The organism is Shewanella maritima, from assembly GCF_004295345.1.
Taxonomy (GTDB): Bacteria; Pseudomonadota; Gammaproteobacteria; order Enterobacterales; family Shewanellaceae; genus Shewanella; species Shewanella maritima.
Genome location: NZ_CP036200.1, coordinates 4,210,243 through 4,267,913, shown reverse-complemented (window position 1 = coordinate 4,267,913; position 57,671 = coordinate 4,210,243). Strand labels below are relative to the sequence as shown.

Genomic DNA, 57,671 nt, shown 5'->3' with positions numbered 1-57,671 from the left:
CGCTTACGCTCAGCTTCTAACTGTTTAATCTTTTGCTGCTCAAGCTCACGCGCTTTTTTGGCTTCTTGCGCCTTGCGCTCTAATTCTTTCTGGCGCGCTTTTTCTTTACGGGCGGCATCTTCGCGCTGCTTTTTCAGCTCTTCAACGCGCTGATTCACCATTTTTTGATCAATCACTACCGCCTCTACGATAGGCGCACTGGCAGCGACTGGCATAGGTTTTGGCTTATCGTCGAAGCTAACGCCCAGCGCTAACACCACAATTGCTCCAATGTGCACCGCAGCGGAAATACCTAAAGGAACGGTAAAATTAGACTTATCAGCCAATTTAGTTTTCCTCCGGTGATTCTGTCATTAAGCCAACAGCTGGCACGCCAGACGCCTGCAAGGTCACCATTAACTGAATCACATGCTCGTAAGGAATACTTCTATCAGCTTTAACCACAACTGGGCGCTCAGGCTCTAGCTCGACCAAAGCGCCAACCTCGATACTAATTGACTCAAGTGTCATGGGCTCAGAATTAGAACCACTGCCCACGTTTAAGAAATAATCACCAACAGCATCAATCGAGGCGACAATGGGTGGCTTGCTTTCAGCAGGTAGTGGCTCTGCCTCGCCTTGTGGCAATTCGACTTTTACGCCTTGGGAGACAATCGGCGCTGTCACCATAAAGATGATCAACAGCACTAACATCACGTCGATATAGGGTACAACGTTGATCTCAGCGACAGGCCGGCGACGTTTACGTTGATACATTAGCTCGCATCCTTCTCGGCATAAGCCTGACGTTGCAAGATGTTGGCAAACTCTTCCATAAAGTTGGCGTAGCTACCTTCAAGCTTTTCAACTTGAGTAGAAAAACGGTTATAGGCAATAACTGCCGGGATAGCGGCAAATAAGCCCATTGCAGTCGCAATTAGGGCCTCAGCAATACCTGGAGCCACCATGGCAAGTGTGGCGTTTTCAACTGCTCCCAACGCAATAAATGAGTTCATGATCCCCCATACCGTTCCAAACAAGCCAATATACGGGCTGGTTGAACCGATGGTGGCAAGTAAAGGTAAGTTATTCTCAACTTTTTCAATTTCGCGCGACAGACTTACTCGCATCGCTCGCGATGTCCCATCCATTACCGCTTCAGGCGCTTTACTGTTTACTTTACTAAGACGCGAATACTCTTTAAAACCTGCGATAAACATCGACTCAAGCCCTGTTACGCTATCACCGCGGGCACTTAACTCTTTATAAAGGCGGTTCAAGTCAACACCAGACCAAAAGGTATCTTCAAACTTAACAGAGCGAGTACGTGCATGATTGAGCAATTTGCGACGTTGAATAATCACAGCCCAAGATAAAATCGATAAACCGAGCAAGGTCAACATCACTAATTTCACGAGCAAGCTCGCTTCAAGGAAAAGACCAATAAATGAAATATCAGCGTGCACGGTTAAACTCCTGAACTATTGATTGCGGAATGCCCTTAGGGCGCATTTTTGAAAGGGCGATACAAGCAACTGTTATGCTTGCTTCGCAATACACATTATCTTGCTCATCAATTAACTGTTGATGAAACACCATAGATGCTTTCTTTAATTGGGTTAGTGTTGAACGAACGCTAAGTGATTGCTCAAAACGGGCGGCGATACGAAAGTCGATATCGGCATGCTTTACAACAAACGCAATATCTTGCTTAAGCAACTCGGTTTGGTTAATCGCTAATGACTTTAACCACTCGGTTCTCGCCCGTTCGAAAAAGTTGAGGTAATTGGAGTGATAAACAACACCGCCAGCGTCGGTATCTTCATAGTAAATGGAAATTGGCCAATTAAAGGTCATTAACGTTTGCATAATCTATTATTTATTTTTCGCTTACTATACCTAGTCACTCTAGGCTTGTGAATAATATGACCACTGAAATCCGACTTTTGCTCACTAAAATACCCGATTACGTCCAATGTAGGGTTTAAGTGAAGAATTATTAATCCGCAATACCTTAACAATAGCAATGTTGACGACTACTTCGCGCTTTGCTCAGCCAGCCCACCCTTAAATAAGTTTGCACATTTAAAACTTATAGACACAACAGCTCCGCTGTATCTAGTCTATCCAAACGCACCTAACTGCAATATCACGTACTTGCCCTTATTTATCTAACCCAATTAACTAACCAGGATATTCAGCTCAGTCATCCCCTATGCAATCTATATTCTTTAATAATTTCATAAAAATTAATTCGGCCAACATGCCATATAAACCGAATTTAACATTTTGTTATCCTTGCTAGCATGGGGGATACGAATAGATATGCACTAAAAATGCAAATCTTCCGTGCAAGTATGATAAATCACAGTGCTTATAATAATTTCTAGTGACTAGCATAATACTCACAGCCAATTAATCATAAGAAAAACTAATGCAAACATGAAAATTTTCTAGTTTGTCAAACTAGTGCCCAGGCTCTAATATTTACCTCGTTCCCAAAAACAAGTTTTTCAGATTTTTGAGAACAAAGAACACCAGATTGATGTAACCCAATACATCAGTTGTTATTGGTTCTTATGCTTGACTTCCTTCCTTCAATTTGTTGATTGCAAATTATTCGGCCTGCTTATTTAAGCAGGCTTTTTTTTGCCTAAGTTATAGTAACTTGGGTAATCTAAACCTCATAATGCAAATCAATAAAAACGCCCCTGCACTATGTGCAAGAGCGTTCTACTAATAACGATAAAATTGCAGCGATATAAAGAGTTGGCCTACGTTTAGCCTTCCGTATACCTCTTAAGTGATATTTGCCGAATCAATCGGCAGCCTACAGGCTGAAAGCCGTGAACAAAATGGCTAAATCTGCGGATACTTGTGATTAGATATCTTTAGTGATTTTAATGACAACACGGCGGTTAATTTGCCTGTCTGTCGCCAACGCGTTACCCGCAACATGGCGACGCTCACCGTGACCGGTTGTCGAAATTCGGGTTTGGTCAATGCCACTTGCCACTAAAATATCTTTTACGGATTGAGCTCGCAATTCAGATTCCTGTTGGTTAGCGGCTTGTTCACCATAGCTATCGGTGTATGCATCAACCAAGATGAGGTCAACATCTTGGTCATGCTCTAAATAACGCTTTACTCGCTCTAGCTGCTTTTTCGAGTATCGAGTCAACTCTTTGCCACCTTCGCGATAGTTAAGAACAGTAAAAGAAATGTCATCAAAACCATAAGGCAGTAGATTTGCTAAGCAAGCACGAAACTTATGATATTCAGAGCTAAAGTTTGCCGAAGAGATCCCTACCGCCACTTTTGAAGACGGGTTGTACCAATCTGCGTAGTAGAAGGTAGGTACCATGCCCTGACTTAGCTCATTAAGCATGGCCCAAGCAGCTTTCTTCGGCACTTCACCGTTAAACTGCTCATGATAAGTTAATGTGGTAATTTCCCGAGAGTTTAGACCTGGTCGCCACTGTGGTGCACGGCTAATCAATTTTGCCTGAGTAACCGCATCAGGTTTTAGCCACATATCTAGGGTAAACAACATATTCATGTCTTTACCAGAGCGACTGGTAAACATAGCTGTACCATAGCCAGGAATGTCGTGAGAAAGCTGGCATTCAACAGGTGAGTCTTCGCTGATTTTCCACATTGAGTTATCAAGGGATGCAACATAATGACGTAGCTCAGCTTGCGCACTTGAGCACATCAAAATAGACGCTGCCAACAGCCATTTTTGCCACATATTGCTTCCCCTAATCACTAAGTTCTCTTTAGCTATCGGCCTTAAACTGGAATCCTTTAACCAAACTGCTATTAATTGGTGATTATTTACCCTAAGCAACATGACAGCGCCACGGCGATTCGCCATAATAGCCGACCAACGTCATCACAGCGTTTCGATGACCAGTAAAATAGGATACGGCAGGCATGACTGACATTTGCGACACCAATAAATTTAAGAATCGATTTCGTGGCTACTACCCCGTCGTTATCGATGTGGAAACAGCTGGTTTTAACGCTAAAACAGATGCCCTGCTCGAAATAGCCGTCACCCTATTAAAAATGAATGAAGATGGTGTGCTTGAGCTTGATAAAACCCTGCACTATCACATCGAGCCGTTTGAGGGTGCAAACCTTGAACCTGACGCATTAGCGTTTAATGGTATCGACCCATACAGTGCGCTGCGCGGTGCGGTCGATGAAAAACAGGCGTTTTTAGAAATCTTTAAAGAAGTGAAAAAAGCGCAAAAAGCGGCAGACTGTCACCGCAGTATTATTGTGGCTCACAATGCAGCCTTCGATGTTGGCTTTGTCAATCACGCCATTGAACGCAACTCATTAAAACGTTCGCCATTTCACCCATTTGCCAGCTTTGACACTGCAACCCTTGCAGGCCTTGCAATTGGTCATACGGTATTAGCCAAAGCTTGCAGAATGGCTGGCATTGATTTTGACAATAGCGAGGCCCACTCTGCACTATATGATACGGAGCGCACCGCTGAGCTTTTCTGTCATATCGTTAATAAATGGAAGGCTCTCGGTGGCTGGCCATGCGTGTCACTTGAAGATCAGTCACTTGAAAAGCCTGCCCTTGAAGAGCCTGCCGTTGAAGAACAGAGCAACGAAACTAAGTAGTTGCAGTAAGATAAACGACTAACCAAAACAAAAAAGCTGCCCGGAGGCAGCTTTTTAATACTCGTAAAACTAATCTAGGTACAGATTAAAGCTTTTCTGAGTTGTCTTTTAGGTAAGAAGCAACACCTTCTGGGCTTGCGTCCATACCTTCATCACCTTTTGACCAGCCCGCAGGACAAACTTCACCGTGCTCTTCGTGGAATTGAAGCGCGTCAACCATACGGATCATTTCGTCAACGTTACGACCTAGTGGTAGATCGTTGATAACTTGGTGACGAACTTGGCCTTCTTTGTCGATTAGGAAAGAGCCACGGAATGCAACACCAGCTTCAGGGTGCTCAACGTCGTATGCTTTACAAATCTCATGCTTAACGTCAGCAACAAGAGTGTATTTAACTTGGCCAATACCACCTTTATCAACAGGAGTGTTACGCCACGCATTGTGAGAGAATTGTGAGTCGATAGAAACACCAATTACTTCAACGCCGCGCTTAGTGAATTCTTCCATACGGTGATCAAATGCGATCAACTCTGAAGGACATACGAAAGTGAAATCTAGTGGGTAGAAGAAAATAACCGCTGGTTTACCTTTAATCGCTGTTGCTAGGTTAAAGCTATCAACGATTTCACCGTTACCAAGTACTGCTGCTGCAGTGAAATCTGGGGCTGGACGTCCTACTAATACGCTCATTTTTACTCTCCATTAATGGCTTAAATAGTTCAAGTTAGTGTATACACGTCATGGTATAAACAAAACTGTGACATACCATACTACTAATTTGGAGTAGCAGTAAGATATTTCCGATGAATTTTGTTTTATTCGTTGAAAAATACAACACCGTGAGTTTAGTTCACATACGCACCCAAGCTACAACCTCGCTTTACATTGAGTGTCATGCTTATTTACAAGTTATCAGCGAATTGATAATTAGCGCTGCAAAGTTAATGAAATAACACTATTGAGCTAGACAAACTCATTAAATCAGGTCAAAAATAACCGTTTAACAAAAATCTAATAAGAAGCGTAAATATGAATGCAGTTGTAATTGCGGTGTGCTTAATGCTCATTTTGAGTTTTGCCCGCGTCAACGTGGTCATTGCACTGACCATTAGTGCAGTCGTTGCCGGTTTATTTGGCGGCTTGAATTTAAACGAAACTATCGCTGCATTTAACAGCGGTCTAGGTGGTGGCGCGCAAATAGCACTTAGTTATGCGCTACTCGGCGCCTTTGCTGCAGCTTTATCACACTCAGGTTTAACCACCTTAATCTCGCAATCAATAATAAAAAAGCTAGGTAAAGAGCCAACGAGCACCAATACTAACCTGCTGCGTTGGAGCTTGCTATTTGCCATTCTAGCCATGGCCGTTAGCTCGCAAAACGTGCTACCAATCCACATTGCGTTCATCCCAATTTTAATTCCGCCACTATTATTGGTGATCTCAGCGCTCAATATCGACCGTAGACTTATTGCTTGTTTGCTAACCTTTGGTCTGGTTACCACTTACATGATCTTGCCAATCGGTTTTGGCGGTATCTTCTTGAACGATATTTTGCTTGCAAACCTGACCAGTAATGGACTTGAAGCGACAAGTAGCCAAATTCCACAGGCAATGCTGCTTCCAGCACTTGGCATGGTCTCTGGCTTACTAATTGCGATGTTTGTTAGTTATCGCAAACCAAGACAATACCAAACAAAACAAGTTGATCAACAGCAACAAGAGGTTACTGTAGAAACCAAAAGTATTTGGGTTTCTGTAGCTGCCATTGTTGCCACTTTAGTTGTACAGCTACAAACAGACTCAATGATTTTTGGCGCCTTAAGTGGATTTATCATTTTAAATCTATCTGGTATTTTGAAGAACGTTTCTGGCCAGGACTTGTTTAGTCAGGGCGTTCTCATGATGGCGAATATCGGCTTTATTATGATTGCTGCTGCAGGCTTTGCAGAAGTTGTAAAATCTACTGGCGAGGTTTCTACGCTTGTGGCCTCAATTGGCGAGTTTATCGGTGATAACAAACCGCTAGCCGCCATGCTGATGTTAGTAGTGGGTTTATTGATTACCATGGGTATCGGCTCATCATTCTCTACGATCCCGATTATCGCCACCATTTATGTGCCACTCGCACTCAGCTTTGGATTTTCAATCCCTGCGACCATTGCTCTTGTTGGCACAGCTGCAGCGCTTGGCGATGCAGGCTCACCAGCTTCTGATTCAACCCTAGGTCCCACTGCAGGTCTAAATGTCGACGGTCAACACGACCACATTAGAGACAGTGTTATCCCAACCTTTATCCACTTTAATATTCCTTTATTGGTTTTTGGTTGGATAGCCGCCATGGTGCTTTAGCTCTGAGTTAACAAGTCGGTTAACAGAATGAGCCGTCTTGAAATAAATTGACGGTTTTAAAGTGAGGCCACCGTATCACGCGTTGGCCTTTTTTATTGTCAACTAAAAGCCCCGAACTAGATAGCGCACCTGACTCTAGTTTAGCTGCTTGTACAATGCCACAAGTTAACCCTTGGCTAAGTGAGAACAAAAACATGACTCTTCAAATAAAGCGCTTGGAATTAAGTGCCGCTATACCAATGCTGAGATAAGAAACGTATTGGAGCATAAGGATTAAACAAGGCATAACCCAAGTATGCCTAACAATATCTTCAAATGCTGTCGGCGGCTATACAAGCACTGAAATGGCTTCTGAAAAACAATAAAGCTCCCAAAGTGGGAGCTTTATTTCCTGTCTAATTCAATAGAAAAGTACGCAATATTCCTATAATAAACGGTTAGTCGTTAGCTTTGGCTGCCGTGCCACTCTGCTGTTTTGCTTGTTGTGCTTTAGCACCTAGCAACTCAGTATTGTCAGCGAGCCAATAGCCTAAACCAACAATCACCGCACCACCGACAATATTACCTAGGGTAACCGGAATTAGGTTAGCACCAATATAGTTGACCAGGGTTAAATCACTAAATTGCGCAGGTTCTACATTAGCGGCCAACCAAAATGATTCAGGCGCAAACTCAGCAATCACAATCCCCATAGGGATCATAAACATGTTAGCAATACAGTGCTCAAAGCCAGCACAAACAAACATGGCTACCGGCAACATTACGATAAAGCACTTAGTGAATAAATCTTTAGTCGCAAATGTCATCCATACCGCCAAACACACTAACATGTTACACATGATGCCAAGAACAAACGCTTGCCCCCAGGTATGATGTAACTTGTGTTGAGCAATTTTAAGTGCGGTTAAGCCCCATTGACCATCATTTAACGCAAATAAGCCACCTGCGAAAATCATGCATACCATGATGAACGCACCAAGCATGTTGCCAAAGTAGACTCGAGTCCAACATTGCAGTTGCTGAGCAACCGTTATCTTATTGTGAGCCCAACCGACTGTAGTCAACACAGTACTAGTGAACAACTCAGCTCCAGCAGCAATAACCAACATTAAGCCCATGCTAAATGCTAACCCACCAACCAAGCGCGTCATGCCCCATCCCATGGTGCTACCTGTGGTTACCGAAATATAAAAGATAAAGGCAATAGCAATAAACACCCCAGCAAACACAGCTAATATAAATGACTGTTTTGCTGGCTTATTGACTTTTGCAATACCGTATTCACTGGCAGCGGCAACTAAAGGGCTTTTAACAACAGCGGCTGACTGTTGCTTACTTGTATTAGACATAACATCACTCGTATCGACTCGCTCATCCCACCTTCTATAGCAATAGGAAAAACGTCAAAATTAAAATGGCACAAAAACACAGGTTAAATTGGTCTTACCAATATTTTCATGTACTTTTTCTTATTGACTAAGCCTTAAACAACCAAGTTAAAAACGGACATAAAGAGTTCAAAACATTATTCAACGGACATAGAATAATCAATTAATATACCAATCGGAATCGGCAGCGTGAAAACTGTTACCTGGGTAACAGTTTTGTATATTGCTTATACACGAAGTTCGATTCTCAATGCGTTTAGTGGAACGCTATGCTAATATCTTTAGGGTAAATTGGTCTTACCAATATTGATAAATAAGAATTTCACTAAGTCGACTCGTACCAATACCGACTTGGAAATAGGTTCAGATACCGCAATAATCATCTATTGTTGTGGGTCAAATATTAGCAGACTAAAGCAATTACCTATAATAAGTATCATCTGGCACTCATGTTATAGATAATGGTCTACAGTCAATTAAGTTTAAATACGATTAAGGTAGCAATCGATGACTAAACAAACAGAAGTATTTGCTAAAGCTTGGGAAGGTTTCGCCGCTGGTGACTGGAAGTCAGAAGTAAACGTTCGTGACTTTATTCAGGCTAACTACACTCCATATGAAGGTGACGAATCTTTCTTAGCCGATGCAACCAACGCCACTACTGCCCTTTGGGACAAAGTAATGGAAGGCATCAAGCAAGAGAACAGCACTCATGCTCCTGTTGATTTCGACACAGACAAAGTTTCTACCATCACTTCTCACGATGCAGGCTACATCAACAAAGATTTAGAAACTATCGTAGGTCTGCAAACTGACGCACCACTTAAGCGTGCTATGCTGCCAAACGGTGGTATCCGTATGGTTGAAGGTTCGTGCAAAGCTTACGATCGCGAACTAGACCAAGACATCAAATACGTATACTCAGAACTACGCAAAACTCATAACCAAGGTGTATTTGATGTATATACACCAGAAATCATGGCTTGCCGTAAATCAGGTGTACTAACAGGTTTACCAGACGCATACGGTCGTGGTCGTATCATTGGTGACTACCGCCGTATCGCGCTATACGGTATTGACTACCTAATGGCTGACAAGTTTGCACAGTTTGGTTCACTGCAAGCCCAGTTCGAAGCAGGTGAAGACTTATCTAACGTTATCCAACTACGTGAAGAAATCGCTGAGCAACACCGCGCTCTTGGCCAAATGAAGCAAATGGCTGCATCATACGGCTACGACATTTCAGGCCCTGCGACCAATGCCCAAGAAGCAATTCAATGGACTTACTTCGGTTACCTAGCTGCTGTTAAGAGTCAAAACGGCGCGGCAATGTCACTTGGCCGAACTTCTAGCTTCCTAGACGTATACGTTGAGCGTGATCTTAAAAATGGTGTGATCACTGAAGAGCAAGCGCAAGAAATGGTTGACCACTTCGTAATGAAACTACGCATGGTTCGCTTCTTACGTACTCCTGAATACGATGAGTTATTCTCTGGTGACCCTATCTGGGCAACTGAATCTATCGGCGGTATGGGTGTTGACGGTCGTACGCTAGTAACTAAAAACAGCTTCCGTTTCTTACACACACTTTACAACATGGGTCCAAGCCCTGAGCCAAACATCACGGTACTTTGGTCAAACCAACTACCACAGGCATTCAAAAACTACTGTGCGAAAGTATCGATTGACACCAGCTCAATCCAGTACGAAAACGACGACCTAATGCGTCCAGACTTCGACTCTGACGATTATGCAATCGCGTGTTGTGTAAGCCCTATGGTTGTAGGTAAGCACATGCAGTTCTTTGGTGCGCGCGCTAACCTAGCTAAAACAATGCTATACGCCATCAACGGCGGTATTGATGAAAAGATGAAGAAGCAAATCGCGCCTAAGTCTGACATCATCACTGCTGACGTACTTGAGTTTGACGACGTTATGGGTCGTCTAGACACGCTAATGGATTGGTTAGCAACCCAATACGTGACAGCACTAAACTCAATCCACTACATGCACGACAAGTACTCTTATGAGTCTGCGCTAATGGCACTGCATGATCGCGACGTTCGCCGTACTATGGCATGTGGTATTGCTGGTCTGTCTATCGCTGCTGACTCACTATCTGCTATTAAGTACGCCAAAGTGAAGCCAGTACGTGATGAAGATGGTATTGCAATCGACTTCGAGATCGAAGGTGACTACCCTAAATATGGTAACAACGACCCACGCGTTGATGACATTGCTTGCGACCTAGTTGAACGTTTCATGGCGAAAATCCGTGACCGTAAGATGTACCGCAATGCAGTACCAACTCAGTCTATCTTAACCATTACCTCTAACGTGGTTTACGGTAAGAAGACAGGTAACACCCCAGATGGTCGCCCTGCAGGCGCACCATTTGCTCCAGGTGCAAACCCAATGCACGGCCGTGACGAATCTGGTGCAATTGCATCACTAACGTCGGTTGCCAAACTACCATTCTCGCACGCTCAAGATGGTATCTCGTACACCTTCTCTATCGTACCTAACGCACTAGGCAAAGATGAAGGCGGTCGCTGCGCAAACCTTGCATCACTGATGGACGGTTACTTCATGAGCAACGAGGCACGTGAAGGTGGTCAGCACTTAAACGTGAACGTGATGAACCGTGAAATGCTAGAAGATGCGGTGGTTAACCCTGAGAAATACCCTCAGCTAACAATTCGCGTATCGGGCTACGCAGTTCGCTTCAACGCACTGACACCTGAGCAGCAACAAGACGTGATCACACGTACTTTCACTAAAGGTTTGTAATCCTTTAGTCCTGCAGGGCAGCATCAATAGATGCTGCCCAACTTTTTAGCCTTAACGCCTTCAACACAAGGAAGATCCATGACCAAAGGCCGTATTCATTCAATCGAATCATTTGGTACCGTAGATGGGCCTGGTATTCGATTCATCGCCTTCTTGCAAGGGTGTTTGATGCGCTGCCAATATTGCCATAACCGGGACACTTGGGATCTCGATGGCGGTAAAGAGGTTACAGTTGAAGAGCTAATGACACAAATTCTGTCTTACAAGCCATTTTTAGTTGCCGGTAACGGCGGCGTAACGGCTAGTGGTGGCGAAGCGATTTTACAAGCTGAGTTTGTCCACGCACTGTTTAAGGCGTGTAAACAAAATGACATTCATACCTGTTTAGATACCAATGGTTTTGTTCGCAAGTACGAACCGATTATTGATGAACTACTCGATCAAACCGATCTAGTGATGCTTGATATCAAGCAGATGAATGACGATACCCATATCGACCTGACCAAAGTGAGCAATCAGCGCACTTTGCAGTTCGCTGAATATTTGGCTAAACGCAACCAAGCAACCTGGATCCGCTATGTGGTCGTCCCAGGGTTTACTGATGATATTGCCAGTGCAATAAAATTAGCCGAATTTATTAAACCAATGACCAACGTAGAAAAAGTTGAACTATTGCCCTATCACCAACTAGGTGAGCATAAATGGGCATCATTTGGTGAACAATACAGTTTAAAAGACGTAAAGCCGCCGTCAAAGGAAGTGATGGAAACCATTAAAGCCGTGTTTACCGAACGTGACATCAACGCAGTTTACTAATTAACAATAATCAAAAAACGCGCTAGATGAGACTAAAAAGCTAAAGTTCATCCCAATAGCTTTTGTCTAATCGTTCGAAAGCAAGCTTTAATATATAAGCCATGTCTAAATAACAGGCTTTTGCCGTCAATGGCTGACAATTAACCCCCATTGACGACAACTTTTGCGATAACTGGTTACTCCAGTCAAATAAGGTTAACGGCAACGGATGCTGAGCTCGCCAACCAAGCCAAATATAGCCTTGGATTGGCAAGCTAATAAAAAATAAGCCCATGGCAATAGCCTGTGGCAAGTGTGCCCAACCTAGCACGCCAACCTGCATAACCAGGGTGGCAAGCGCAATAGCGGGCATCACAAACAAAGCTAACCTGGTTGCCTTTATCACCCGGTACTCAGGAAAAAACCAGCTTAATTGTTTCACCATCGGCCATACCTTCATATAGCGGCGGCCTTGGTTAAATAAAGAATACAAATTGACGAGCAAAGCTAAGTAACCAATACACACAAATCGTGTTTATACCATAGCATAAAGCACGCTCGCGCCCCAAACCAAAGGGCCACCAGTCAATGTTTTAGGCTTAACCCTTGCCTACTGTATGCCAGCGTCATACATGGAAAATGGTTCAGTTAACAAGAATTTAGTTTTTACTTTAATGAAAAGGCGTAACCATGTCAGATAAATTAGTCCTAGTACTTAACTGCGGAAGCTCATCTTTAAAATTTGCCGTCATCGGTGCCGAGTCTGGTGAAGAGCACATTTCAGGTCTTGCTGAGTGTTTCGGTCTTGAAGATTCACGTATTAAGTGGAAGTTCAATGGTGCTAAAAATGAAGCGTCTTTAGGTGCGTTCACAGCTCACCGTGAAGCGGTTGAGTTTATTGTTGACAAAATCTTAGCCGAGCATCCACAGCTTGCCGAAAACATCCAGGCAATTGGTCATCGTATCGTTCACGGTGGTGAAAAGTTCACTCGCTCTGTGATCATCACTGATGAAGTGATCAAAGGTATTGAAGATTGTGCTTCACTTGCACCTTTGCATAACCCTGCTCACCTTATCGGTATTCGTGCAGCGATGGCATCATTCCCTGATCTGCCGCAAGTTGCAGTATTTGACACCGCCTTCCACCAAACCATGCCAGAAACAGCTTACATGTATGCCCTGCCATACAAGCTATACCGTGAGCACGGTATTCGCCGCTACGGTATGCACGGTACGAGTCATTTATTTGTTAGCCGTGAAGCAGCTAAAGCACTTAACAAGCCAGTAGAAGACACCAACGTAATCGTTGCTCACTTAGGCAACGGCGCATCAGTCACTGCAGTTAAAGGCGGTAAGAGTGTGGATACTTCAATGGGTCTAACCCCACTTGAAGGTTTGGTAATGGGTACACGTTGTGGTGACCTTGACCCATCAATCATCTTCCACCTAGTCAACCAGCTTGGTTACACACTAGATGAAGTTAACAACCTATTGAACAAGCAATCAGGTCTACTCGGTATTTCTGAGCTAACCAACGACTGCCGTGGTATCGAAGAAGGCTATGAAGAAGGCCACAAAGGCGCAACCCTTGCTCTGGAGATTTTCTGCTATCGTTTAGCTAAGTACATTGCATCTTACTCAGTACCACTAGGGCGTATTGATGCAGTGGTGTTTACTGGCGGTATTGGTGAAAACTCTGACGTTATCCGTGAGAAAGTACTGAACCACCTTGCAATCTTCAACTTCTCTGTTGATGCAGAAAAGAACACAGCTGCACGCTTTGGCAATGAAGGCGTGATCACAACTGACGACAGCACAGTGGCTATGGTTATCCCAACCAATGAAGAATGGGTAATCGCTGAAGATTCAATCAAGTTAATTGCAGCGCAATAAGCGCTGCTAGCTACATACAGAGGATAGTATGTCTCGAAATATTATGTTAATCCCAATTGGCGTAGGTGTGGGTCTAACCTCGCTAAGCTTGGGTATGGTACGCGCCTTAGAGCGTAAGGGTGTTAAAGTTCGCTTCTTTAAGCCTATCGCACAGATTCGTGCTGGCGATAGCGGACCAGAGCGCTCAACCACTATTTTGACTAAGTCTCCAACGGTAAACCCACTTGAGCCGTTTTCTATGGAGCACGCTCAAGACTTAATCCGCTCTGAGCAAACAGATGTTTTACTTGAGCAAATTATTGCCCGTGTTGCAGAGTCAACGTCTGAAACTGAAACCATTGTTATCGAAGGTTTAGTGCCAACACGCAGCCACCCATTTGCTGACGACATCAACTATGAAATTGCCAAAGCACTTGATGCCGATGTGATTTTCATTGCGACTCCAGGCAACGATAGTGCTGATAGCCTAATGAATCGCCTTGAGATTGCACAAAATGCATGGGGTGGTGGCAAGAACAAACGCCTAATGGGTGCCATTATCAACAAAATTGGCGCGCCGGTTGATGAAGAAGGCCGTGCTCGTCCTGATTTATCAGAAGTATTTGATAGCAGCGCACCGCAAATCAACACAGCTGATATGTTCCAGCTGCCAGGTAAGAGCCCTATTCGCATTTTAGGTAGTGTACCTTTTAACACCGACCTGATTTCGCCGCGAGCATCTGACTTAGCGAAGCATCTCAACGCTAAAATTATCAATGCCGGTGAAATGAACATCCGCCGCATGCGCCGCGTAACCTTCTGCGCTCGTAGCATCCGCAATATGGTGTCGCACATTAAGGCTGACTCACTATTAGTGACCTCTGGCGATCGTTCAGACGTAATTGTATCAGCATGTCTAGCAGCAATGAACGGCGTGAAAATTGGCGCACTATTACTTACAGGTGGCTATGAGCCTGAGCCTGAAGTAATGAACCTTTGTGAGCAAGCTTTTGAAACCGGTTTACCCGTATTCTTAATTGAGTCGAACACATGGCAGACATCGCTTAATATCCAGCGTTTCGACCATGAAGTACCAGTTGACGATGCGGTACGTGTAGAAAAAGTACAAGAGTTTGTCGCCAGTCATATCGACCAAAGCTGGGTTGAGTCTGTGACGCAAGATTCGCCGCGAGAGCACTTACTATCGCCACCAGCCTTCCGCTACAAGCTGACAGAGCTTGCACGCGCTGCACGTAAGAAAATTGTACTACCTGAAGGTGAAGAGCCTCGTACAATTAAAGCGGCTTCAATCTGCGCTGAGCGCGGTATTGCCCGCTGTGTGCTTTTAGGAAACCGCGAAGAAATTCAACGTATCGCTGCGCAGCAAGAAATCACTCTAGGTGATGGCATTGAAATCATTGAGCCACAAGGTGCACGTGATAACTATGTTGAACCTATGCTAGATTTACGCCGCCATAAAGGTCTAACTGAAGTCGTTGCTCAAGAGCAACTAGAAGATAACATGGTACTTGGTACCATGATGCTGGCGCAAAACGAAGTCGACGGTATTGTATCTGGTGCGGTTAACACCACAGCAAACACAATTCGCCCGCCGCTGCAGTTAATTAAAACGGCACCAGGCTCTAGCCTAGTATCATCAATCTTCTTTATGTTGATGCCGGATCAAGTACTGGTTTATGGTGACTGCGCGATTAACCCAGATCCAAACGCAGAGCAACTGGCTGATATTGCTATTCAATCAGCTGAGTCTGCAGCCGCATTTGGTATTGAACCACGTGTCGCGATGATCAGTTACTCAACAGGTACATCTGGTACAGGTTCTGATGTAGATAAAGTACGTGAAGCAACACGTATTGCAAAAGAGAAGCGCCCAGATCTTGTGATTGACGGCCCGCTGCAGTACGACGCCGCAGTCATGCCAAACGTGGCTCGCTCTAAGGCACCTAACAGCCCTGTTGCAGGTAAAGCGACTGTATTCGTATTCCCAGATCTCAACACAGGTAACACGACTTACAAGGCGGTTCAACGTAGTGCTGACCTAATTAGTATCGGCCCTATGCTGCAAGGTATGCGTAAACCGGTTAACGACTTATCTCGTGGTGCACTAGTAGATGATATCGTATACACCATCGCACTAACAGCTATCCAGGCAGCACAAGCTGAGCAAAATAGCTAATGTTCGGTAATTAGCGAGCCACTACTAGCTAAAAGTCATTTAAAAGCACCTCTTCAAGAGGTGCTTTTTTATGGGCGGTCTTGTTCTGAAATGCGTTCCCCGCATTAATATAAGCTCGCTACTAACTAGCAGTGTTTGATCATAGCTAGACAAGGCTAGTTACTAAAGTGGATAAACAAACAGATTATTGGTGCTGACTGACTTAGAGCTCGAAATAGCAGTAAAAAGCGCAGCTTTTACCAACAAAACAACAGCAGTAATTGGTGAATTAACCGACAGGAAATAAAGGTGGTAAAAAATAACCAAAGTATAATTAATTTTAATTTCATAAACTTAAGGTTAAAATTAAGATTCGTTAACACACTTGTCCACAGATTTTGTGGATAACATAGGGACGAATGAAGCCCGCTACTAAAATGCAGCTATTGAGTTAGTTATGACATCCACCATGCTGGCAGTCAAGCGTAAAACAAACTCAGTTACAAAAGGACACGGATAAGTCTATGCAGCTTGGTTGCTACCGCACTACTCCCTCTCTTTAAATGATAAACAGTTGTTAAATAACAGCTAAACAGTAATACTAACGATAAAATTAACTAACCTGATGTACTAAGTACTTTTGGGTTAACCAGAGCTATCTCTATGTTTAAAAGATTATTATCGTCAGTTTGTTTTCTCGGTTTACTGCTCATGTCTGCCTGTGGACAGCCGGATGAAAGCGGCACTAAAGCCCTAACTCCGGAGGAAGTCTCTCTTGGTTTCTTTAACGCTATCTATGTCGAGCGTGATGTATCTAAAGCTGTGCGATATGTCGATAATGACCTTAAAGAAGTCATTGAGCACTACCACATTGCTTCTGCGGTGCAGCGTCACGTGTTAGGGCTATCGATGACTGACGTCACTATGTCTATTGACGAAATTGATATCGACTTCTTCCGTAAATTTACTGATGACGTGACGGTAATTGTCAAGATGGAAGGCTTGAGAGGCGGCAGAGATTGGGTTGACGACAGAACTATCAGATTGGTCAAACGTGGTAAAAGCTGGATTATCGTCGAGATATTGCCTGAAAAAGGCAGAATAGAACAATAGCCAAATGGGTAATGTTATAATTGGCCAAAAATAAAATAAGGGAGCATATGCTCCCTTATTTTTTGATGAACAAAGCCGCAGCTAGATGTTATTTGGTACCAAAAATTTTATCACCAGCATCACCTAAGCCAGGCAGGATATAACCATTCTCGTTTAAGCACTCATCTATTGATGCAGTATAAAGCTCAATATCTGGGTGAGCCTCTTCAAGCGCTTTAACACCTTCTGGCGCTGCAACTAAAATAAGCGCTTTGATTGACTTGCACCCGCGGCTTTTTAGCAAATCAATAGTAGCGATTAATGAGCCGCCGGTGGCTAACATAGGGTCAACCACAATCGCCACACGCTCTTCAACGTTGCTCACTAGCTTATCGAAGTAAGGCACTGGCTCTAACGTTTCTTCATCACGATAAATGCCAACAACCGAAATCTTGGCGCTCGGGATGTGCTCAAGTACGCCGTCCATCATGCCAAGACCTGCACGTAAAATTGGCACCACGGTTACCTTTTTACCTTTAATCTTTTCAACTTCAATTGGGCCATTCCAACCGTCGATGGTCACTTTCTCAGTTTCAAAATCTGCAGTCGCTTCATAAGTTAATAGGCTACCAACTTCTGTAGCTAATTCTCTAAAGCGTTTGGTGCTGATGTCTGCTTCACGCATTAATCCAACTTTATGACGAATTAATGGGTGTTTAACTTCAACAACTTTCATCCTGATCTCCTCAGTTGTTACAACAATGGCCTAATGGCACAAATGGTAGTCTATTTATCCCATATATAAAACATAAAGTTTCGCTATTACAGTGAATCGTGAGCCATCGCAAGCTAAATCAAGCAAATGAACGTTTTATTGCGCGGATAAGTACAATTCTGGCTTTCGAGCTGTATCACAAACTGATAGAATACCGCCGCATAAAAATCCCATAGAACGATGTACCCGAGAGGATCCTCCGTGAGCACCCCTACCCCACTAAGTTATAAAGATGCTGGTGTTGATATCGACGCTGGTAACAAGTTAGTTGATAACATCAAGTCTGCAGTTAAGCGTACCCACCGCCCAGAAGTCATGGGTAACCTAGGTGGTTTTGGCGCTCTTTGCGAACTACCAACTAAATACAAGCAACCTGTATTAGTATCTGGTACTGACGGTGTTGGTACTAAGCTGCGTCTAGCGATTGACTACCAAAAGCATGACTCTGTTGGTATCGACCTAGTTGCTATGTGTGTCAACGACTTAATCGTTGCTGGTGCTGAGCCACTATTCTTCTTGGACTATTACGCAACTGGTAAGCTTGATGTTGATACTGCGACTTCTGTCGTTAACGGTATTGCTGAAGGTTGTCACCAATCAGGCTGCGCGCTAATCGGTGGTGAAACTGCTGAAATGCCAGGCATGTACGAAGGCGAAGATTACGATCTAGCTGGTTTCTGCGTTGGTGTTGCTGAAAAAGAAGAATTAATCGACGGCAGCAAAGTTAAAGCTGGCGATGCGCTAATTGCGCTAGGTTCTTCAGGCCCACACTCAAATGGTTACTCGCTTATCCGCAAAGTGTTAGAGGTGAGCAAAGCTGACCCACAACAAGACTTAGCAGGTAAGCCGCTAATCGACCACCTACTTGAGCCAACAAAAATCTACGTTAAGTCACTACTTAAACTACTTGAGCAGGCTGACGTGCACGCAATGGCGCATATCACAGGTGGCGGCTTCTGGGAAAATATCCCACGCGTACTGCCTGAAGATGCAAAAGCTGTTGTTAAAGGAGACTCGTGGACATGGCCAGTAGTATTTGACTGGCTAAAAGACAACGGTAACATCGAGCAGTTTGAAATGTACCGTACATTTAACTGTGGTGTAGGTATGATTATCGCTTTACCTGCGCAGCAGGTTGAGTCTGCACTTGAGCTATTAAAAGCTGAAGGTGAAAACGCTTGGTTAATCGGTGACATTGCTGCGCGCAATGGCGACGAAGAGCAAGTGGAGATCATCTAACATGTCACACCGCTGTCGTGTCGTTGTGCTTATTTCAGGTAATGGCTCTAATCTTCAAGCCATTATTGATGGATGTGATGACACCTTAACCGCTGATGTGGTGGGTGTGATCAGTAATAAACCTGACGCTTATGGATTAGTTAGAGCGCATCATAGTGAAATCGACACCAGCTGTGTGATTGCTCATTCTGATGAGACCCGTGAACAGTACGATGCCCGCCTGCTTGAGGCAATCAACAAGTATCAACCCGATCTTGTAGTGCTAGCAGGTTTTATGCGCATTCTATCTGACGGCTTTGTTGAGCAATTCACGGGTAAGATGCTAAATATCCACCCTTCTTTATTGCCTAAGTATCCTGGATTGCACACCCACCAACGTGCAATCGATGCCGGTGATAGCGAGCATGGCGCTAGCGTCCACTTTGTTACCCCTGAGCTAGACTCTGGCCCTGTGGTACTACAAGCAAAAGTACCGGTTTACCCAGGTGATGATGTAGCAACGCTATCTGAGCGTGTACACGAACAAGAGCACGCTATTTACCCTATGGTCGTCAAATGGTTTAGTCAGCAACGCCTGGTTATGAAAGATGGTAAGGCTTATCTAGACAATGAGCTTATTGGTGAACAAGGCTACGCTGCTGACTAGCAAGCTTCAAAGCAGCAACTTTACCAAATAAAAAAATCTCGCCGCGGCGAGATTTTTTATTTTTTAGCCCTAAAGCTAACTTATACCAATTGGGATAAATAAGTGATCAGAGGTTACGCAGGAAAAGTCGTTTAGAACAAGGCAGAAATTGCAGCTAGCTAGTTGTTCTAACTACAAAATTTCTAACGAAGTTATAAGCGATTTTAACCAGTAAGAATGATCACATTCTTGTGCTAATTGGTATTAAGCATACTTGAAGCGACACGAATGAATTAACGCACAGGTAGATCGATATCTTCAAACATTTGGTCAATCAGTTGTTGATCGCGTAAAGCCACTGCTTTCTCAACCACTTCACGAGTAAGGTGCGGCGCAAAGTGATACATGAAGTCATACATGTAACTACGCAAGAAGCTGCCACGCCTAAAACCAATCTTAGTGGTGCTATGACCAAACAAATGGCTGGCATCTATGGTCACTAAATCGCTATCTGCAACAGGATCAACTGCCATGGTTGCAATCACACCAACCCCTAACCCTAACCTGACGTAAGTTTTCAAAACATCGGCACTGGTCGCACTAAATACCACTCTCGGGTCAAGATTAGCTCGGTTAAAGGCTTTCTCAATCTCTGAGGCTTTATCAAAGCCAAATACATAAGTCACCAAAGGATGATGAGCTAAATCTTCAATCGTTAGCGAAGTGCGTTTCGCAAGGGGGTGATCTTTGGTCACCACAATTGAGCGATTCCAGTGATAACAAGGCAGCATAATCAAATCGCTATATAGGTGCATAGCTTCTGTGGCAATAGCAAAATCAGCATCGCCTCGGGCAGCCTGCTCACTAATTTGCGAAGGTGTCCCCTGATGCATATGTAGGTTCACCTTAGGGTAACGCTTAATAAAATCTTTAATGATAGGTGGCAGCGCATACCTTGCTTGAGTATCGGTGGTGGCAATATTTAACTCACCTTGATCCGGCTGAGTATATTCTTCTGACACCTTTTTGATACTTTCAACTTTGCCAAGGATGTCGTTAGCAATATCAATCACCTGCTGCCCCGCCGGTGTGACATGGGTTAAGTGCTTACCACTTCGCCCAAATATCTGGATACCTAACTCATCTTCAAGCATGCGAACCTGTTTACTGATCCCAGGTTGCGATGTGTAAAGATTCTCTGCGGTAGCCGACACATTCAAATTGTGCTTTACCACCTCAGCAATATATCTAAGTTGTTGCAGTTTCATACAAACCTCGAAACACCACACATAGGCCAACAGTTTATTTGTTGACCATCTGTAAAGTGAGCTCAATACTAAGTTATGGCGCTCGTGCCAAACCTGCTTATCTATAATCAAAAGTTATAGTATAACTAGTATTAATATGCAATCAGTAATAACGAATGCTGTGTTAATCGGCAATTAAGCCCATGTTGGTCAGTGGAATGTTTACAAGTATTCATATTGAGATCTAAAATCGAAAAATGGCTTATTTTTCAACGACAGCCTTTAACTCTTACGCTAAGATAGTAGTTAATTAAAAATGGTAGTTACACGTAAATGGTAGTTACGCTAAGATAGCAAACTGGCTTTACGTTAGGGATAGCAAAATAATCGCTGTCATTAACAGCCTTAAAAACTAAGTGTCTTTGGATCTCAGTTTACGACTCCTGCTGATATTAATAACAAAACGGAACTCATAATGTCTTTGATCATGGTTTTAGTCCTCATTGGTGCGCTGCTTTTACTCATTATTGGGTTCAGTATTATTCAGCAGCAAAAAGAGCGCGCCGAAGCTGAGCGCCGCCAAGAGATAGCCCGCCAACGTGCCATTATAGATGAAACCGAAGCCGTACTTTCTAATACTGGTATGGTGCCTTGCTCAAGCAATATCATTATGGTGCTGTATAAACGCATTCAAGACGCTTTGGCCCAATCTATCGGTTATGCCACCGGACAAACCAAGTCTGACTACGAGCGCCGACTAAGCGACTTACGTAATCAAATACAAACAATGCAAGCCGCGCCAACGCCAGCTCCTGCTATTGAAAACTTTCGTTTACCAGACAATGACAAGCAAATTCTGGAACTGGTAAAAACCTTAAAAAAACTCAAAGCGATTCTTAGAGCAGAGCACAATAAAGGCAAAGTTGACCCAACTATTTTTGCAGAAGAAGAGTTACGCATTGATAGTTTACAACTGCGCATTAATGTCGACTCGATGATAACCCGTGCACGTGCAGCGTGCTTTATGAAGCAATACGGTTCAAGTAAGCAAATGGTTACTAAGGCGCTTAACACCTTGCATACTATTAAAGCCCAAACCCCGAATGATCCCTTTATTGCTAAAAAAGTGGATGAGGCCAAACAGTTACTTGATGAAATCATGGGCGCACAAAAGCACTCACAGCCAGAAGCACCTAAACCGAAGAAGGAAGGTGATGATCTGGATATGCTGTTTCAACCTAAGAAGAAGTGGTAAACAACCCTTCCCAACAGATTTTCTTTATACATTAAAACCGCTAAGGCGGTTTTTTTGTGTCCTGTCGAAACTGCCCATCAACAGTAACTAGATCGCTTCACTCTCTGAAGCGAGTTATCGCAATTTGTAAAACTCGTTTTGTTCTCCCCCATATGACTATTTAATTAAAGCTACACGAGCAGCAAACAAGGTCACGTAACTGGTAACAACGCTCCAACATTGATAATTATTTTATAGATGACTAAATTCATCGACAGCCATTAGCTAATCACCAAGGAACAGCTGCCCACGCGCACCAAAAATATAGATCCACTAAATATTTAGTAAATTTTTTGTTCATTTCACAATTATTAGCACCAAATAATACAAGGATCGTCACCCAAATACTCCAAAAACTAACAATCCCAGTTTGACGATATATTCCGATGCTGCCAAAGTAGCGCCATCAAGTTATTGTTTTCGGAGTTCCCCATGTGTTCTATTTTCGCCATTTTAGATATTCAAACCGATGCAAGTGAGTTACGTCAGACTGCACTTGAGATGTCAAAACTACTGCGTCACCGTGGCCCTGACTGGTCTGGTATTTATACTGATACTCACGCCATTCTGGCTCATGAGCGTCTAGCGATTGTTGATGTTGACCACGGCGCACAGCCATTATTTAGCGAAGATGGAAACCTAGTACTTGCGGTTAACGGTGAGATCTATAACCACCAGCAACTCAAAGCTCAACTTGGGGATAAGTACAGCTATAAGACCCAATCTGACTGCGAAGTCATTCTGGCGCTGTATCAGGAATACGGCTGCGAGTTCCTCGACATGCTCAACGGTATCTTTGCATTTGTGCTTTACGACAAAGCCAAGCAACAATACCTGATTGGCCGCGACCACATGGGGATTATTCCTATGTACACAGGTTTCGATGCACAAGGTAACTTATATGTTGCCTCAGAAATGAAAGCCCTAATGCCGGTTTGTAAAACTGTTGAAGAATTCAAACCTGGACACTACCTAAGCTCACAAGATGAAGCGCCAATTCATTACTATGTGCGCGATTGGCAATCGTTTGACGCTGTAAAAGACAACGCTGCAAGCGTCGAAGAGTTGCGTGACGCGCTAGAAGCTGCCGTTAAACGCCAGCTGATGTCTGATGTACCATATGGTGTTTTACTCTCGGGCGGATTGGATTCATCAGTGGTGTCAGCCATTACTCAAACCTTCGCTAAACGCCGCATTGAAGATGATGGCGAGACAGGCGCATGGTGGCCACAACTTCACTCTTTTGCTGTAGGTTTAAAAGAATCTCCTGACTTAAAAGCAGCGCAAAAAGTCGCTGATGACATAGGCACGATTCATCACGAAATCACTTTCACCTTCCAGGAAGGGCTAGATGCTGTTAAAGAAGTGATCTATCACCTAGAAACTTACGATGTGACGACGATCCGCGCCGCAACGCCTATGTACTTAATGGCACGCAAAATCAAAGCGATGGGCATTAAAATGGTGTTATCGGGCGAAGGAGCAGATGAATTATTTGGTGGTTACCTTTACTTTCACAAAGCACCTAATGCACAGGCATTCCATGAAGAACTGGTACGTAAACTGGATAAACTGCATTTATTTGACTGCTTGCGCGCCAATAAAGCGATGGCGGCATGGGGATTAGAAGCTCGAGTTCCTTTCTTAGACAAAGAGTTTATGGACGTGGCTATGCGCATCAACCCAGAAGCGAAAATGTCAAAAGATGGCCGTATTGAAAAACACATCTTGCGTGAAGCGTTCGAGCACAAGCTTCCAAAAGAAGTGGCCTGGAGACAAAAAGAACAGTTTAGCGATGGCGTAGGCTATTCGTGGATTGATGGACTTAAAGACCATGCAGCTGAGCAAGTGGATGACTTACAGCTAGCAAATGCAAAGTTTCGCTTCCCTTACAACACGCCCGAATCAAAAGAAGCTTACTTCTACCGTTGCTTCTTTGAAGAGTTTTTCCCACTACCGAGCGCGGCAGAGACAGTGCCTGGAGGCAAAACCGTGGCCTGCTCGACACCAGAGGCACTACTTTGGGATGAGAGCCTACAAGGTATCAACGACCCATCAGGTCGCGCAGTGAAGAACGTTCACGATAGTGCATACGAAAATCTGTAAGCCGCGATAAATTTATCGTTAAACTCCGACGTTAAAACCACCTACAAAGGTGGTTTTTTGTTATGCTTGCGCTCATAAAAACATTATCAAGAGCTTTGCCTTACCATGTCTGAAGTCACCATTTTTCACCTTGAAATGCACAGTGCAGATGCACTAAACCCAAAAAACGATAGCAAAGGGTTAGTCATTGAGCCGGCCATCACCAAGCAATATGAATACAACCGTTTTCTCTATGAGTTTGTTGGCAAAGCATGGGAATGGACAGACAAGCTCAATTGGACAGATAAGCAATGGCAAGAATACAGCGAAGCAGATAACCTGCATTTGTATGTTGCCTATTATCAAGGCTCGCCAGCAGGCTATTTTGAACTGCAACAACAGGCTGATGGTAATGTCGAGATCATGTATTTTGGTCTTGGTACACGGTTTATTGGTAAAGGTATGGGCGGCTATTTACTCACTCAAGCAATTAAACAAGCCTGGGCGTTACCCGACACCCAAAGAGTTTGGGTACACACCTGCTCTCTCGACCATCCAAGCGCGTTAAAAAACTACCAGGCTCGCGGCTTTACACTGTTTAAAACCGAGCTAGAGAAATAACAAGTGAATCAGAAATAATAGATGCACATGAGAATTAAACTCGAGCTATCACCTTGCAAGGGACTGATACTTCGAGTTTAAGTTCGAGCTTGTTCGGGACTGAAATTAAACGTCGCACCAGAAAGGCGTAACCACTAAACTACCTTATAGGCCCTTTCGAATCACCTGACCGATAATGATTGGGTTTCACTTATCAGAAAAGCTGCGCTTAGCCTGCGCAGCACATTGTCTATTTTTAAGCTCAGCCTTCAACGCTAATTGCTGCGCGATAGTCATTGAATGCCAGTCTAAAATCTCTTTGTAGGTACGCTGACATCCAAGGCAAACATCATTTTCATCAAGGCAGCAATGGCGAATACAAGGCGATTGCACATGCGATTTAAGATCCACTTATCAGACTCTCACTAGGCTATCACTGTACAAAAACACTTATTCAGACCAAACCGCATATTCATTGCCGCAAGGACATGAAAAATGAAAGCGCCGTCCACCAGGGAAGCTAAATACAGGCTTAACAATCTTGCCACCATGTTGAGTAATGCTGGCTTCGGTAATCGCCAAGTTATCGCTACAAAGCACAATTAATGGTGAGCCATGAGCAAGGCTAAAGTTTTTGGCTGATAGGTAAAAGCCTCCATCAATGCCAACATCTAAAAAGCAAGTATATTCATCACCATAATCTTTAAACTGCCACTGAAATACCTGCCCAAAAAACGCCTTGGTTTTAGCGATATCACTTACGGGAATTTCTAAGTAGTTAATAGTATTATGGCGCATTGATAAGTTCCTTTTAGTATTTAACCTGAACTAGGGATAATAAATCGGTTTCTAACGGCTATTTTTGCCCGTCTCTTAGTAAAGAGAGGTCGTTGAAGCTACTTGCAATAGGCTAGCTATTGACGCGTAGCTTCGCCTTGAACTAAACAAAACTATCTCGCTAGAAACTTAATACTAGGTATAACTTAGGAAAGGAAAATCATTGGCACTTCCTTATCCCAAGCTCAGGTTATTTAGCTCTCCCTAAGTATAAGTACTTCCTGACGACGTAGCGTGACTATTTAAATTGTTACTGGATCAGCGCTGCCGCCAAGCCAATCAAGCCGCCAAATACTCCCCCCAAACGACCAACCAGCCAAGGTGAGTGCGGATCATATCCTGCACAATTTGTTTAACTAGCTCTGGCGTAAGCTCATTCAATCGCTGCTCAACAATTGCGCCAACCTTTTGTTGCATGTCAGCCATTACCGCCGGGCTTTCAAGCTCATCAATCAGGATTTGATTAAACTTGTCACTTTGCGCCATTTCAATCAACTGTGCTTTCATTTTTTCGATAAAAGGCTCTTTTAACGGCGCAATAGCGTCAGTGCCCCCAAACATCGCCAACATGCCTCCCAGCGATGACTGTTCGACAGTTTTAACCAAAGCATCAAATGATGGCTCAAGATCCACCTTTTCAATCACTGGCTCAAGGTTAATCGGATTAGCATCTTTGCTTGTCAAAAAGCGATCTATATTTTCCTTGGTGAAAAACTGCTCCATCATTAATTGATGAATCGCGGATTTGAATTCTTCAAAACGAGATGGGATAACCCCGAGCCATACAGGCCTGGAACCTTTTCAAATAACATATGTATGGCAAGCCAGTTGGTCACAGCACCAGAAAGTGCAAACATACCCATAGTTAAAACAATTGGCTGGTCGAAAACATAACCGCATACGATCAAGGCTGCCGCCAGTGCGTTGGTAATGAAGCTCTTGTTCAAAGCAAATCCCTCAAAATACAAAACCCGAGTATTCTATCGAAAATACTCGGGTTTAAAAAATGCTTATTTAATGCTAGCGAAACAAAAGCACGGGCGTTAAAACTCAGTGCTTTGGATCACTACTATTATGCAATCATTTCGGTCTGTTCAATGTCGATTTTGTTGTTAATCAACAATACCTCTGTACCATCGGCTAATTGCTTAGCCTTCTCAAGCATCATGCCAGCAATGCCTTGATGGCGAAAATCGTCGATAACAAACGCATCTTCTAAATGCCATACTGGCTTTAAATGAAGCGAAGAAAACGATGGGTATAATTGGATAAAGCCGACCAGCTCGTCACCTTTAAGTGCAACAAAAATGATCGAGTCATTTTCTGATAATCGATTAATAAGAAAGCTTCTACATGCTTGATAATCTTTCTCATAATCAAGCTGATTACGGTACTGATTCAACAGGTGGCTGAGAGGTTCAAGGTCTAGGTTTACGGCGAGGCGAATTTGCATTTTTCATCCTTGAATAATATTGACCAAACTAAAACGGCTGCACTTATAATCAATCACAATCTAAGTGATACTACATTTGCATGATAAAGGCTATGGGAATGATTAAAACCCGCGCCAAACATCTGACAACATAATAATATGTTACTCAACATTATCACATAGCTGGATTATAGAACAACGTACGCATTACGCTGAAAAAATTTATATTTACATGATGTTAACCAAGCGACCATTTTTTGTCCATGTAAATATTAATTCAGACGATTGCACTATAAAAAGAGCGAGTTTTTTTTGACACCTTTCGTTAAAATAGTTGAATCAGTATTCTTGCAGTGACCTCACATGAAGCAAACTTTGCAAAGCTTTAAACAAGCATTCCTCCAGCGCCCAAAGTATCAACGAGTGGCGGTCTATTTATTAGTTAGCTACGCTCTGTATTGCCTAATCTTAGGTATAGTCACACCTGCACTGCTTAAACAGCAATTACCAAAGCAACTGTCTGAGATTACCGGTCGTGACGTTTCAATCACTGAAATCAAAATCAACCCCTTCACTCTAGAATCGACAATTACCGACTTTGCTATCGCTGCTGATGCCAGTGCTGCTGATACTAGTACGAGTGGTGATTTCGTTCTCTTTAAACAGTTTTACGCCAACGTAAGCTTTTGGCAGTCAATTACCGAGTTTGCAGTAGTATTTGATAAGATAAGCCTAGATGCTCCGCAAGCAAAAATTGCTCAGCTAAGTGAAGAGCTGACCTCGCCTCAATTTAATTTTGACGACATCATCACACAAGCGAGCGCCTACTTTGCACCGGAACAAAAACAGCAGCCAACTACCACGGATGACCATGCTCAAGCGCTGTTCCCATTGCAAATTAAGCAACTGAACATAACTGCTGCAGCACTATCGATTGAAGACAAAGCAACTGCTAGTAAGATTAATTACCCCAATATCAATCTAGCAATTTACGACTTTGACACCCGAGCAAACCTCAATAGCGAACAGCGAGACCAAAGTCAGATACAAGCAAACCAATTTAGCTTTAGCTTAATCGATGACGCTAGCAGCCAACTAAGCATTAGCGGCGGCGTACAACTAAAACCACTTAAGCTGCATAGCCGCATTAACCTAACCCAATTTGACTTGAGTTATTACTATCAATTTATCGACCAATGGCTAGAAGCCGATTTACGGTCGGCATTTATTGGCCTATCGGGCAGTGTAAACTTCGACCAAGAGTCAGACGTACTGGCACTGAGTAATGGCCAATTATCATTAGATGATGTGCGTTTTCACGCACCAAACTCTGAGCAAGCCTTTATTGAGCTTGGCAGCTTTGCGCTGGCTGATATTAGCTTCGACTCCTTAGCCCAGCAGCTTACGATAACTAAACTCAAATCAGATAACCTCAAAGTTGACGCCAATATTAGCGCAGACGGCAGCGATCTTCAGCGCCTATTAACTCCTGAACTTCCTGCTTACTTAATTCAGACTTCACAAACACAAGAGCAGGCAAAAGATCAAGCACAGACACCACCACAAGACCAAAGCAAGCCAGAAGCTCAAGCTGGCAACCAAGTTGATGCAGCCGATACTAGTGAGCTAGTAGCGGTAATCAACGGCATTGAAATCAGCAATTATCAGCTCAATATTATTGAATCAATTGCCAATCAAACAGCTAATCAATGGCAAATCGGTGAGCTTGCACTTACCACGGGAGAAGTTCGCTCAGATCTTGCTGGTGAGCTTGAATACAAATTACAATTTACTATCCAACAAGATGGGCAACTGAGTCTTGAAGGCAAGCTAGACATACAGCAGCAAGCTGCGCAAATCGCCTATCAAATGCAGGACTTCCCACTCTCAGCCTTACAGCCATACGTGTCGCCGTTCATCAACGTCAGTATCAACAATGGTTATATCGGAACTGCAGGCAATGTGAGCATTGAGCCGCAAACTCAAGACGGTAATATTACCGTGCAAGGCAGCGTTAATGCTTATCAACTTGATATTGAAGATAATCTGCTGCAAACGCCGCTAATCGCCTGGCAGGACATGAAGCTTAATCAATTTGACTTTAACCTAAAGCAAAACAAACTGGCTATCGATCAAATCGACTTTCACCAGATGTTTAGCCGCATTGTGATTGATGAAGACGGTACCAACAATATTGGCCATCTCATCATCGAACAAACTGACAACTCAGGTGAAGACGGTGAAACGACAAACACTGGCAAAGACACTCAAACTAATATAGAGGCGCAAAATCTGGCACAGAAACAAAGTCAGAGTCAAAACAATGAGCCCAGTGACGCTAATTCATTAGCCATTGATGTAAATGCTATCAATATCCACGATAGCTCAGCATTTTTTGCAGACGACAGCTTAACGCCGCAGTTTGCCTCAGGAATTGAAATGCTGAATGGCAGCATTAAAAAGCTATCAACAACACCTGAAACCCGTGCGAGCGTCGACTTACAAGGCAAAATTGACCGTTATGCTCCAATGAGTCTAAAAGGTGAAGTTAACCCGCTGCTTGCAGAGCCTTATGTTGACCTTAACTTACAGTTTAATAAGGTTGAGTTGACATCAGTTAATCCATATTCAGGTACCTATGCAGGCTACTATATCGACCGAGGCCAACTGTCGATTAACCTAAATTATCAGCTGCAAGATAATGCCTTAAAAGGAAGTAACCACGTGGTAATTGACCAGCTAGAGCTAGGTAAACCCAGTAACAGTAGCCTGGCAACCAGTTTACCAATCAGTTTGGCTATCGCACTGCTGCAAGATAGAAACGGGGTAATCGATTTAGGCGTAGATGTCGAGGGTGATTTAGACTCGCCAAGTTTTAGTTTTGGCGGCATCATATTAAAAGCGATGACCAACGTGATAACTAAGGCTGTCACCGCACCGTTTAGCTTATTGGCTGGCCTGGTCGCTGAAGACGATGACATGGAAAACGTGCAGTTTGAATTTGGTAGTGCCAACATCACCGAAGATGATAAGTCTAAGTTAGACTCTCTAGCCAAAGCCTTAGTTGATAGACCGCTTTTAAAACTCAACCTTAAAGGCGCAGTAGAAGCAGTATCAGATAGTCAGTCACTAAAAGAAGATGCTTTCAAGCAAACCCTTAGCAAACGTGCTGCACTAAACTATGCCGACATTATGGACTTAAGTGCAAGCGGCTTACCCGAGTCTGGAACAGTCATTGATTCACTGATTGCGCTATATGACGAGCAATTTGGCATTGAGCAACGCCAGACTGCACTAGCTGCGATAGAAAACGATCTCCCGGGTTTGTCGCCACAAGCGCAGCAAACTCGCTTGCATATATCGCTCTATAATCAATTGGTCAATACGATTGAACTGGATGAAAACGATTTAGGAGAGCTCGCCCACGCGCGAGCAACAGCAGTGAAGACCTATCTGGTTGAGCAAGGTAAAATCGATCCTAGTCGTATTTTCCTGCTAGAAAGTAGAGTTAACTATGCCCAGGATGAAGCCAAAGTCGTGATTGGGCTGGATGCTGACTAATACGAGATACTAACCACATATACGCCATGAGCGACTTAACTCTGGTTCAAACATAGACTAGTTCCACTGTTTCGTAATGCACGCAGCCGCTAACCTGCGTGCATTATTTTTGCCACAAGAGATGTTGCTAAACCTAAGCTAGCCTTGCAACCCGAAAAGAAATTAACTTAATCCCCCTTAATTGATAACACCACACCAACCTCACCCCTTTAAAGTGTGACTCACTTCAAGTAAGATTCGCATCCAAGCTATTACCCAAACATTAACTAAGTTCATTTGTAAGCGAGGCAGTATGTTTATTATTCGTTGGATATTGGGCCGTATCATCTTATTTTTTGACTTTGTGTTTTCCCCTAAAAAGCGCCAACGTCCTGTGACTGAACAGCAACGTATAGACCAAGCAACGCAATCCCTGTCGCTTTACCAATACAAAGCTTGCCCTTTCTGCGTGAAAGTACGCCGCGAAATGCGTCGTCAAAGCTTAAACATTACGACCATAGACGCCAAGCAAGAGCAAAATAAAAATGAACTTGAAACCCAAGGCGGCAAACTGCAAGTTCCATGCTTAAAAATTGTTGAAGATGGCCAAACACAATGGCTATATGAATCAAGTGAAATTATTGGCTACTTAAATCAAAAGTTTGCCTAGTCACTGACCAGAAGCTCATTAGCGACACAATATAAGCAATGCCGATATTCGTATCGGCTTTTTTATCGGTAAATTTGATTTGTTTCACCCGCGAAATCTCGTATCCTAGATAAAAATAATTTAAGAGAACCATCATGTTACGCCAAAGCTTAATTGTCATTGCGCTAGCTTCATTATGTGCGTGCAGCGCAAGCCCTGTGGATCCACAAGAGTTTGCCGGGCGCTACAAAGATAGATTTTCCACCCAAATTAAAGGCAAAGACATCAAGCTATTTACCTACAGAGCAAGTTTAGCCACCAGCTCACAGCGCGGCATTGATGATGACCTCCCTCACAACCAGCGGATTTCACGCAAGAAACAAGATGCAAGTAGTTATCGTAGAGAACAAGCACGCAAGCAAGAAATGCTTGAAGCTTGGGGCGAGCACGTTGAAGTAGGGTTAGTTAAAACTCTGGCAATGACAGGCTACTGCCAAACTGGCTATATCGAGCTAAGCCGCTATGTAACCAGCGACAGAGCTGAAATTCGTGGTGAATGCAATGAAGGGGCAACAGAAGCAGACATTGAAAAGTTCGGCCGCTAACTACTATCACTAGAGATTCTCACAGTCCTAAACTTTCAAAAAGTAGGCTTTAATCGAAGAAGCATTAAAGCCTTTGCTTTAGTCATCACTTAAGCGTGCTATAATCGCCGCAATCAGTAACCTGAGCTCAGGTTAGGTAACAACCGCAGTATTAACGTGCTCAAGCTAAATCAAGTTTGTGCGCCAATAAGCTTGAATTGATCGCTTGAATCAAACAAACACCAGCTTATTTCTGCCCATTGAAATAGAGTGGCAACGATGAACAAAAAACAGCAGATGAATAAGAAAATGGCTAAGCGAGCCAAGGCAAAGAAGAATAAAACAGCGATGCCGAACCCAAGCAGCAAGCCAAAAGAGCGTTATATTTCAAAAGCTGAGCGTGCGAAATTGGCGGCAGAGCAAGACACAAATCTAAATGAAGCTAACACCGCAGATGCTCAAACAAACGCTGACGACCAATTAAGCACTGATGTAGCAGAGTAAACAAAAGCGGCATAAGCAATAACTGACGTTAGCTAAAGACTTCCAACAATAAAGGGCCTAATCTGGCCCTTTAGTATTTTCTATACTTAACCGCATAAACAACCCACTATTCCTTAGGTTTTCCATTGGCCGTATTGCTGGAGTCACTAGAATCAGAGTGATTGTCATTACTGCCATCTTCTGCAGAGGCTTGTGACTTAGCGATTTGATGACAAAGCGGCTCTTCATCTAACTGAGCGAGTTGCGCACAAGCTGAAGATAGCGGCGCAGAGCACACCGATGAGTCAGACATTACCTTATCGTCTTCAGTATCGTCACTAGCACCACTAATACCATCAACAGTTTGCTGCTTGTCATCAGCATGGTGCGATTCGATAGTGGCTTGTTGTACTTGTTGCTGGCGGTTTAACTGGTCAATCATCGCCAGTTTATCAACGTGGCGATATGCCACCCACACACCAATTACGCCAAACAAAATTGCACCAAGTACCTGACCAATCAGCACGCCGTGCCAGCCGCCGATCATTGCGCCAACATAAACAAATGGAATGGTACCAATTGTCGCCTTGCCAACATTAAAGAAGGTTGAGTATTTAGCTTTACCCAAGTTGTTAAATGACGCGTTGGCAACAAATAAAATGCCGTTGAATATAAAGAATACCGCGATGTACTGACAGAAGAATAGAATGATGTCAGCTGCGTCACCACTCATGTCAAATACATCAACTATTTGATGTCTAAGTAAAAACAAGATCAGTGACATGCCCAATACGAACACCACACAGAATTGAATCGAGCGAGTAAGGGTCTCTCTAACGCGACCAAAGTCATTGGCACCAAAGTTTTGCCCAACAATAGGACCAATAGCGCCTGACAGCGCGAAAATCATACCGAAGGTGACAGGAATAAGCCTGCCTAGCACAGCCCAACCAGCAACATAACTATCACCAAAGTCCGCAATCGCGCGGGTAACCACCGCATTACCGATTGGCGTGGCAATATTGGTTAGCATTGCAGGTCCTGCGATAGCAAAAATAGTGGGTAAGTCTTCAACAAACTCATTGAAGCTAAACTTGCCCATCAACTTATGCTTAACCACCACGCCATAGGTTGAAATAAACAACACAGCAAAACGTGAGCATACTGATGCAACTGCCGCACCTTCGATTCCCATTGACAACAAAAAGATAAATATCGGGTCGAGCACGGCGTTAACACCGCCACCAGCAAGCGTCGACATCATCGACAGTTTGGCATCACCGACTGCCCTTAACGCGCCGCCAAGCGCCATTGCTAAGCTAATAACGGGTAATGACGGTACCAAAATATACAGATAGCTTTGTGCCAGCTCAGCAGTTTTACCACTCGCACCTATCATGGCGAGGATTTCTGGCACAAAAAACAACACCAGCACAGCCACTAACGAGCTGGTAATTACCGTAACAACAGCGCTGTTTAAAAATAGGCGCTTGGCTTGTTTATCTTGTTTTGCCCCAACCGCTTTTGACACCAAAGCACCAAGTGCGATGGACAGACCAATACCGATAGACGTGGTAAAAAACGATACTGTCCCAGCATAGCCCACAGCAGCGGCGAGTTCTTGTTCTCCGAGTAAACTTAAGAAGAACATGTCGAGTAAATCGACCACAAACAGCGCCGAAATACCAATGGCGGCTGTCGAGCTCATCACTAAAATATGTCGCAGTATTGAGCCTTCTAAAAACTTTGCAGTGGTGCTCATGAAATGATTAGTCCTTTTGTTCAATTTCTAGTTCTAGTGATTCGAGCTCAGTACCACAGTGATTACAATAACTAGCATTCTTGTCGTGGCCTTTATGACCACAGTTGCTGCATTTGCGTAAATCTCGTTCGCGCCCCATTTCTTGAGAAATTTCTGCCGTTAAAATGCCCGTAGGAATAGCTAAAATCGAATAGCCAATTAACATGGTGGCTGCTGCAATCGCCTGCCCTAACGATGTTTGCGGCGTAATATCGCCATAACCTACCGTGGTTATTGTCACAATGGTCCAGTACATGGCTTTCGGAATCGAGCTAAATCCATTCTGCGGCCCTTCAATGACATACATGATCACACTTAACACTAATACGATAAGACTGACCGAAAAGAAGAAAATAAATATCTTGCGACTCGAGTGCACCATAGCACGCAGCAAGATATTGCCTTCACTCAAATAACGTAGCAGTTTTAATACTCTAAAAATCCTAAATAGGCGCAGTATCCGTATCGCCAGCGCAAAATTGGCACCTGGAAATATTAGCGCCAGGTAGCTAGGTAAAATCGACACCAAGTCCACCACACCAAAAAAGCTTCGCGCATAATGCCAGCGATTAATTGAGCAGTACAAACGCACTAAATACTCTATGGTAAATATGATGGTAAAGATCCACTCGGCAACGCGTATTACACCACCATAAGCCTGATGAATAGGCTCAATGGTGTCGATTAGAATTAAACCGACGCTCAAAATAATGCATACCATTAGAATTAAGTCGAAATAACGACCTGCCGTGGTATTAGTTCCAAAAATAATGCCGCGCAGTTGCTGCTTTAGCGGCGTGTCATTGTCGGCTGGAGCTCCCATAAATACGTTTTTAATCCTTAACAATCAACAGTGAGTCTAAAACAATATCAATTATACGTTCAGATGGTTACACTCTACGACTGATTAATTAAAATAATAAACTCATTCATTAGAGAAAACGCATGCTGCGCCTATTTTGTGTAACACTCTGTGTACTAGTATCATTATCTAGCTCATTCGCTCACGCACTATCTGGAAAAGCAGATTTAGTTATCGTCAAGAAATCTGAATCCTCGATGCAGATCCTCCGCCAAGGCAAAGTGCTTAAAACCTACCACATTGCCATGGGCGATGCGCCGCAGGGTCATAAGCTGACAGAAGGCGATCAACGTACTCCGCAAGGGCGATATATTCTCGATTACAAAAAGTCAGACAGCGCTTTCTATCGCTCAATTCATATCTCATACCCAAATGAAGAAGATAAGCTGCGCGCTAAAGCATTGGGTATAAGCCCTGGCGGATTGATTATGATCCACGGCGAAAACCCAAAATCAAAACTGCCGCCGCTTGAGCAACAAAAATATAATTGGACCAATGGCTGTATTGCGGTCACCAACAAGGAAATGGATGAGCTGTGGCAGGTGATCGACCCAGGTACGCCAATTGAAATCTGGCCTTAGCTTTGAATGTTGTGCTTTGCACATCTAATCTCTCAAATAGATATAACATTATGAATTATCAAACTTTACAGCAATCCTGGCCGCAATTTTCTAACGACATCAGCAAACTTGTCGTGCGACTCGGTCTAGATAAACTATCGCTTGAGTGCGACCACTGTGCGCTGCGAGCAAACTCGACTGAATCTGCACAGCAGTTAGCGCAAGCATTCGCTGAAAATGGACAAGTCATCTCCAATAATATGATCAACGGCAGACCCATTCTGATCATCAAGCTTGACCAACCACTAATGCTCGGTGAGCAAGCAATTAGCTGTGTTGAGCTGCCCTTCCCATCTTCAAAAGTTTACCCCGTTGAAGGCTGGGAGCACATTGAGCTAGTGTTGCCAGTAAACGTGAGCAGTTGTGATGACTTAGCCAGTGAATTAGTCGCCCGCGTACCTAGCCTGCAAGGCGTGCTCGCAGGTGAAACCGACATCAAGGTCAAAATGAGCTCACCAAAAGGTGACAATGAAAGGCTAGCCAACCCAACGATTGCATTTAAACATGACAATCTGTGCGTTAAAGTTCACCCACACACGATTGAAGCCATCATTGCTAGTGAGCAGTAACACTAACCCAAAAAGCGAAAAAGGAGCCGAGGCTCCTTTTTAGTTGTAACAAACCAATAAACGCTTATTGGTGCTTATACACCTTGCCTGCTTTCATTACGAAATCGACATCCAACAGCTCACTGATATCCTCTAGTGGGCTATTGTCTAAGGCGATAATGTCGGCATATTTGCCCACCTCAATTGTGCCAAGCTTATCGCTCATACCAATCAAGTCTGCGCCATTTACCGTAGCTGACTTTAGGATCTCAGCAGCTGGCATACCCGCTTTGTGCATCAACACAGCTTCTTGGGCATTTGTACCATGTCTTGAAACACCGCTATCGGTGCCAAAAGCGATCTTAACCCCTGCTTTGTAAGAGCGATTAAAGTTATCTAGCATGTCCTTACCAACTCGAATCGCCTTGGCTTTAATTGGCGCAGACATAAAGCTAGAGTTGGTCGCCATATCCACCACGGTTGCACCTGCAAGTAGTGTTGGCACTAGATAGGCGCCATTTTTCTTAAACAGCTTAATTGAGGTTTTGTCAGCGTAGCTGCCGTGCTCAATACTATCAACCCCAGCGCGAAGCGCAGCGTTAATCCCAGCCGTCGCATGGGCATGACTGGCAACTTTACGGCCGAGTGCATGGGCGGTATCCACAATCTCTTTAAGCTCATTGTTGGTCATTTGCTGCCCCGTACCCGTGTTAGTGTCAGACAGTACACCGCCGGTAGAGGCAACTTTAATGGCATCTGCACCATATTTAATCGCCAAACGTGTGGCCTTACGACACTCATAAGGACCATCGCAAATCGTTTTTGATGATTTAAGCGCAAGTAAATCAGGTGCCATTCCATCGACATCTAAGTGACCGCCAGTAATGGCAATACCTGCTGCCGCTATAATACGTGGTCCTTCAATCCAGCCTTTTTCTACCCCATCACGCAGCGCATACATTTGCTCAGGCTTACTTAATAAATCACGTACCGTGGTAAACCCTGATTGCAGTGTCTTTTTAGCATAAGCAACACTTTGCATGGCGACATCAGCATCAGACAGCTTAACGATTTCCTCTGTGTTGTGTGGGCCCAGCTCCATTTGTAAATGCACGTGCATATCCATTAAGCCCGGCATCACAAAGCTATCTTTTAGGTCAATTAACTGCGCATTGTCACCATATTTATTTGGGGTGACAAAACCTTGCTCTACCGCTTTAATTTCACCGGATTCGATCACAACAGTGTAATTTGATAGCGGCTTTTTGCCTGGCTCAGCAAGTAAAGTACCCGCATGAATGACAGTCGCACCCTTGCCATCATTGTGAGAAGCTAGACTTGTTGATGCAACGGCGTAATTAAAAGATAAGGTTGCTGCCGCTACTAATATCGAAGTCGTTTTTAATCGATTAAATTGACGAGGTAATCTTGATAGTTCCATCTGCGCTATGCTCCCTAAAGCAGTGCTTTCAATGACTTGGTAGTCTATGGCCGGGATGTCTAAGCCCCAGCTGTCTATGACTAAATTGCCTTGCAATAAGGCGTACTTTTGTAGTTTTGGTGTTGTTTTGTGTTGTATTTGCTGATTAGCAGTTTGTTGCCATTATTGAATATATATCGAGCAAAGATTAATGTAAATCACAATTCACATAAGTTCACTTATCCATCAACCTATGTTAGCGTAATCTCACTTAGCGCTATAAACTATTAGGGATTAACTACATGAAAGCACTCGCGGTAGCTCTTTCACTCGCGGCCTTATGGACGGCAAATGTCAATTCAGAGCCACTATCTACATCTAAACTAACACCTCAAAGCAGCGGGCTTAACAAGCCAGAGAACGCCCTGCAATTAGAGGACATATTTACCCTTGAATATGCATCAAATATTAATATCACTAAAGATGCGAAGCAGGTTTATTTTGTTCGAAATTACATGGACATCAATACAGATAGAAAGCTGACTAATATCTGGCAGGTGTCGAAACAAGGTCAGCTGACTCCGGTTACCACGGGATTAAAGAACGATTTTGCACCGAGTTTATCTCCAAGTAATGACCGCTTAGCCTATTTATCTGACGAGACAGGCTCAGTGCAAATCCATATGAAATGGCTTGAGTCAGGGCAGACAGCACGGATCTCCAATCTGTCATCAATGCCAAGTAAAGTGGTTTGGTCACCCGATGAAAAATACCTAGCATTTACCCAATTTGTTGCAGAAAAAACTCAGCCGGTTGTGAATTTACCGGGTAAGCCAGCGAAAGCGGATTGGGCTAAGCCTGCAGTGTTTGTCGATAGCATGTACTACCGTTTTGATGGCGTGGGTAATCTAAACAATGGCTATCAACAAATATTCATTATGTCAGCTGATGGTGGCAGCCCGAGACAAGTGACTTTCGCAAAGTCTAATCACAATGGTGCCATAAGCTGGAGCAAAGACAGCAAAACCCTGCTCTACGCTGTTAACGAATTGGATGAGTCAAAACAAGAATGGACTAACAGCAATATCTTCGCTCTAGAGTTAAATTCAGGCGAACCTAAGCAGCTTACTGATGAACTTGGCACAACCTCGTCACCTATTGTGTCACCTAATGGTAAATACATCGCATATCTGAACGCGAAACAGAACTATCGCAACTACCAAAATGTAGAACTAATGGTAATGAACTTAGATGGTAGTGAGCAGCGTAGCCTGACCAAAAACCTTGATAGATCAATTAACAGCATCAAATGGTCATCAAACAGCAAAGGCGTATACATGATGTACCACGATCATGGTGAGACCTTTGTTGACCATCAAGCCCTTTCAGGTAAACGCAAACGTATGGCTAAAAACCTTGGAGGGTTATCTTTCGGGCGCCCTTATACTGGCGCGCAGTTTGATGTCTCAGAAAATGGCACTCTGGCTTATACCTTTTCTGATCCGCAACGCCCTGCTGACGTGGCAATCACTCGCAAAGGTAAAACCGAGCAACTTACCGACCTGAACGCAGATGCACTGGATCACAAGCAACTAGCAAGTATCAAAGAAATAACAGTTAAGTCATCTTACGATCAGCGACCTATTCAAGCCTGGATTGCCCTACCGCCAAACTATGAAGCATTAAAGAACCAAGGTAAGAAACTGCCACTAATTCTCGAAATTCATGGTGGCCCCGTCACCAACTACGGACCTCATTTTGCGGCAGAAATCCAGCTAATGGCTGCACAAGGTTATGTTGTGGTTTATGCCAACCCAAGAGGCAGTGACAGCTATGGTAAAGAGTTCGCGCAAACCATCTACAACAATTATCCGAGCCAGGATTATGATGACTTAATGAGTGTAGTTGACGGTGTTATCGCGACTGAAGCGGTTGATACAGACAAGCTATATGTGACTGGCGGCTCAGGTGGCGGCGTACTAACATCTTGGATAATTGGCCATACAGATAGATTTAAAGCTGCTGTCGTCGCCAAGCCTGTTATCAATTGGATTAGCTTTACACTGACGACTGACATTCATAGTTTTGTGATAAAAAACTGGTTTGAAAAAATGCCATGGGAAGACCCTGAGCATTATATGAAGCTCTCTCCACTTAGCTATGTAGGTAATGTGACCACACCAACAATGTTACTTACTGGTGAAGCTGACTTGAGAACGCCAATCGGCGAAACCGAGCAATATTACCAAGCGTTAAAACTTAGAAATATCCCCACGGCTATGGTGCGGATCCCTGATGCTCCCCACGGCATCTATAAACGTCCAAGCAACTTAATGTCGAAAGTAGCTCATATCTTATGGTGGTTTGAGCAGCACCCTTAGGCTTTAGTTAACAAAACAACTAGTTAGAAAGTAAAAAGGCGTCAGTAAATACTGACGCCTTTGTTGTTTAATATTGATATGACCAAATATAGTGATTAATACTATTTAGCCGTTTTTTGCTGCTTTAATACCGTCGACATAGGCGGCACGAGTGTTGTTGGATCTAAGCGCATCTGAAACCAGTTGACTCGCCAATCTAAATGCGGGCCTGTTACCCTGCCAGTAGCCCCAATCTCGGCGACATCTTGCCCTTGTTTAACCTTGTCACCTACCTTGGCATAAATCTTATGTAAGTGGATGAACGTTGAACTTACACCATAACCATGATCGATAATAACGGTGCCACCAGAATAAAACATATCTGGAACAGCTAACGTGACGACACCATCCGCTGGCGCAACAACGACTGTACCTGTAGGTCTTGCGATATCAACGCCATAGTGCGGGTTACCAGGTTTACCATTGTAAACGCGCTGGCTGCCATATACACCCGATATACGCCCAGTTACAGGCCATATAAAGTCTTGAGTGAAGAAAGCGTGTTCACTGAATGTATCACGCGCGGCTCGCACCTGCTTAGCATCCTTGGCTGCACGAGCCTGGGCTTGCGGATTGGGTTTCATGATCTTTTTACTGATCCCCTCAATCCGATCAATCTTGTATTCTCTCTTATTGACTTTCAGTGGTTTAATTTCAGTTAAGCCATCTGGATAAACCACCTCTAACGACTGTTCAAGCTCTGCATCACGCTCAAAACCAAATGCAAAACGTCCGTCTGCTGTTACCTTGATGACTTCACCATTCAGTTTCACTTTAGCGCCTGCAGGCACAGAGCCACGTATAAGCGCCCCTTGCTCAAACTTGCCTTGCAGTTCAAGTTGAGCAAAGGCAGGCATAGTCAATAACGAAGAAATGACTGCGCTAGATATCCATAATGATTTGAACATTACCTTCCCTTTGATTTTTATTATGTTCTTGGGTGTATTTGCCGGCTTGTACCAATTAGAGTTTGGGTTTAAAAGCGCTTTGCTTCACGAGCCTACTTTTCTTCATGGGCCTATTGTGCTTCACGAGTACTGATAGCACCTTTGCCAATGCCTTCAAACGCAATCACTTTAAAACTGCTTTGTGGCTGCTGCTCATGTAGGGTATTCGCCATATATTCAGCTAAAAGCTCAACCGTGGTGTCGTGGGGAATGATTTCACAGCATGCTTTTGGCATGGCTAATTGAAAGTCTCCTTGCGGGGCCTGGTAGTGAAAACCAAAGTGAGAGTCATCTGTAACATTGGCTTGCGCTGATAACTCCAGGCTCGCCACGTCAACCACATCGTCTTGAGAACCGAGATAGATATCTTTCCAGCGCTTGGCCCAAAATGCATCCCATTTAGGTTCTGCGACGCCATTTTCAAAAACGGTGACAGGACTGCGATGCCCGTGAGCAATACGCTGGCAATTGCCATCATGCTTTTTAAGCCCATGACTGTAATGATAATAAGGCGTTGAAAGCACCTCATTGCGCAACGTCAGGCTAATACCATGGACGTTGCCAGGTAATACTTCAGCCAACGCCTTTTGTAAGAAGGCATTCACACTATCAAAATCAATCACTTCTGTCGGTACGAGCGCAAATGCTTGAGAAGGACAAGCAAGGTGAATTGAACCTTGTTCGCTATCAAAGTCCATCCATACTCTATCGCCTTTTTGTTGCCATCGAACCTGACTGCATGCTGTAGGAATTAACAGTCGATGATCAGCAACATCATCAATAGTCGCCTTAATGACTTTTTTGACCTTACCAAAATCCAGCACCATATTTTGCTCATCTAAACCACCAACAAGCAACACATCGACTATCCAACTTTCGCCCACCATACCGCGGATTGGGCACAGGTAAGAAAAATCAATAACGGTTAGGTCTTTTACAAATAATTGCATTTACTCTCCCAGGCAGAAAAACAGTCCACCCTGATAATTTGGCCCAGATAGCAACTGGCTAGCGGGCAAGATTTAGGTATTCTAAACAATATCAGTGGGTGGAGCGAGTCAAACCTAAATAAGTTTTCTGTCTGTTAACATTCTATTGGCAAGATATTTCTAGAGTCTCATGCGCTTGCGAGGGGCTGCTGATCTTTGCTGATTAGAATTTGTTCGAATTAAAAGCACTTTAATCGCGACGTGAGCGATGACGTCTAGTCATCTAAACAAATTGATCTTAACAACAGGGCTCGCAACAAACTAAGCTCTTTGCTAAGGGCGTAGGTGCTTTTAAACGAACCTTTCAGGCAGCGCTTGTTGTCATTTCTACTGCGTTAACGACTTATCATGTGGAATAACCACACGTCAAACTCGTTGCCTTGTATAAATTTCCAACAAGCAGCTGCAAAAATAATCTTGAAAGGTCAACAGCCCCTAACCCCTATGCTGCTGTCGTGGGTAATATCATCAGCACTCTTTGGCTTGCTGTACAAATACCCTTGTGCGTAGTCACAACCGTTAGCAATCAAAAATTCAGCTTGCTGCTTAGTTTCAACACCTTCGGCTATGACTTTTAGGTTCATCGCATGCCCCATGGCGATGATCGCTTTAGCAATAGCCGCATTATTACCATCATCTGGAATATCACGCATAAAAGATTGGTCAATCTTAAGGATATCTATGGGCAATTTTTTTAAGTAATTTAGCGATGAGTAGCCAGTACCAAAATCATCAATACTAATGGCAATACCCATATTGCCAAGGGTTTTCAATACGTTGATGATCTCTTCTGGATGATTCATCATGCAAGATTCGGTAATTTCAAGCTCAAGATGTTTCGCTGGCAACCCAGTGTTCAGCAGCACCTTCATAACTTCATCAACAAAATCAGCGCGCTGAAGCTGTAAGCTGGCAACGTTGACTGAAATCCTATCAAAGCTAAAGCCACTATTTAACCATCGCACACCTTGTGTACAGGCTTCATTTAATACCCATAGGCCGATGTCCCAAATAAGACCAATTTCTTCAGCAAGAGGAATGAAATCAGCAGGCGATACCTGCCCAAGTTGCGGATGATGCCAACGAATAAGCGCTTCTAACCCGAGACTACCCGTTTGCTTTAAACAGATCTTAGGTTGGTAATGCAGCTCAAACTGAAATTCTACTAACGCTTGATGTAATGCGTTTTGAAGCTTGAGCTGCTCCACAGAAGCTTTAGTCATAGACTCATTGTAAAACGCAAAGTTATTGCGCCCGTCAGACTTAGCCCGGTGCATTGCTGAATCTGCATTGAGTAAAAGAGAGTCGTGATCGTCAGCATCATTTGGGTAAATGCTCACGCCCATACTTGCAGATAGGCGAACTGGCTCAGATTGCGCCACTAAAAAAGGCTTTTCAAAAACCGAACGTAAACGATTAATCGTCGACGAAACATAATCTGTACCACTCACGTTTGGTAGCATCACAACAAACTCATCCCCGCCTAAACGGGCAAGCACATCGTCCTGAGCCAGGGTATAAGTGAACCGCCTGCCAAGCTCGATAATAATTTCATCACCAATAATATGACCCAAACTATCATTGATGTTCTTAAAGAAGTCGACATCAATAAATATCACTGCAAGCTTAGTTTGGTTGCGCCTAGCGTGATTAAGCTCTTGCTCCAAGCTACTCAGAAATTGCATGCGATTTGGTAGCTGGGTCAGTGGATCAAAATAGGCTAGGTTCTTTAACTTTTCTTCGGTCTGTTTTTGATCTGAAATATCAGCAAATACCGCGACAAAATAGCGAATCTCGTTATTGTCGCCATAAACCGCACTTATGGTAATTGCCTGTGGGAAGATAGAGCCATTCTTACGACGATTCCAAATTTCACCATGCCACTTACCCTGCACAATCAGGGTGTTCCACATTTTCTTGTAGAATTGCTCGTCGTGACGCCCTGAACGTAAAATGCGTGGGTTTTGGCCAAGAACCTCATCCTTGTTATAACCAGTGATACGGGTAAACGACTCATTAGTATCCGTTATATTGCCTAAATGATCCGTGATCACCACACCTTCAACAGCATTTCTAAACACGCTAGCAGCAAGTAACAACTGCTCTTCTGCCTCCTTGTGTTTAGCTATATTACGACTTACGCCAATCACACCTATGGTTTGCCCTTGCTTGTCGCGAAGTGGAGCCTTATAGGTTTCTAGCCAAACCTTGTTGCGAAAGGCGTCAAAAGATTCACATTCTGAAACTGATGTTCTAACGCCACGCAAAATAGCTTTTTGGTCTGTTTCATGGAACATTTGCGCTGTACGTGTATCAAACAGCTGTTCATCAGTCTTACCGACGATATCGCTGTTGGACATATTCCAGGCTTTTTCGACACTGCGATTACAAGCCAGGTAGACGCCATTTAAATCTTTTACCCACACATGCTCTTCATGCGCATCAATAAAAGATTGAACTGAAATTGGGTCAATATCCTCTAGCTGAACACGGGCGCTAGTTTCATCAGCAATAAACTCGTTGTACTGCTGACAAATATACCCCTTGATGTCTTCAATGAAACTCGTAAGCTCGTGGTTAAACTCTACTCGTTGCTCTTCAGTTAGCACCAATGTTGGCTGCCACGAAATACCACCAAATATTTGCTTAGAAGGCATAACCAGTAACTGGAAATCTAACTCAGCTAAATCATGGTTAGGCTGACTTTCAATGGCCGCTTCGCAATATGATTTAATATGGTTGCTGTGAATAGTGAGTTGTAATGGATCTTCGAAATACTTAGCAGGAAGCTCAGTTAACGGAGTCGCTTGAGACTGAAAAACGCAATAACGGGATAACACACACACGACCCCGAATCTTTCATAGATCTTGTCAACAACGGGTTGCCATAATGCGATTTGCTGTGGCTCGATGATCATTAATGCCTCTTTTGCATGAGCGAATGTAAACTGCAATTCACTGTCGTAGTTGCAAGTGCAAATTTGGCTCAACATTATAAAACACCGAACACCATATTTCGCCACAAAGTTTCAAAATAACAACTCTAGGCAAAACTTTGTGATGACAATCTAACTTATATCTAGAACGATATACTGTATATATTTTTGTAAGGGCTAGATGGATTTTTAAGATAATTAGGCATGTACCGCCTTCGAACGAGTTGGCATCAGCGAATACTGATCATAGCTCCTGCCAACTAAGTGTTAGCAAGCAGCCATGGATGGAGGAAGTGTTAATTATGCAGGATGCAATCGTCGACCTATCACATGGTAATGATGCATGCTGCGCATGCCCTGTTTGTTCCCCATGTTCAAGTAATCTTTCAAAATCTGAACATACAAAAAAGCCCCAACACATCGTGCTGGGGCTATTTCGTATATTAGGCGTCTGGAAATGACCTACACGCATTCCCGAAGGGAACACATGGGGGTAAAAGTTAGCTGCTTTAAATACGCAGTGTTTAGGCTAAGTTTTACGCGAAGAGCTTGCTCGTAGCTGGGAGCAAGGTGCATGGATGCACCTAATGTCATAAATGCAGGAGCAATTTATAACCAGGCTTAGCCTCGGGTGTCGTCGAGGTAGGCATTCATGCCTACATTAAGTGAATAAGTCACCTAACCTCAATGACATTCATATGGGGAAGACTGCAGAGTTTACATTGCCCCAAACGCAAAAAAGCCACCTAAACTAGGTGGCTTCTTCACTTTAATAAGCGTCTGGAAATGACCTACTCTCACATGGGGAAACCCCACACTACCATCGGCGCAATTGCGTTTCACTACTGAGTTCGGAATGGATTCAGGTGGGACCACAATGCTATTGTCTCCAGACAAATTTGTTATCTAACCGCTACTTTATTCTCTGTAGCCATTAGATTAATTCGGAAAGCTGTTATTGCTTTTTGTAATTGAGTCACACTATCTAAGTGCTCTATCTAAAATCTAAGGTTGTAACCACCTAGCAAAACCCATCTGGGTTGTATGGTTAAGCCTCACGAGTCATTAGTACATGTTAGCTCAACGCCTCACAACGCTTACACACCATGCCTATCAACGTCCTAGTCTCGAACGGCTCTTTAGAGGTCTTAAAGACCTAGGGATGACTCATCTTAGGGCTCGCTTCCCGCTTAGATGCTTTCAGCGGTTATCGATTCCGAACGTAGCTACCGGGCAATGCTATTGGCATAACAACCCGAACACCAGCGGTTCGTCCACTCCGGTCCTCTCGTACTAGGAGCAGCTCCCTTCAATCATCCAACGCCCACGGCAGATAGGGACCGAACTGTCTCACGACGTTCTGAACCCAGCTCGCGTACCACTTTAAATGGCGAACAGCCATACCCTTGGGACCGACTTCAGCCCCAGGATGTGATGAGCCGACATCGAGGTGCCAAACACCGCCGTCGATATGAACTCTTGGGCGGTATCAGCCTGTTATCCCCGGAGTACCTTTTATCCGTTGAGCGATGGCCCTTCCATTCAGAACCACCGGATCACTATGACCTACTTTCGTACCTGCTCGACGTGTCTGTCTCGCAGTTAAGCTAGCTTATGCCATTGCACTAACCACACGATGTCCGACCGTGTTTAGCTAACCTTCGTGCTCCTCCGTTACTCTTTGGGAGGAGACCGCCCCAGTCAAACTACCCACCAGGCACTGTCCCTAACCCCGATTAGGGGCCCAGGTTAGAACATCAACACTACAAGGGTGGTATTTCAAGGTTGACTCCACGCAATCTAGCGACTGCGCTTCAAAGTCTCCCACCTATCCTACACATGTAGGGTCAATGTTCAGTGCCAAGCTATAGTAAAGGTTCACGGGGTCTTTCCGTCTAGCCGCGGGTATACGGCATCTTCACCGCAATTTCAACTTCACTGAGTCTCGGCTGGAGACAGCGTGGCCATCATTACGCCATTCGTGCAGGTCGGAACTTACCCGACAAGGAATTTCGCTACCTTAGGACCGTTATAGTTACGGCCGCCGTTTACCGGGGCTTCGATCATGAGCTTCGCAAAGCTAACCCAATCAATTAACCTTCCGGCACCGGGCAGGCGTCACACCGTATACGTCATCTTGCGATTTTGCACAGTGCTGTGTTTTTGATAAACAGTTGCAGCCACCTGGTATCTGCGACTGCCAGCAGCTTAGAGAGCAAGTCTCATCACCGCCAGCAGCGTACCTTCTCCCGAAGTTACGGTACCATTTTGCCTAGTTCCTTCAGCCGAGTTCTCTCAAGCGCCTTGGTATTCTCTACCCGACCACCTGTGTCGGTTTGGGGTACGATTCCTACTAACCTGAAGCTTAGAAGATTTTCCTGGAAGCATGGCATCAACTACTTCATCACCTTAGTGACTCGTCATCAGCTCTCGGTATTAGGTGCCCGGATTTGCCTAAGCACCCTACCTACTACCTTAAACGCGGACTACCAACGCCGCGCTAGCCTAGCCTTCTCCGTCTCTCCATCGCAGTTAGCAAAAGTACGGGAATATTAACCCGTTTCCCATCGACTACGCCTTTCAGCCTCGCCTTAGGGGTCGACTCACCCTGCCCCGATTAACGTTGGACAGGAACCCTTGGTCTTTCGGCGAGGGAGTTTTTCACTCCCTTTATCGTTACTCATGTCAGCATTCGCACTTCTGATACGTCCAGTGTGGGTTACCCCTTCACCTTCAACCGCTTACAGAACGCTCCTCTACCGCTTGCAGTAAACTGCAAACCCGTAGCTTCGGTGGTATGTTTAGCCCCGTTACATCTTCCGCGCAGGCCGACTCGACTAGTGAGCTATTACGCTTTCTTTAAAGGGTGGCTGCTTCTAAGCCAACCTCCTAGCTGTCTAAGCCTTCCCACATCGTTTCCCACTTAACATACACTTTGGGACCTTAGCTGACGGTCTGGGTTGTTTCCCTTTTGACGACGGACGTTAGCACCCGCCGTCTGTCTCCCGCATAGTACTCATTGGTATTCGGAGTTTGCAAAGGGTTGGTAAGTCGGGATGACCCCTAGCCTTAACAGTGCTCTACCCCCAATGGTATTCGTGCGAGGCGCTACCTAAATAGCTTTCGAGGAGAACCAGATATCTCCCGGTTTGATTGGCCTTTCACCCCCAGCCACAAGTCATCACCGCATTTTTCAACATACGTGTGTTCGGTCCTCCAGTTGATGTTACTCAACCTTCAACCTGCCCATGGCTAGATCACCGGGTTTCGGGTCTACACCTTGCAACTAAACGCGCAGTTAACACTCGGTTTCCCTACGGCTCCGCTATTCGCTTAACCTCGCTACAAAATGTAAGTCGCTGACCCATTATACAAAAGGTACGCAGTCACGGTCTCAAGAACCGCTCCCACTGCTTGTACGTATACGGTTTCAGGTTCTATTTCACTCCCCTCACAGGGGTTCTTTTCGCCTTTCCCTCACGGTACTGGTTCACTATCGGTCAGTCAGGAGTATTTAGCCTTGGAGGATGGTCCCCCCATATTCAGACAGGATGTCACGTGTCCCGCCTTACTCGATTTCATCACTGGTTAGTTTTCGTGTACGGGGCTATCACCCTGTGCCGCTGTGCTTTCCAACACATTCCACTAACACCCCAATGACTTAAGGGCTAATCCCCGTTCGCTCGCCGCTACTAGGGGAATCTCGGTTGATTTCTTTTCCTCCGGGTACTTAGATGTTTCAGTTCCCCGGGTTTGCCTCCTAACGCTATGTATTCACGTTAGGATAATTGCTTATGCAATTGGGTTTCCCCATTCGGACATCGTTGACTCAAATGCTTGTTACTAGCTCGCCAACGCTTTTCGCAAGTTACTACGTCCTTCATCGCCTCTGACTGCCAAGGCATCCACCGTATACGCTTAGTCACTTAACCATACAACCCAAATGAGTCTTACTAATGTAAGTCATTCAAGCCACATAGGTGACTAGCTGGTTTATTTGATAAATCACACCAATGAGTAAACTCATTCATGTGTATCGCCTTAGTTTTAGAATATTCAAGACACTTAAATAGTGTTTTGAGAACTCAATTATTTCGCATTTTATGTTTAAAACATAAAAATACTATCAGCTTTCCAAATTGTTAAAGAGCGGGCTTAAAAAAGCCAAAGATAAATTGCTTTATCTTTGGCCTCTCTAACCAAACTAGTAAGTACTGTCAGATGTAAGTGGTGGAGCTATGCGGGATCGAACCGCAGACCTCCTGCGTGCAAGGCAGGCGCTCTCCCAGCTGAGCTATAGCCCCATTTACATGCAGTTTGTTTATACGCTAAAACCAAATCAAGCTAATCAAGGCGGGTGATGACGACGTTTAGCCTGCTAAACGAGTTATCAACCAACGCAGAGTAGCGAAGATTTTGGTGGGTCAGAGTGGACTTGAACCACCGACCTCACCCTTATCAGGGGTGCGCTCTAACCAGCTGAGCTACAGACCCATTTATGCTTGTTTCTTTACTCTATTACTGCGTTGCTTTTCATCGCTCGGTCGTCGTGTAGTGTACTACACGTCCTCCCTCGCTCTTCAAGCGCCTTGTTCTAGAGCAAATTAACTACGCCTAAACGATTGCGTATAAATCTCTTACTATTAATCAAGTAATCTGTGTGAACACTCAACAGGTCTAAATTCGTGTCGATAAGGAGGTGATCCAGCCCCAGGTTCCCCTAGGGCTACCTTGTTACGACTTCACCCCAGTCATGAACCACAAAGTGGTGAGCGTTCTCCCGAAGGTTAAACTACCCACTTCTTTTGCAGCCCACTCCCATGGTGTGACGGGCGGTGTGTACAAGGCCCGGGAACGTATTCACCGTAGCATTCTGATCTACGATTACTAGCGATTCCGACTTCATGGAGTCGAGTTGCAGACTCCAATCCGGACTACGACGTACTTTCTGAGATTAGCTCCACCTCGCGGTCTCGCAACCCTCTGTATACGCCATTGTAGCACGTGTGTAGCCCTACTCGTAAGGGCCATGATGACTTGACGTCGTCCCCACCTTCCTCCGGTTTATCACCGGCAGTCTCCCTAAAGTTCCCACCCGAAGTGCTGGCAAATAAGGATAAGGGTTGCGCTCGTTGCGGGACTTAACCCAACATTTCACAACACGAGCTGACGACAGCCATGCAGCACCTGTCTCAGAGTTCCCGAAGGCACCAATCCATCTCTGGAAAGTTCTCTGGATGTCAAGAGTAGGTAAGGTTCTTCGCGTTGCATCGAATTAAACCACATGCTCCACCGCTTGTGCGGGCCCCCGTCAATTCATTTGAGTTTTAACCTTGCGGCCGTACTCCCCAGGCGGTCTACTTAATGCGTTAGCTTGAGAGCCCAGTGTTCAAGACACCAAACTCCGAGTAGACATCGTTTACGGCGTGGACTACCGGGGTATCTAATCCCGTTTGCTCCCCACGCTTTCGTACATGAGCGTCAGTCTTTGTCCAGGAGGCCGCCTTCGCCACCGGTATTCCTTCAGATCTCTACGCATTTCACCGCTACACCTGAAATTCTACCTCCCTCTACAAGACTCTAGTTCGCCAGTTCCAAATGCAATTCCCAGGTTGAGCCCGGGGCTTTCACATCTGGCTTAACGAACCGCCTGCGTACGCTTTACGCCCAGTAATTCCGATTAACGCTCGGACCCTCCGTATTACCGCGGCTGCTGGCACGGAGTTAGCCGGTCCTTCTTCTGCGAGTAACGTCACAGCTAGCGGGTATTAACCACTAACCTTTCCTCCTCGCTGAAAGTGCTTTACAACCCTAGGGCCTTCTTCACACACGCGGCATGGCTGCATCAGGGTTTCCCCCATTGTGCAATATTCCCCACTGCTGCCTCCCGTAGGAGTCTGGGCCGTGTCTCAGTCCCAGTGTGGCTGATCATCCTCTCAGAACAGCTAGGGATCGTTGCCTTGGTGAGCCATTACCTCACCAACTAGCTAATCCCACCTAGGTTCATCCAATCGCGAAAGGCCCGAAGGTCCCCTCCTTTCCCCGTAGGGCGTATGCGGTATTAGCAGTCGTTTCCAACTGTTATCCCCCTCGACTGGGCAGATCCCTAGGCATTACTCACCCGTCCGCCGCTCGACGCCGTTATCGTTCCCCGAAGGTTCAGATAACTCGTTTCCGCTCGACTTGCATGTGTTAGGCCTGCCGCCAGCGTTCAATCTGAGCCATGATCAAACTCTTCAATTAAAAGTTTTTACAGTCCTAAGACTGACTCAATGAATTCTACTGTCATGCGTCAATTTAAACTGAATAAACAATTCAAATTAACTTGTGTCGTATGAACATCTTTGAGTTTTAAATTTTGTGACTCATCAAAAGATGAATCTGTCGAATTTAAAGCTCTGTGAATGTCCACACAGATTACTTGATAAATTGTTAAAGAGCGTTGACCGTTTAAGTGGTCAGGGCTGCGTATTTTACGCATTCCCATGTGAGCGTCAAGCGTTTTTTCAAACTTTCTTTTCGCTCTTGATTTAAGTGGTTAGTTACCGCTCAAACCAAGCTGTCAGGCTAGCTGGACTTACTAAGCTTATCGCTTAATGTTTGCTGCTGCGCCGTCTCTACCAAGCTTGTTCCAGACAAGCTTTGGCATTCCCTACGTCCTGTAGGTCAGTGGGTGCGCATTATAGGGAGCAGATTTAATTGCGCAACCCCTAAATTGTAGTTTTTGATAAAACCAAAACCAAGCGCGCATATTTTCAACAAAATGTTCATCACGCGTATCGATATGGCTGGATAGACGTACTTTCAAAGCCATTGAAGTAGCAGAAACAACAGTAAGGTAACGGATTTGATAAGCTGTGAGGTAATAAAGAGGCAGATGGCAGTGGTATACAAAACAAAAGAGGGTAAACCAATTGGGTTACCCTCTTTTGTAATTACTATGCGGTTAACGTTTATCACTTACTATTTATTACAAGTGACTCACTAGCTTCAACCACTAACCATTACTTACAGTGCTTCAAGTACTTTCGGTACATCAGCAATTGAATCGACTACTACACTCGCTTCATCAATACCATCTTGTTTTACTTCTTTACCTGTGCGAACCAGAATGTTCGTTGGCACACCAGCAGCTTTACCCGCACGCATATCATCAGCTTTATCGCCAACCATGACCGATTGACTCATATCAATCTTTAAAAATCTCGCTGCGGTATTAAGCATACCTGGTTTAGGTTTACGGCAGTCACAATCTTGTTTGTACTCACCAATTCCTTTTTCAGGATGATGCGGACAATAATAGATACCATCAAGGTCAACACCTTTATCAGCAAAGTTCCAATCCATCCATTCAGTTAAGGTATGGAAATCATCTTCTGTGTACTTGCCGCGCGCAATGCCTGACTGGTTAGTTACAACGACAATCTTGTACCCTAGTTTTTTAAAAGCTAAGCAAGCCTCGAATACGCCTTCAATGTATTCAAAGTCATCGACTTTATGGACATAACCATGATCAACATTAATCACACCATCACGATCAAGAAATACTGCTTTAGCCACTAAACTGCTCCTAGGATATAAACTGCGCGCTATTATCACACCGTCAAGCTATTTGGGCTAGTCAAACATGCCAAGATTAACCAGATTTGCCCAATTTTGCGGTTTTCCGTTACTAGGTCTGCATTTTTATTTGATGTTTCGCTTTATAAAAAGATCACAAAAAGTTAATCTTGCTCGGATATGTAGTGCCAGATAAATATAAGAGTCGATGAGTACAATAGCCCCTATTATGCACAAAACCCGCACCCAACTCGTTGTTGAGGCGCTCAGAGAGCGAATTTTGTCGGGGGAAATTAAAGGTGGCGAGCCTCTACGACAGTCAGCGATTGCAACCCAGCTTAACGTTAGCCGCATCCCAGTTAGAGAAGCCTTAGTGCAGCTCGAAGCGGAGGGCTTAGTTAACTTTGAGCCTCACAAGGGAGCAACCGCAACATCACTTTCTGTTGAGCAAGTGACTGAACTCTTTGAACTGCGCGCATTAATCGAAGCAGATTTACTCGCTAGAGCGATACCTAACCTAACGGCTAAAGATATCGCCCATGCAGAGGGTGTGTTAAACCAATTAGAATCAGCATTTAAACAACCCAATGCCGTTGCCAGCTGGAGTGAGCTAAATACTCAATTTCACACGCAACTTTATCAGGCGGCAAATAGACCGCACACGCTAGAGGTTGTTCATGGCTTAAACACAAACTGCGACCGCTACATACGCTTACAACTGTTATTAACTGGTGGAATTCCCACTGCTGAGCGCGAGCATCGAACGCTACTAACGCTATGCCAGCAAATGGATGTGGAAGCAGCAACCCAGTTATTACGCGAACATATATTAGGTGCGGCCACCGCCATTAAAGCCTTGGTAAAACAACAGTTAGATAACTAACTCCATCGCTATTAGCCGCAATTAGAATTTAATTTTAGATTTGTGAGAACCACTATGCAGTACGCACATATTACAGGCTGGGGAAAATGTGTACCACCAGCAACCTTAACGAACCATGATCTATCTACCTTCATGGACACGTCTGATGAATGGATTAAGCCGCGTACCGGTATTAGTAAGCGCCATATTAGCCATGTGAACACATCAGAGCTAGCCACAGTTGCAGCTAAACGAGCGCTAGACTGCGCGGGTATTGAAGGTAAAGACTTAGATCTTATCATTTTGGCAACGGCCAGCCCTGACACGCTAATTCCAAATATTGCATCAACCGTTCAAGCTGAAGTGGGTGCAACATGTGGTGCATTTGATATCAACGCAGCATGTAGTGGCTTCCTTTATGGCCTTGGTTTGGGCAACTCAATGATCCAAAGTGGTCAATACAAGCGCGTACTTGTAGTCGGTGCTGAGCGACTGTCTTTCTACCTAGACTGGTCTCGCCGTGAAACCGCAGTGTTATTTGGTGATGGTGCGGGCGCAGTTGTACTGGAAGCATCTGAGCAGCAAGGTGGCATCATGGGTTACGAGCTAAATAACGACCCTGCTGGTCGCGACATTTTAGCATCGGGCTTTGGTACACAAATGGATCGATTTGAAGCTGACTCGCTGGACTTTTACATCAACTTAAACGGCCAGGAAGTGTTTAAGCGCGCGATTCACGGCATGGGCACACTGAGTAAGAAGGTGCTAGAAAAGTGTGAGCTAACTAAAGAAGACGTGGATTTAGTTATCCCGCACCAAGCAAACGAGCGCATTATCGATACCTTAATCAGCCGCATGAAAATCGATAAAGAAAAAGCCTTCGTCAATATTGCAGAATACGGTAACACATCTGCGGCAACTATCCCGATTGCGATTTGTGATGCACTAGATCAAGGCCGTATTCAGCCAGGACAAACGATACTATCTTGCGCATTTGGTGCTGGTTTAACTTCTGCGGCCGTTTTACTCAAATGGGGCGAGCGTACAACGCCGATTAAACAGTCAGATGCTGAGCTGCCTGAATGCACTCAAGGAGCGCTAGAAATCATCAAGCCAGCTGTTGACTACTTCTTAGGCCGTGAACAAAATAACGCTAAGTAACGATAGCAAAAATTGAATTTAAGCCTAAAACGCCCATAGCAACACTATGGGCGTTTTTATATGTGCCAACTACCGATGCAGCGAAGAATGTAACAGCAAACTATCGATATAGCTGAGCCAGCTCCACTAGCTTGGTCGTCTCGCTATCTCCCATTGCATTTAATTGAGCAATTAACAGCTCGGCGCATGCCAAAGCATCAACCAAAGCATCGTGAGCACTGTAAACGGGGAGCTGATATCGCTCACGACTCGCACCCAAACGTAAACAACCCTCTTTTATTACTTCATGCTGTTTAAGCCAGCGTTGCTTCTCAATTTGTAAGGTATCAATAGCCACAAAAGCAAGGTTTACCCCAAACTGCTGCGATATTTTTGCCTGTAGAAACTGAACATCTAACTGAGCATGATGGGCTACCAATACTTTGCCGCGAGTTTGCTCAATAAACCAAAGTAAAGCTTCATTTAACGAAAGCGCAGAGGCTAGCGTGTCATCGACTACACCATGCACTGCAGCGCTGTCGCCAACACTGCCTTTGATTTCAATAAACTTTTGCCGCGCCCCAACTAAAGGGATTTGAGCTTGTTTAATCGGCACTAAACCAATGCTAACGATTTGATCATTTATCGGATCTAGCCCTGTCATTTCAAGGTCAATGGCAACTAACTCAGCCTGCGCAGCTGTATCGCCAAAACCACCTGCCATTGCCAGTTGATATTGACTCAACTCGTTCATATCTATCTTGGTTGCATAGCGGCTCAACCAAAAGCGATACCAGACACACTTAGTAATACTCACTAAAAGCTCCGAGTGAATTTAAGCTTCAACCCGGCCTGAGCATCATGGACCACTTTAAAAGCATCACGCAATTGGTGACGCATTAACGAAGATAAATGTTGCGGCTTAAGATAATTACTCAGCGGCAATTGGTGAGTCGCTTGGTAACCTTGGTTCGAAAGGCGCATGTGAGCGATAAACTCATGAGCATCGGCAAGATTGAGCGCATCTTTACGGTTAATGATTTTCTGCTCCATCAGCAAACGTATCCGCTTAGCGGTATTCACCTCCGTAATCCCCGCACTCAGCGCATAGACTCTGGCAATATCATTGATAATTGCGCTGCCTTTGTGCTTTAAATCCATCCCCTTAAGCTCGCTGCCATCACGCTCTAAAACAAACTTTCTAAAGAATCCGAGCGGCGGGTTTTCGTTAAGGGCATTATTGGTCATGCCTGCCAAAAAGATGTCATTGTCTTTGGTGGCATTTAGCACACTGATTTGCAGCTCATCAAACAAAGATTGCGGCCCATAAACTGCGCGCATATCAAAGAAAATACTGGCATGCATTAGCGCTTTGGGATCAGGGTTGTTCACCCACTTACTAAAACACTGCTGCCACTGGCTTAAACCCATACGCCACTTAGGGTTCTGCGCCATAATGTCGCCGGGGCAAAACACATAACCACAGTCATTGAGCCCTTTGCACACGGCTTTAGATAATTGCTCAAAGTAAGATGCTGCAAATTCATCAGGTTCATGAGCCAGCAATAAACCGTTATCTTGATCTGAGCAAGCCACTTGATCTTGCCTGCCCTGTGAGCCAAAGGCTAACCAACAAAATGGCATTGGCGCTTTGCCTAAAAGCGTTTGATTGATGTCAATTAAACGCCTTGTGAGCGCATCCGTTACAGAAGTGAGCACGCGGCCGATTTCTTCCGCTCGTGCATCTGCGCTCACTAAGTTTTGCAGCAATACCGGGATTTGTTTACTCACCTGAACCAATGATTCAACGCTATCTTGCTTATCTATTTCTTTGATTAACAGCAGTGGCTGTGAGCTCTGCGCGCGTAATATATCACTACTGGTGATCATGCCGACCGGCACACCCGCATCAACTATAGGTAAGTGATGAATATTGTGCTCACTCAGCGCAAGCATCGCCTCGAAAGTTAAGCTATTGGGGCCAAGGGATACTGGCTCTCGCGTCATAGCCTGGAATACCTTTAAACTGCCATCGAATCCCTGCGCCAATACCCTATTTCGTAGATCGCGATCGGTTAAAATTCCCACCAGCTTTTGATTATCGACCACTAACAGCGAGCTTACCCTTTGACTCTGCATTAACTTTGCCGCAGATTGCACTGATTCATTGCCCGAAATCGTTATAGGTGATTTGGCCATCAGTACGTTAACTTTACTTGTTGTAGTGAGGTCTTTTGCGGTAAACCTGCCTTGATGGCGCATGCGCCTGGCGTATGCTCGATTGAAAAACTGATCAAAACTGCGGTAATTTGCGCGCAAAAAATCAAAGGTTTGTTCAGAAAGGTGATACACCAAACTGTCTTCTAAAATCGCTACTTTGTTAGTGACTTCTTCACCCGTAAGCAGTGAAGGGAAACCAAAATAGTCGCCCTCGCCTAGCCTATCAATCAGTTCGCCTTGGCCGTCCCTTACCTCAAACGCGCCGCTTCTCACAATAAAAAGCTGCTTATTATCAGGCTTTAACGGCACATAACGACTTGCTTTGCCATAATAGCCAACAGTGAGTGACAAGCTCGCCTGACGCAAATCTGCCTCGGTCAAAGCGTCAAAGGGAACTAGAGATTGTAAGAACTGAACAATCGGTAGGATTTCGCTTTCATCCATCGTTTACGACCATATCCAAGTTGAATTGTCATGAATTGCCATCATTCAACTATATAAGGGCGCAGCATGGCTAGGCTATTCGACTAAAGCCTATAAGCTTTAGCACTCACGAAACTTTGAGGTGCACCCTATACGCAATAACAAAAAAGAGCTCCGAAGAGCTCTTTTTAAAATCAAACTAATTTCATCAAATTTTAGTGGTCGTGTGCTTCGCCTGCACCTTTAGGGAAACGAATAGACTCAACCATTTCAACAACATGATCAGGTACCGCTGCGGTTACTTTGCTCACCGCAAATGCGACAGCGAAGTTGATGAACATACCCAACATACCGATACCCTCAGGCGAAATACCTAAGAACCAGTTATCTGCATTGTTAGCACCTACATTCACAAACTTGAAGTAGATAATGTACGCTGCGGTAAAG

44 protein-coding genes, 2 tRNA genes, 3 rRNA genes and 1 pseudogene (2 of these 50 only partly in view) are annotated in these 57,671 nt (G+C 44.4%); 21 read left to right on the top strand and 29 right to left on the bottom strand.

Translation table 11 applies throughout. The annotated features are described in order from the left end of the window. The 5 genes from tolA to EXU30_RS18055 all read right to left on the bottom strand — a co-directional run. On the bottom strand, positions 1-326 hold the 5' end (the start) of the coding sequence (gene tolA / locus EXU30_RS18075; RefSeq protein WP_130602409.1) for a cell envelope integrity protein TolA. It extends 628 nt beyond the left edge of the window; the window shows 326 of its 954 coding nt (coding positions 1-326); the start codon lies at positions 324-326; its stop codon lies off the left edge, out of view. 1 nt (position 327) lies between these two features. Continuing rightward, complete coding sequence (tolR, locus tag EXU30_RS18070; protein WP_130602407.1) at positions 328-756, bottom strand: protein TolR; 429 nt, start codon at positions 754-756, stop codon at positions 328-330. Further along, a complete protein-coding gene (gene tolQ / locus EXU30_RS18065; RefSeq protein WP_130602405.1) occupies positions 756-1,445 on the bottom strand; it encodes a protein TolQ in 690 nt (229 codons plus the stop codon). The genes tolR and tolQ overlap by 1 nt, the downstream gene beginning before the upstream one ends. After that, positions 1,435-1,836, bottom strand: coding sequence for a tol-pal system-associated acyl-CoA thioesterase (ybgC, locus tag EXU30_RS18060; RefSeq protein WP_130602403.1), 402 nt, complete (start codon positions 1,834-1,836; stop codon positions 1,435-1,437). Before ybgC ends, tolQ begins: the two co-directional genes overlap by 11 nt. 1,024 nt (positions 1,837-2,860) lie before the next feature. Continuing rightward, positions 2,861-3,730: a flagellar protein MotY gene (locus tag EXU30_RS18055; RefSeq protein ID WP_130602401.1), complete on the bottom strand. Its 870-nt coding sequence runs from the start codon at positions 3,728-3,730 to the stop codon at positions 2,861-2,863. 185 nt (positions 3,731-3,915) lie between these two features. On the opposite strand from EXU30_RS18055, the gene rnt reads away from it, so the two are divergent. Then, a complete protein-coding gene (rnt, locus tag EXU30_RS18050) occupies positions 3,916-4,623 on the top strand; it encodes a ribonuclease T (protein WP_130602399.1) in 708 nt (235 codons plus the stop codon). Between the two features lie 85 nt (positions 4,624-4,708). Here the strand turns inward: rnt and EXU30_RS18045 are convergent, their stop codons facing one another. After that, entirely contained in the window at positions 4,709-5,314 is a 606-nt protein-coding gene (locus tag EXU30_RS18045; protein ID WP_130602397.1) for a peroxiredoxin, read from the bottom strand. Positions 5,315-5,653: 339 nt separating this feature from the next. On the opposite strand from EXU30_RS18045, the gene EXU30_RS18040 reads away from it, so the two are divergent. Then, the gene (locus EXU30_RS18040; RefSeq protein ID WP_130602395.1) at positions 5,654-6,973 is read left to right on the top strand and encodes a Na+/H+ antiporter family protein; all 1,320 of its coding nucleotides are present in this window, start codon (positions 5,654-5,656) and stop codon (positions 6,971-6,973) included. 437 nt (positions 6,974-7,410) lie between these two features. Here the strand turns inward: EXU30_RS18040 and focA are convergent, their stop codons facing one another. Further along, positions 7,411-8,322 (bottom strand): formate transporter FocA, encoded by a 912-nt coding sequence (focA, locus tag EXU30_RS18035; RefSeq protein ID WP_130602393.1) that lies wholly within the window; start codon positions 8,320-8,322, stop codon positions 7,411-7,413. Between the two features lie 546 nt (positions 8,323-8,868). Between focA and pflB the strand changes: the two genes are divergently transcribed. Then, entirely contained in the window at positions 8,869-11,151 is a 2,283-nt protein-coding gene (gene pflB, locus EXU30_RS18030; RefSeq protein WP_130602391.1) for a formate C-acetyltransferase, read from the top strand. Between the two features lie 78 nt (positions 11,152-11,229). Beyond that, the gene (gene pflA / locus EXU30_RS18025; RefSeq protein WP_130602389.1) at positions 11,230-11,967 is read left to right on the top strand and encodes a pyruvate formate lyase 1-activating protein; all 738 of its coding nucleotides are present in this window, start codon (positions 11,230-11,232) and stop codon (positions 11,965-11,967) included. Between the two features lie 40 nt (positions 11,968-12,007). On the opposite strand, the gene yfbV is transcribed toward pflA, so the two are convergent. Next, positions 12,008-12,391: a terminus macrodomain insulation protein YfbV gene (gene yfbV, locus EXU30_RS18020; RefSeq protein WP_242620260.1), complete on the bottom strand. Its 384-nt coding sequence runs from the start codon at positions 12,389-12,391 to the stop codon at positions 12,008-12,010. A 245-nt stretch (positions 12,392-12,636) separates the two neighbouring features. Here yfbV and ackA point away from each other — a divergent pair, with 245 nt between their 5' ends. The 3 genes from ackA to EXU30_RS20730 all read left to right on the top strand — a co-directional run bounded on the left by ackA (position 12,637) and on the right by EXU30_RS20730 (position 17,107). After that, positions 12,637-13,839, top strand: a complete 1,203-nt coding sequence (gene ackA / locus EXU30_RS18015) for an acetate kinase (protein ID WP_130602385.1) — start codon at positions 12,637-12,639, stop codon at positions 13,837-13,839. A gap of 28 nt (positions 13,840-13,867) precedes the next feature. Then, positions 13,868-16,015, top strand: coding sequence for a phosphate acetyltransferase (gene pta / locus EXU30_RS18010; RefSeq protein ID WP_130602383.1), 2,148 nt, complete (start codon positions 13,868-13,870; stop codon positions 16,013-16,015). A gap of 642 nt (positions 16,016-16,657) precedes the next feature. Then, complete coding sequence (locus EXU30_RS20730) at positions 16,658-17,107, top strand: nuclear transport factor 2 family protein (RefSeq protein ID WP_423213350.1); 450 nt, start codon at positions 16,658-16,660, stop codon at positions 17,105-17,107. Positions 17,108-17,195: 88 nt separating this feature from the next. On the opposite strand, the gene upp is transcribed toward EXU30_RS20730, so the two are convergent. Beyond that, positions 17,196-17,822 (bottom strand): uracil phosphoribosyltransferase, encoded by a 627-nt coding sequence (gene upp / locus EXU30_RS17995; protein WP_130602377.1) that lies wholly within the window; start codon positions 17,820-17,822, stop codon positions 17,196-17,198. A 240-nt stretch (positions 17,823-18,062) separates the two neighbouring features. Here upp and purM point away from each other — a divergent pair, with 240 nt between their 5' ends. Beyond that, a complete protein-coding gene (gene purM / locus EXU30_RS17990) occupies positions 18,063-19,100 on the top strand; it encodes a phosphoribosylformylglycinamidine cyclo-ligase (RefSeq protein WP_130602375.1) in 1,038 nt (345 codons plus the stop codon). Position 19,101: 1 nt separating this feature from the next. Then, positions 19,102-19,746, top strand: a complete 645-nt coding sequence (gene purN, locus EXU30_RS17985) for a phosphoribosylglycinamide formyltransferase (RefSeq protein ID WP_130602373.1) — start codon at positions 19,102-19,104, stop codon at positions 19,744-19,746. A gap of 272 nt (positions 19,747-20,018) precedes the next feature. Here purN and cysB read toward each other — a convergent pair whose 3' ends face one another. Then, complete coding sequence (gene cysB, locus EXU30_RS17980; RefSeq protein WP_130602371.1) at positions 20,019-20,993, bottom strand: HTH-type transcriptional regulator CysB; 975 nt, start codon at positions 20,991-20,993, stop codon at positions 20,019-20,021. Between the two features lie 454 nt (positions 20,994-21,447). Between cysB and EXU30_RS17975 the strand changes: the two genes are divergently transcribed. From EXU30_RS17975 to EXU30_RS17965, 3 genes are all read left to right on the top strand, one after another. Further along, the gene (locus EXU30_RS17975) at positions 21,448-22,227 is read left to right on the top strand and encodes a hypothetical protein (RefSeq protein WP_130602369.1); all 780 of its coding nucleotides are present in this window, start codon (positions 21,448-21,450) and stop codon (positions 22,225-22,227) included. A gap of 471 nt (positions 22,228-22,698) precedes the next feature. After that, the gene (gene asnB, locus EXU30_RS17970) at positions 22,699-24,372 is read left to right on the top strand and encodes an asparagine synthase B (protein WP_130602367.1); all 1,674 of its coding nucleotides are present in this window, start codon (positions 22,699-22,701) and stop codon (positions 24,370-24,372) included. A 105-nt stretch (positions 24,373-24,477) separates the two neighbouring features. Continuing rightward, the gene (locus tag EXU30_RS17965; RefSeq protein ID WP_130602365.1) at positions 24,478-24,972 is read left to right on the top strand and encodes a GNAT family N-acetyltransferase; all 495 of its coding nucleotides are present in this window, start codon (positions 24,478-24,480) and stop codon (positions 24,970-24,972) included. Between the two features lie 186 nt (positions 24,973-25,158). On the opposite strand, the gene EXU30_RS17960 is transcribed toward EXU30_RS17965, so the two are convergent. The 4 genes and pseudogenes from EXU30_RS17960 to EXU30_RS17945 all read right to left on the bottom strand — a co-directional run bounded on the left by EXU30_RS17960 (position 25,159) and on the right by EXU30_RS17945 (position 27,241). Continuing rightward, positions 25,159-25,362 carry a DUF1289 domain-containing protein gene (locus tag EXU30_RS17960; protein WP_130602363.1) on the bottom strand — a complete coding sequence of 68 codons (204 nt, stop codon included), beginning with the start codon at positions 25,360-25,362 and terminating at the stop codon, positions 25,159-25,161. 39 nt (positions 25,363-25,401) lie between these two features. Then, on the bottom strand, positions 25,402-25,749 hold the full coding sequence (locus EXU30_RS17955; protein WP_130602361.1) for a VOC family protein: 348 nt from the start codon (positions 25,747-25,749) through the stop codon (positions 25,402-25,404). A 289-nt stretch (positions 25,750-26,038) separates the two neighbouring features. After that, positions 26,039-26,735 (bottom strand): annotated as a pseudogene (locus EXU30_RS17950) (DUF445 domain-containing protein). A gap of 125 nt (positions 26,736-26,860) precedes the next feature. Next, positions 26,861-27,241 (bottom strand): GNAT family N-acetyltransferase, encoded by a 381-nt coding sequence (locus EXU30_RS17945; protein ID WP_130602359.1) that lies wholly within the window; start codon positions 27,239-27,241, stop codon positions 26,861-26,863. A 342-nt stretch (positions 27,242-27,583) separates the two neighbouring features. Here EXU30_RS17945 and EXU30_RS17940 point away from each other — a divergent pair, with 342 nt between their 5' ends. The 4 genes from EXU30_RS17940 (at position 27,584) to EXU30_RS17925 (ending at position 32,497) form a co-directional block, all read left to right on the top strand. Continuing rightward, positions 27,584-30,781, top strand: coding sequence for a DUF748 domain-containing protein (locus EXU30_RS17940; protein WP_130602357.1), 3,198 nt, complete (start codon positions 27,584-27,586; stop codon positions 30,779-30,781). A 292-nt stretch (positions 30,782-31,073) separates the two neighbouring features. Then, on the top strand, positions 31,074-31,430 hold the full coding sequence (locus tag EXU30_RS17935; protein ID WP_130602355.1) for a glutaredoxin family protein: 357 nt from the start codon (positions 31,074-31,076) through the stop codon (positions 31,428-31,430). A 134-nt stretch (positions 31,431-31,564) separates the two neighbouring features. Beyond that, positions 31,565-32,014 (top strand): hypothetical protein, encoded by a 450-nt coding sequence (locus EXU30_RS17930; RefSeq protein WP_242620259.1) that lies wholly within the window; start codon positions 31,565-31,567, stop codon positions 32,012-32,014. A 258-nt stretch (positions 32,015-32,272) separates the two neighbouring features. Continuing rightward, a complete protein-coding gene (locus EXU30_RS17925; protein ID WP_130602351.1) occupies positions 32,273-32,497 on the top strand; it encodes a DUF2986 domain-containing protein in 225 nt (74 codons plus the stop codon). A gap of 106 nt (positions 32,498-32,603) precedes the next feature. Here EXU30_RS17925 and EXU30_RS17920 read toward each other — a convergent pair whose 3' ends face one another. Together EXU30_RS17920 and EXU30_RS17915 are read right to left on the bottom strand one after the other, a co-directional pair. Continuing rightward, positions 32,604-34,238: an MATE family efflux transporter gene (locus EXU30_RS17920; protein ID WP_130602349.1), complete on the bottom strand. Its 1,635-nt coding sequence runs from the start codon at positions 34,236-34,238 to the stop codon at positions 32,604-32,606. A gap of 7 nt (positions 34,239-34,245) precedes the next feature. Beyond that, entirely contained in the window at positions 34,246-35,100 is an 855-nt protein-coding gene (locus EXU30_RS17915; RefSeq protein WP_130602347.1) for an ion transporter, read from the bottom strand. Positions 35,101-35,222: 122 nt separating this feature from the next. On the opposite strand from EXU30_RS17915, the gene EXU30_RS17910 reads away from it, so the two are divergent. Both EXU30_RS17910 and EXU30_RS17905 read left to right on the top strand, forming a co-directional pair. Further along, on the top strand, positions 35,223-35,720 hold the full coding sequence (locus EXU30_RS17910) for a L,D-transpeptidase family protein (protein ID WP_130602345.1): 498 nt from the start codon (positions 35,223-35,225) through the stop codon (positions 35,718-35,720). Positions 35,721-35,770: 50 nt separating this feature from the next. Beyond that, the gene (locus EXU30_RS17905; protein ID WP_130602343.1) at positions 35,771-36,328 is read left to right on the top strand and encodes a VOC family protein; all 558 of its coding nucleotides are present in this window, start codon (positions 35,771-35,773) and stop codon (positions 36,326-36,328) included. A gap of 64 nt (positions 36,329-36,392) precedes the next feature. On the opposite strand, the gene EXU30_RS17900 is transcribed toward EXU30_RS17905, so the two are convergent. Further along, positions 36,393-37,748, bottom strand: a complete 1,356-nt coding sequence (locus EXU30_RS17900) for a metal-dependent hydrolase family protein (RefSeq protein WP_130602341.1) — start codon at positions 37,746-37,748, stop codon at positions 36,393-36,395. A 281-nt stretch (positions 37,749-38,029) separates the two neighbouring features. Between EXU30_RS17900 and EXU30_RS17895 the strand changes: the two genes are divergently transcribed. Continuing rightward, complete coding sequence (locus EXU30_RS17895; RefSeq protein WP_130602339.1) at positions 38,030-40,108, top strand: S9 family peptidase; 2,079 nt, start codon at positions 38,030-38,032, stop codon at positions 40,106-40,108. 101 nt (positions 40,109-40,209) lie between these two features. Here the strand turns inward: EXU30_RS17895 and EXU30_RS17890 are convergent, their stop codons facing one another. The 9 genes from EXU30_RS17890 to gmhB all read right to left on the bottom strand — a co-directional run bounded on the left by EXU30_RS17890 (position 40,210) and on the right by gmhB (position 52,579). Then, a complete protein-coding gene (locus tag EXU30_RS17890; protein WP_130602337.1) occupies positions 40,210-41,055 on the bottom strand; it encodes a M23 family metallopeptidase in 846 nt (281 codons plus the stop codon). Between the two features lie 110 nt (positions 41,056-41,165). Continuing rightward, the gene (locus tag EXU30_RS17885; protein ID WP_130602335.1) at positions 41,166-42,044 is read right to left on the bottom strand and encodes a 6-carboxytetrahydropterin synthase; all 879 of its coding nucleotides are present in this window, start codon (positions 42,042-42,044) and stop codon (positions 41,166-41,168) included. A 464-nt stretch (positions 42,045-42,508) separates the two neighbouring features. Continuing rightward, entirely contained in the window at positions 42,509-45,001 is a 2,493-nt protein-coding gene (locus EXU30_RS17880) for a sensor domain-containing protein (RefSeq protein WP_130602333.1), read from the bottom strand. A 796-nt stretch (positions 45,002-45,797) separates the two neighbouring features. Next, a 5S ribosomal RNA gene (gene rrf, locus EXU30_RS17875) occupies positions 45,798-45,913 on the bottom strand. A gap of 150 nt (positions 45,914-46,063) precedes the next feature. Then, positions 46,064-48,951, bottom strand: a 23S ribosomal RNA gene (locus tag EXU30_RS17870). A 296-nt stretch (positions 48,952-49,247) separates the two neighbouring features. Continuing rightward, positions 49,248-49,323 (bottom strand) — tRNA-Ala (locus EXU30_RS17865). 113 nt (positions 49,324-49,436) lie between these two features. Beyond that, positions 49,437-49,513, bottom strand: a tRNA-Ile gene (locus EXU30_RS17860). Positions 49,514-49,711: 198 nt separating this feature from the next. Continuing rightward, positions 49,712-51,262 (bottom strand): 16S ribosomal RNA (locus EXU30_RS17855). The 16S, 23S and 5S rRNA genes sit together here with 2 tRNA genes alongside, the layout of an rRNA operon. Before the next feature lie 765 nt (positions 51,263-52,027). Next, positions 52,028-52,579 carry a D-glycero-beta-D-manno-heptose 1,7-bisphosphate 7-phosphatase gene (gene gmhB / locus EXU30_RS17850; RefSeq protein WP_130602331.1) on the bottom strand — a complete coding sequence of 184 codons (552 nt, stop codon included), beginning with the start codon at positions 52,577-52,579 and terminating at the stop codon, positions 52,028-52,030. A gap of 208 nt (positions 52,580-52,787) precedes the next feature. Here gmhB and EXU30_RS17845 point away from each other — a divergent pair, with 208 nt between their 5' ends. Continuing rightward, positions 52,788-53,462, top strand: a complete 675-nt coding sequence (locus tag EXU30_RS17845; protein ID WP_130602329.1) for a GntR family transcriptional regulator — start codon at positions 52,788-52,790, stop codon at positions 53,460-53,462. Between the two features lie 54 nt (positions 53,463-53,516). Beyond that, on the top strand, positions 53,517-54,602 hold the full coding sequence (locus EXU30_RS17840; RefSeq protein WP_130602327.1) for a ketoacyl-ACP synthase III: 1,086 nt from the start codon (positions 53,517-53,519) through the stop codon (positions 54,600-54,602). A gap of 100 nt (positions 54,603-54,702) precedes the next feature. Here the strand turns inward: EXU30_RS17840 and EXU30_RS17835 are convergent, their stop codons facing one another. The 3 genes from EXU30_RS17835 to EXU30_RS17825 all read right to left on the bottom strand — a co-directional run. Beyond that, a complete protein-coding gene (locus tag EXU30_RS17835) occupies positions 54,703-55,398 on the bottom strand; it encodes an exonuclease domain-containing protein (protein WP_242620258.1) in 696 nt (231 codons plus the stop codon). Next, on the bottom strand, positions 55,398-57,245 hold the full coding sequence (locus EXU30_RS17830; protein WP_130602325.1) for a DUF294 nucleotidyltransferase-like domain-containing protein: 1,848 nt from the start codon (positions 57,243-57,245) through the stop codon (positions 55,398-55,400). The genes EXU30_RS17835 and EXU30_RS17830 overlap by 1 nt, the downstream gene beginning before the upstream one ends. Before the next feature lie 194 nt (positions 57,246-57,439). Further along, positions 57,440-57,671, bottom strand: the final stretch of a protein-coding gene (locus EXU30_RS17825; RefSeq protein ID WP_130602323.1) for a sodium:solute symporter family protein. It continues 1,487 nt past the right edge of the window; only the last 232 of its 1,719 coding nucleotides appear in the window; its start codon lies off the right edge, out of view; it ends in the stop codon at positions 57,440-57,442.

Coding starts and splice junctions, on each gene's coding strand:
- tolR (WP_130602407.1), bottom strand. CDS start 756: ATGTATCAACGTAAACGTCGCCGGCCTGTCGCTGAGATCAACGTTGTA.
- ybgC (WP_130602403.1), bottom strand. CDS start 1,836: ATGACCTTTAATTGGCCAATTTCCATTTACTATGAAGATACCGACGCT.
- EXU30_RS18055 (WP_130602401.1), bottom strand. CDS start 3,730: ATGTGGCAAAAATGGCTGTTGGCAGCGTCTATTTTGATGTGCTCAAGT.
- rnt (WP_130602399.1), top strand. CDS start 3,916: ATGACTGACATTTGCGACACCAATAAATTTAAGAATCGATTTCGTGGC.
- EXU30_RS18045 (WP_130602397.1), bottom strand. CDS start 5,314: ATGAGCGTATTAGTAGGACGTCCAGCCCCAGATTTCACTGCAGCAGCA.
- EXU30_RS18040 (WP_130602395.1), top strand. CDS start 5,654: ATGAATGCAGTTGTAATTGCGGTGTGCTTAATGCTCATTTTGAGTTTT.
- focA (WP_130602393.1), bottom strand. CDS start 8,322: ATGTCTAATACAAGTAAGCAACAGTCAGCCGCTGTTGTTAAAAGCCCT.
- pflB (WP_130602391.1), top strand. CDS start 8,869: ATGACTAAACAAACAGAAGTATTTGCTAAAGCTTGGGAAGGTTTCGCC.
- pflA (WP_130602389.1), top strand. CDS start 11,230: ATGACCAAAGGCCGTATTCATTCAATCGAATCATTTGGTACCGTAGAT.
- yfbV (WP_242620260.1), bottom strand. CDS start 12,391: ATGGTGAAACAATTAAGCTGGTTTTTTCCTGAGTACCGGGTGATAAAG.
- ackA (WP_130602385.1), top strand. CDS start 12,637: ATGTCAGATAAATTAGTCCTAGTACTTAACTGCGGAAGCTCATCTTTA.
- pta (WP_130602383.1), top strand. CDS start 13,868: ATGTCTCGAAATATTATGTTAATCCCAATTGGCGTAGGTGTGGGTCTA.
- EXU30_RS20730 (WP_423213350.1), top strand. CDS start 16,658: ATGTTTAAAAGATTATTATCGTCAGTTTGTTTTCTCGGTTTACTGCTC.
- upp (WP_130602377.1), bottom strand. CDS start 17,822: ATGAAAGTTGTTGAAGTTAAACACCCATTAATTCGTCATAAAGTTGGA.
- purN (WP_130602373.1), top strand. CDS start 19,102: ATGTCACACCGCTGTCGTGTCGTTGTGCTTATTTCAGGTAATGGCTCT.
- cysB (WP_130602371.1), bottom strand. CDS start 20,993: ATGAAACTGCAACAACTTAGATATATTGCTGAGGTGGTAAAGCACAAT.
- EXU30_RS17975 (WP_130602369.1), top strand. CDS start 21,448: ATGTCTTTGATCATGGTTTTAGTCCTCATTGGTGCGCTGCTTTTACTC.
- asnB (WP_130602367.1), top strand. CDS start 22,699: ATGTGTTCTATTTTCGCCATTTTAGATATTCAAACCGATGCAAGTGAG.
- EXU30_RS17965 (WP_130602365.1), top strand. CDS start 24,478: ATGTCTGAAGTCACCATTTTTCACCTTGAAATGCACAGTGCAGATGCA.
- EXU30_RS17955 (WP_130602361.1), bottom strand. CDS start 25,749: ATGCGCCATAATACTATTAACTACTTAGAAATTCCCGTAAGTGATATC.
- EXU30_RS17945 (WP_130602359.1), bottom strand. CDS start 27,241: ATGCAAATTCGCCTCGCCGTAAACCTAGACCTTGAACCTCTCAGCCAC.
- EXU30_RS17940 (WP_130602357.1), top strand. CDS start 27,584: ATGAAGCAAACTTTGCAAAGCTTTAAACAAGCATTCCTCCAGCGCCCA.
- EXU30_RS17935 (WP_130602355.1), top strand. CDS start 31,074: ATGTTTATTATTCGTTGGATATTGGGCCGTATCATCTTATTTTTTGAC.
- EXU30_RS17930 (WP_242620259.1), top strand. CDS start 31,565: ATGTTACGCCAAAGCTTAATTGTCATTGCGCTAGCTTCATTATGTGCG.
- EXU30_RS17925 (WP_130602351.1), top strand. CDS start 32,273: ATGAACAAAAAACAGCAGATGAATAAGAAAATGGCTAAGCGAGCCAAG.
- EXU30_RS17920 (WP_130602349.1), bottom strand. CDS start 34,238: ATGAGCACCACTGCAAAGTTTTTAGAAGGCTCAATACTGCGACATATT.
- EXU30_RS17915 (WP_130602347.1), bottom strand. CDS start 35,100: ATGGGAGCTCCAGCCGACAATGACACGCCGCTAAAGCAGCAACTGCGC.
- EXU30_RS17910 (WP_130602345.1), top strand. CDS start 35,223: ATGCTGCGCCTATTTTGTGTAACACTCTGTGTACTAGTATCATTATCT.
- EXU30_RS17905 (WP_130602343.1), top strand. CDS start 35,771: ATGAATTATCAAACTTTACAGCAATCCTGGCCGCAATTTTCTAACGAC.
- EXU30_RS17900 (WP_130602341.1), bottom strand. CDS start 37,748: ATGGAACTATCAAGATTACCTCGTCAATTTAATCGATTAAAAACGACT.
- EXU30_RS17895 (WP_130602339.1), top strand. CDS start 38,030: ATGAAAGCACTCGCGGTAGCTCTTTCACTCGCGGCCTTATGGACGGCA.
- EXU30_RS17890 (WP_130602337.1), bottom strand. CDS start 41,055: ATGTTCAAATCATTATGGATATCTAGCGCAGTCATTTCTTCGTTATTG.
- EXU30_RS17885 (WP_130602335.1), bottom strand. CDS start 42,044: ATGCAATTATTTGTAAAAGACCTAACCGTTATTGATTTTTCTTACCTG.
- EXU30_RS17880 (WP_130602333.1), bottom strand. CDS start 45,001: ATGATCATCGAGCCACAGCAAATCGCATTATGGCAACCCGTTGTTGAC.
- EXU30_RS17845 (WP_130602329.1), top strand. CDS start 52,788: ATGAGTACAATAGCCCCTATTATGCACAAAACCCGCACCCAACTCGTT.
- EXU30_RS17840 (WP_130602327.1), top strand. CDS start 53,517: ATGCAGTACGCACATATTACAGGCTGGGGAAAATGTGTACCACCAGCA.
- EXU30_RS17830 (WP_130602325.1), bottom strand. CDS start 57,245: ATGGATGAAAGCGAAATCCTACCGATTGTTCAGTTCTTACAATCTCTA.